Origin of the sequence: Thioalkalivibrio sp. ALJ24 (genome assembly GCF_000377785.1) — a bacterium.
In the GTDB taxonomy this organism is placed as follows: domain Bacteria; phylum Pseudomonadota; class Gammaproteobacteria; order Ectothiorhodospirales; family Ectothiorhodospiraceae; genus Thioalkalivibrio.
On the sequence record NZ_KB898729.1, the window covers coordinates 168,762 to 223,819 of the forward strand.

General features: G+C 68.9%; 58 protein-coding genes and 1 riboswitch (2 of these 59 cut by a window edge). Of the genes, 29 read left to right on the forward strand and 29 right to left on the reverse strand.

Annotated features, from left to right (window positions below; all coding sequences use genetic code 11):
* The 8 genes from tatA to soxY all read right to left on the reverse strand — a co-directional run.
* A protein-coding gene (gene tatA, locus D571_RS0109495) for a twin-arginine translocase TatA/TatE family subunit (RefSeq protein ID WP_018936451.1) crosses the window boundary here: on the reverse strand, window positions 1–37 show its beginning. The gene continues 260 nt to the left of window position 1, outside the view; the window shows 37 of its 297 coding nt (coding positions 1–37); it begins with the start codon at window positions 35–37; its stop codon lies beyond the left edge, outside the window.
* A gap of 69 nt (window positions 38–106) precedes the next feature.
* The gene (locus D571_RS0109500; protein WP_018936452.1) at window positions 107–469 is read right to left on the reverse strand and encodes a phosphoribosyl-ATP diphosphatase; all 363 of its coding nucleotides are present in this window, start codon (window positions 467–469) and stop codon (window positions 107–109) included.
* Window positions 466–1,254, reverse strand: coding sequence for an imidazole glycerol phosphate synthase subunit HisF (gene hisF / locus D571_RS0109505; protein ID WP_018936453.1), 789 nt, complete (start codon window positions 1,252–1,254; stop codon window positions 466–468). Before hisF ends, D571_RS0109500 begins: the two co-directional genes overlap by 4 nt.
* A 1-nt stretch (window position 1,255) precedes the next feature.
* Window positions 1,256–1,993: a 1-(5-phosphoribosyl)-5-[(5-phosphoribosylamino)methylideneamino]imidazole-4-carboxamide isomerase gene (gene hisA, locus D571_RS0109510; RefSeq protein ID WP_018936454.1), complete on the reverse strand. Its 738-nt coding sequence runs from the start codon at window positions 1,991–1,993 to the stop codon at window positions 1,256–1,258.
* Window positions 1,994–2,007: 14 nt separating this feature from the next.
* Window positions 2,008–2,673: an imidazole glycerol phosphate synthase subunit HisH gene (gene hisH / locus D571_RS0109515; protein ID WP_018936455.1), complete on the reverse strand. Its 666-nt coding sequence runs from the start codon at window positions 2,671–2,673 to the stop codon at window positions 2,008–2,010.
* Between the two features lie 24 nt (window positions 2,674–2,697).
* A complete protein-coding gene (gene hisB / locus D571_RS0109520) occupies window positions 2,698–3,291 on the reverse strand; it encodes an imidazoleglycerol-phosphate dehydratase HisB (protein ID WP_018936456.1) in 594 nt (197 codons plus the stop codon).
* Between the two features lie 186 nt (window positions 3,292–3,477).
* Window positions 3,478–3,780 carry a thiosulfate oxidation carrier complex protein SoxZ gene (gene soxZ, locus D571_RS0109525; protein ID WP_018936457.1) on the reverse strand — a complete coding sequence of 101 codons (303 nt, stop codon included), beginning with the start codon at window positions 3,778–3,780 and terminating at the stop codon, window positions 3,478–3,480.
* A 46-nt stretch (window positions 3,781–3,826) separates the two neighbouring features.
* Window positions 3,827–4,300 (reverse strand): thiosulfate oxidation carrier protein SoxY, encoded by a 474-nt coding sequence (soxY, locus tag D571_RS0109530; RefSeq protein WP_018936458.1) that lies wholly within the window; start codon window positions 4,298–4,300, stop codon window positions 3,827–3,829.
* A 315-nt stretch (window positions 4,301–4,615) separates the two neighbouring features.
* On the opposite strand from soxY, the gene D571_RS14105 reads away from it, so the two are divergent.
* The 12 genes from D571_RS14105 (at window position 4,616) to ubiB (ending at window position 14,754) form a co-directional block, all read left to right on the forward strand.
* Window positions 4,616–4,747 carry a lipoprotein gene (locus tag D571_RS14105; RefSeq protein ID WP_018936459.1) on the forward strand — a complete coding sequence of 44 codons (132 nt, stop codon included), beginning with the start codon at window positions 4,616–4,618 and terminating at the stop codon, window positions 4,745–4,747.
* Complete coding sequence (gene lysA, locus D571_RS0109540; RefSeq protein WP_018936460.1) at window positions 4,748–6,037, forward strand: diaminopimelate decarboxylase; 1,290 nt, start codon at window positions 4,748–4,750, stop codon at window positions 6,035–6,037. It abuts the gene before it with no gap.
* Window positions 6,034–6,711, forward strand: a complete 678-nt coding sequence (locus tag D571_RS0109545) for a trans-aconitate 2-methyltransferase (RefSeq protein ID WP_018936461.1) — start codon at window positions 6,034–6,036, stop codon at window positions 6,709–6,711. Before lysA ends, D571_RS0109545 begins: the two co-directional genes overlap by 4 nt.
* Window positions 6,708–7,547 carry a diaminopimelate epimerase gene (dapF, locus tag D571_RS0109550; RefSeq protein WP_018936462.1) on the forward strand — a complete coding sequence of 280 codons (840 nt, stop codon included), beginning with the start codon at window positions 6,708–6,710 and terminating at the stop codon, window positions 7,545–7,547. The genes D571_RS0109545 and dapF overlap by 4 nt, the downstream gene beginning before the upstream one ends.
* Window positions 7,544–8,251 (forward strand): DUF484 family protein, encoded by a 708-nt coding sequence (locus tag D571_RS0109555; protein WP_018936463.1) that lies wholly within the window; start codon window positions 7,544–7,546, stop codon window positions 8,249–8,251. The genes dapF and D571_RS0109555 overlap by 4 nt, the downstream gene beginning before the upstream one ends.
* Window positions 8,226–9,185: a tyrosine recombinase XerC gene (locus D571_RS0109560; RefSeq protein ID WP_018936464.1), complete on the forward strand. Its 960-nt coding sequence runs from the start codon at window positions 8,226–8,228 to the stop codon at window positions 9,183–9,185. Before D571_RS0109555 ends, D571_RS0109560 begins: the two co-directional genes overlap by 26 nt.
* 59 nt (window positions 9,186–9,244) lie before the next feature.
* Window positions 9,245–9,787, forward strand: a complete 543-nt coding sequence (gene hslV, locus D571_RS0109565; RefSeq protein WP_019641486.1) for an ATP-dependent protease subunit HslV — start codon at window positions 9,245–9,247, stop codon at window positions 9,785–9,787.
* 55 nt (window positions 9,788–9,842) lie between these two features.
* A complete protein-coding gene (gene hslU, locus D571_RS0109570) occupies window positions 9,843–11,177 on the forward strand; it encodes an ATP-dependent protease ATPase subunit HslU (RefSeq protein WP_018936465.1) in 1,335 nt (444 codons plus the stop codon).
* 149 nt (window positions 11,178–11,326) lie between these two features.
* The gene (locus tag D571_RS0109575) at window positions 11,327–11,692 is read left to right on the forward strand and encodes a gamma-butyrobetaine hydroxylase-like domain-containing protein (RefSeq protein ID WP_018936466.1); all 366 of its coding nucleotides are present in this window, start codon (window positions 11,327–11,329) and stop codon (window positions 11,690–11,692) included.
* A 13-nt stretch (window positions 11,693–11,705) separates the two neighbouring features.
* On the forward strand, window positions 11,706–12,455 hold the full coding sequence (gene ubiE, locus D571_RS0109580) for a bifunctional demethylmenaquinone methyltransferase/2-methoxy-6-polyprenyl-1,4-benzoquinol methylase UbiE (protein WP_018936467.1): 750 nt from the start codon (window positions 11,706–11,708) through the stop codon (window positions 12,453–12,455).
* Window positions 12,456–12,472: 17 nt separating this feature from the next.
* Window positions 12,473–13,072 carry an SCP2 domain-containing protein gene (locus tag D571_RS0109585; protein ID WP_018936468.1) on the forward strand — a complete coding sequence of 200 codons (600 nt, stop codon included), beginning with the start codon at window positions 12,473–12,475 and terminating at the stop codon, window positions 13,070–13,072.
* Between the two features lie 5 nt (window positions 13,073–13,077).
* Entirely contained in the window at window positions 13,078–14,754 is a 1,677-nt protein-coding gene (gene ubiB / locus D571_RS0109590) for a ubiquinone biosynthesis regulatory protein kinase UbiB (protein WP_018936469.1), read from the forward strand.
* A gap of 15 nt (window positions 14,755–14,769) precedes the next feature.
* Here the strand turns inward: ubiB and D571_RS0109595 are convergent, their stop codons facing one another.
* Both D571_RS0109595 and D571_RS0109600 read right to left on the reverse strand, forming a co-directional pair.
* Window positions 14,770–16,026, reverse strand: coding sequence for an inorganic phosphate transporter (locus tag D571_RS0109595; RefSeq protein ID WP_018936470.1), 1,257 nt, complete (start codon window positions 16,024–16,026; stop codon window positions 14,770–14,772).
* Between the two features lie 33 nt (window positions 16,027–16,059).
* Window positions 16,060–16,740: a TIGR00153 family protein gene (locus D571_RS0109600; RefSeq protein ID WP_018936471.1), complete on the reverse strand. Its 681-nt coding sequence runs from the start codon at window positions 16,738–16,740 to the stop codon at window positions 16,060–16,062.
* Window positions 16,741–16,822: 82 nt separating this feature from the next.
* Window positions 16,823–16,931: riboswitch (TPP riboswitch) on the forward strand.
* 80 nt (window positions 16,932–17,011) lie between these two features.
* Here D571_RS0109600 and thiC point away from each other — a divergent pair.
* Window positions 17,012–18,901: a phosphomethylpyrimidine synthase ThiC gene (thiC, locus tag D571_RS0109605; protein WP_018936472.1), complete on the forward strand. Its 1,890-nt coding sequence runs from the start codon at window positions 17,012–17,014 to the stop codon at window positions 18,899–18,901.
* Between the two features lie 9 nt (window positions 18,902–18,910).
* Here thiC and D571_RS0109610 read toward each other — a convergent pair whose 3' ends face one another.
* On the reverse strand, window positions 18,911–19,978 hold the full coding sequence (locus tag D571_RS0109610) for a diguanylate cyclase (RefSeq protein ID WP_026287754.1): 1,068 nt from the start codon (window positions 19,976–19,978) through the stop codon (window positions 18,911–18,913).
* Window positions 19,979–20,286: 308 nt separating this feature from the next.
* Here D571_RS0109610 and D571_RS0109615 point away from each other — a divergent pair, with 308 nt between their 5' ends.
* The 3 genes from D571_RS0109615 (at window position 20,287) to D571_RS0109625 (ending at window position 22,873) form a co-directional block, all read left to right on the forward strand.
* A complete protein-coding gene (locus D571_RS0109615; protein WP_018936474.1) occupies window positions 20,287–20,658 on the forward strand; it encodes a DUF5362 family protein in 372 nt (123 codons plus the stop codon).
* 131 nt (window positions 20,659–20,789) lie between these two features.
* The gene (locus D571_RS0109620) at window positions 20,790–21,359 is read left to right on the forward strand and encodes a hypothetical protein (RefSeq protein WP_018936475.1); all 570 of its coding nucleotides are present in this window, start codon (window positions 20,790–20,792) and stop codon (window positions 21,357–21,359) included.
* Window positions 21,360–21,436: 77 nt separating this feature from the next.
* Entirely contained in the window at window positions 21,437–22,873 is a 1,437-nt protein-coding gene (locus D571_RS0109625) for a DUF945 family protein (RefSeq protein ID WP_018936476.1), read from the forward strand.
* A gap of 43 nt (window positions 22,874–22,916) precedes the next feature.
* Here D571_RS0109625 and D571_RS0109630 read toward each other — a convergent pair whose 3' ends face one another.
* Window positions 22,917–23,885: a sigma-54-dependent Fis family transcriptional regulator gene (locus D571_RS0109630; RefSeq protein ID WP_018936477.1), complete on the reverse strand. Its 969-nt coding sequence runs from the start codon at window positions 23,883–23,885 to the stop codon at window positions 22,917–22,919.
* Window positions 23,886–24,196: 311 nt separating this feature from the next.
* Between D571_RS0109630 and D571_RS0109635 the strand changes: the two genes are divergently transcribed.
* The 4 genes from D571_RS0109635 to D571_RS0109650 all read left to right on the forward strand — a co-directional run bounded on the left by D571_RS0109635 (window position 24,197) and on the right by D571_RS0109650 (window position 29,086).
* Window positions 24,197–26,182: a TonB-dependent copper receptor gene (locus tag D571_RS0109635; RefSeq protein WP_018936478.1), complete on the forward strand. Its 1,986-nt coding sequence runs from the start codon at window positions 24,197–24,199 to the stop codon at window positions 26,180–26,182.
* 17 nt (window positions 26,183–26,199) lie between these two features.
* Complete coding sequence (locus tag D571_RS0109640) at window positions 26,200–26,754, forward strand: copper chaperone PCu(A)C (protein ID WP_018936479.1); 555 nt, start codon at window positions 26,200–26,202, stop codon at window positions 26,752–26,754.
* Between the two features lie 97 nt (window positions 26,755–26,851).
* Window positions 26,852–27,397 carry an FHA domain-containing protein gene (locus D571_RS0109645; RefSeq protein WP_026287755.1) on the forward strand — a complete coding sequence of 182 codons (546 nt, stop codon included), beginning with the start codon at window positions 26,852–26,854 and terminating at the stop codon, window positions 27,395–27,397.
* A 3-nt stretch (window positions 27,398–27,400) separates the two neighbouring features.
* Entirely contained in the window at window positions 27,401–29,086 is a 1,686-nt protein-coding gene (locus D571_RS0109650) for a serine/threonine-protein kinase (protein ID WP_018936481.1), read from the forward strand.
* A 1-nt stretch (window position 29,087) separates the two neighbouring features.
* Here D571_RS0109650 and D571_RS0109655 read toward each other — a convergent pair whose 3' ends face one another.
* The 9 genes from D571_RS0109655 to D571_RS0109695 form a co-directional block, all read right to left on the reverse strand.
* Complete coding sequence (locus D571_RS0109655; protein ID WP_018936482.1) at window positions 29,088–29,933, reverse strand: LysM peptidoglycan-binding domain-containing protein; 846 nt, start codon at window positions 29,931–29,933, stop codon at window positions 29,088–29,090.
* A gap of 65 nt (window positions 29,934–29,998) precedes the next feature.
* Window positions 29,999–30,835 carry a PP2C family serine/threonine-protein phosphatase gene (locus tag D571_RS0109660; protein WP_026287756.1) on the reverse strand — a complete coding sequence of 279 codons (837 nt, stop codon included), beginning with the start codon at window positions 30,833–30,835 and terminating at the stop codon, window positions 29,999–30,001.
* Window positions 30,836–30,919: 84 nt separating this feature from the next.
* Entirely contained in the window at window positions 30,920–31,870 is a 951-nt protein-coding gene (locus D571_RS0109665) for a PDC sensor domain-containing protein (protein WP_018936484.1), read from the reverse strand.
* A 155-nt stretch (window positions 31,871–32,025) separates the two neighbouring features.
* Complete coding sequence (locus tag D571_RS0109670; protein WP_018936485.1) at window positions 32,026–32,241, reverse strand: hypothetical protein; 216 nt, start codon at window positions 32,239–32,241, stop codon at window positions 32,026–32,028.
* A gap of 95 nt (window positions 32,242–32,336) precedes the next feature.
* A complete protein-coding gene (hypE, locus tag D571_RS0109675; RefSeq protein WP_018936486.1) occupies window positions 32,337–33,341 on the reverse strand; it encodes a hydrogenase expression/formation protein HypE in 1,005 nt (334 codons plus the stop codon).
* Complete coding sequence (gene hypD / locus D571_RS0109680; protein WP_018936487.1) at window positions 33,338–34,426, reverse strand: hydrogenase formation protein HypD; 1,089 nt, start codon at window positions 34,424–34,426, stop codon at window positions 33,338–33,340. The genes hypE and hypD overlap by 4 nt, the downstream gene beginning before the upstream one ends.
* Window positions 34,423–34,677: a HypC/HybG/HupF family hydrogenase formation chaperone gene (locus D571_RS0109685; protein ID WP_018936488.1), complete on the reverse strand. Its 255-nt coding sequence runs from the start codon at window positions 34,675–34,677 to the stop codon at window positions 34,423–34,425. The genes hypD and D571_RS0109685 overlap by 4 nt, the downstream gene beginning before the upstream one ends.
* A gap of 3 nt (window positions 34,678–34,680) precedes the next feature.
* On the reverse strand, window positions 34,681–36,996 hold the full coding sequence (gene hypF / locus D571_RS0109690; RefSeq protein ID WP_018936489.1) for a carbamoyltransferase HypF: 2,316 nt from the start codon (window positions 36,994–36,996) through the stop codon (window positions 34,681–34,683).
* Window positions 36,993–37,253, reverse strand: coding sequence for a hydrogenase maturation nickel metallochaperone HypA (locus D571_RS0109695; RefSeq protein ID WP_018936490.1), 261 nt, complete (start codon window positions 37,251–37,253; stop codon window positions 36,993–36,995). Before D571_RS0109695 ends, hypF begins: the two co-directional genes overlap by 4 nt.
* A gap of 451 nt (window positions 37,254–37,704) precedes the next feature.
* Between D571_RS0109695 and D571_RS0109700 the strand changes: the two genes are divergently transcribed.
* The 6 genes from D571_RS0109700 to D571_RS0109725 all read left to right on the forward strand — a co-directional run bounded on the left by D571_RS0109700 (window position 37,705) and on the right by D571_RS0109725 (window position 43,304).
* Window positions 37,705–39,045 (forward strand): ethylbenzene dehydrogenase-related protein, encoded by a 1,341-nt coding sequence (locus D571_RS0109700; protein ID WP_018936491.1) that lies wholly within the window; start codon window positions 37,705–37,707, stop codon window positions 39,043–39,045.
* Between the two features lie 71 nt (window positions 39,046–39,116).
* On the forward strand, window positions 39,117–39,434 hold the full coding sequence (locus tag D571_RS0109705; RefSeq protein WP_018936492.1) for a hypothetical protein: 318 nt from the start codon (window positions 39,117–39,119) through the stop codon (window positions 39,432–39,434).
* A gap of 87 nt (window positions 39,435–39,521) precedes the next feature.
* Window positions 39,522–40,898 carry a nicotinate phosphoribosyltransferase gene (locus D571_RS0109710; RefSeq protein ID WP_018936493.1) on the forward strand — a complete coding sequence of 459 codons (1,377 nt, stop codon included), beginning with the start codon at window positions 39,522–39,524 and terminating at the stop codon, window positions 40,896–40,898.
* Between the two features lie 24 nt (window positions 40,899–40,922).
* The gene (locus tag D571_RS0109715) at window positions 40,923–41,501 is read left to right on the forward strand and encodes a nicotinamidase (RefSeq protein WP_018936494.1); all 579 of its coding nucleotides are present in this window, start codon (window positions 40,923–40,925) and stop codon (window positions 41,499–41,501) included.
* Complete coding sequence (locus tag D571_RS0109720) at window positions 41,494–42,123, forward strand: phosphoribosyltransferase (protein ID WP_018936495.1); 630 nt, start codon at window positions 41,494–41,496, stop codon at window positions 42,121–42,123. Before D571_RS0109715 ends, D571_RS0109720 begins: the two co-directional genes overlap by 8 nt.
* 275 nt (window positions 42,124–42,398) lie before the next feature.
* Window positions 42,399–43,304 carry a DMT family transporter gene (locus D571_RS0109725; RefSeq protein WP_018936496.1) on the forward strand — a complete coding sequence of 302 codons (906 nt, stop codon included), beginning with the start codon at window positions 42,399–42,401 and terminating at the stop codon, window positions 43,302–43,304.
* Window positions 43,305–43,417: 113 nt separating this feature from the next.
* On the opposite strand, the gene D571_RS0109730 is transcribed toward D571_RS0109725, so the two are convergent.
* The 6 genes from D571_RS0109730 to D571_RS0109755 are packed head-to-tail and all read right to left on the reverse strand — an operon-like array spanning window position 43,418 to window position 48,430.
* Entirely contained in the window at window positions 43,418–43,888 is a 471-nt protein-coding gene (locus tag D571_RS0109730) for a hydrogenase maturation protease (RefSeq protein ID WP_018936497.1), read from the reverse strand.
* A gap of 8 nt (window positions 43,889–43,896) precedes the next feature.
* Window positions 43,897–45,195: a Ni/Fe hydrogenase subunit alpha gene (locus D571_RS0109735; protein ID WP_018936498.1), complete on the reverse strand. Its 1,299-nt coding sequence runs from the start codon at window positions 45,193–45,195 to the stop codon at window positions 43,897–43,899.
* Window positions 45,192–45,986, reverse strand: a complete 795-nt coding sequence (locus D571_RS0109740; protein ID WP_018936499.1) for an oxidoreductase — start codon at window positions 45,984–45,986, stop codon at window positions 45,192–45,194. The genes D571_RS0109735 and D571_RS0109740 overlap by 4 nt, the downstream gene beginning before the upstream one ends.
* Window positions 45,983–46,858 carry an FAD/NAD(P)-binding protein gene (locus D571_RS0109745; protein WP_018936500.1) on the reverse strand — a complete coding sequence of 292 codons (876 nt, stop codon included), beginning with the start codon at window positions 46,856–46,858 and terminating at the stop codon, window positions 45,983–45,985. The genes D571_RS0109740 and D571_RS0109745 overlap by 4 nt, the downstream gene beginning before the upstream one ends.
* Window positions 46,848–47,321, reverse strand: coding sequence for a cyclic nucleotide-binding domain-containing protein (locus D571_RS0109750; protein ID WP_018936501.1), 474 nt, complete (start codon window positions 47,319–47,321; stop codon window positions 46,848–46,850). Before D571_RS0109750 ends, D571_RS0109745 begins: the two co-directional genes overlap by 11 nt.
* Complete coding sequence (locus tag D571_RS0109755) at window positions 47,318–48,430, reverse strand: sulfite reductase subunit A (RefSeq protein WP_018936502.1); 1,113 nt, start codon at window positions 48,428–48,430, stop codon at window positions 47,318–47,320. Before D571_RS0109755 ends, D571_RS0109750 begins: the two co-directional genes overlap by 4 nt.
* 158 nt (window positions 48,431–48,588) lie before the next feature.
* Between D571_RS0109755 and D571_RS0109760 the strand changes: the two genes are divergently transcribed.
* Window positions 48,589–49,596 (forward strand): 2-hydroxyacid dehydrogenase, encoded by a 1,008-nt coding sequence (locus tag D571_RS0109760; protein WP_018936503.1) that lies wholly within the window; start codon window positions 48,589–48,591, stop codon window positions 49,594–49,596.
* A gap of 23 nt (window positions 49,597–49,619) precedes the next feature.
* Here D571_RS0109760 and D571_RS0109765 read toward each other — a convergent pair whose 3' ends face one another.
* The gene (locus tag D571_RS0109765; RefSeq protein ID WP_083916892.1) at window positions 49,620–51,098 is read right to left on the reverse strand and encodes a sigma-54 dependent transcriptional regulator; all 1,479 of its coding nucleotides are present in this window, start codon (window positions 51,096–51,098) and stop codon (window positions 49,620–49,622) included.
* 77 nt (window positions 51,099–51,175) lie between these two features.
* Here D571_RS0109765 and D571_RS0109770 point away from each other — a divergent pair, with 77 nt between their 5' ends.
* Both D571_RS0109770 and D571_RS0109775 read left to right on the forward strand, forming a co-directional pair.
* Window positions 51,176–52,132, forward strand: coding sequence for a substrate-binding domain-containing protein (locus D571_RS0109770; protein ID WP_018936505.1), 957 nt, complete (start codon window positions 51,176–51,178; stop codon window positions 52,130–52,132).
* A gap of 95 nt (window positions 52,133–52,227) precedes the next feature.
* Window positions 52,228–53,880, forward strand: coding sequence for a sensor histidine kinase (locus D571_RS0109775; RefSeq protein ID WP_018936506.1), 1,653 nt, complete (start codon window positions 52,228–52,230; stop codon window positions 53,878–53,880).
* A gap of 102 nt (window positions 53,881–53,982) precedes the next feature.
* Here the strand turns inward: D571_RS0109775 and D571_RS0109780 are convergent, their stop codons facing one another.
* Window positions 53,983–55,058: the 3' portion of a YncE family protein gene (locus D571_RS0109780; protein WP_018936507.1), read on the reverse strand. It continues 160 nt past the right edge of the window; 1,076 of the gene's 1,236 nt are visible here — the last part of the coding sequence; its start codon lies beyond the right edge, outside the window — the gene reads right to left on this strand; its stop codon occupies window positions 53,983–53,985.

Here is a 55,058-nt window from a genome sequence, read left to right on the forward strand (position 1 = left end):
TCAGGAGCTGCCAGATGCTGATACCACCAATACCCATGGAGTGTCTCCGAATTAAGTTCCTTGCAGACAGCCTGACCGGGGAGAGCCCCCGAATCAACAAGGCCGTCTATTTGTCCGAACGCTGCCCCGCAACTTCGCGGCCGGCCTTTTCCTCCACGCCGGACAGGCCGAAGCGTCGCGCCAGTTCGTCGAGGACATCGTCGGGGTGCCGGTCGCGGGCGCGCAGGACGATCAGTGTATGAAACCACAGGTCGGCCATTTCCGACACCAGTGCGTCGGCGTCGTCGTCCTTGGCCGCCAGCACCGCCTCGGTGGCTTCCTCGCCCACCTTCTTGAGCATGGCATCCAGGCCGCGCGCCTGCAGCTTCGCAACGTAGGAGCGTTCGGGGTCCGCGTAGCGACGCTCGTCGATGACCTCCGCCAGCGCCGCCAGCAGCTGTTCGCGCGGGGTTGCGGACGGGTCGTTCACGCGGTCACCTCCTGCAGGGGACGCACGGGCACCCCGGAGGCTTCCATCGCGGCCTTGGCCTCGCCCACCGTGTGCTCGCCGAAATGGAAGATACTGGCCGCCAGCACGGCATCCGCGTGCCCGGTGGTCACGCCCTCGACCAAATGTTCGAGGGTGCCCACGCCGCCCGAGGCGATCACCGGGATGTTCACCGCGTCGCTCACCGCCCGGGTCAGTTCCAGGTCGAAGCCGCTGCGGGTGCCGTCGCGGTCCATGCTGGTCAGCAGGATCTCGCCGGCGCCCAGCTCCGCCATGTGGCGCGCCCATTCGATGGCATCCAGGCCGGTCTCGCGGCGCCCGCCATGGGTGAAGATCTCCCAGCGCGGGGGCGCGCCCTCGGCGCTGATGCGGCGGGCGTCGATGGCGACCACGATGCACTGCGAGCCAACCCAGTCGGCCGCTTCGCGCACCAGTTCCGGCCGGTGGACCGCGGCGGTGTTGATGGACACCTTGTCCGCCCCGGCGTTCAGCAGACGGCGAATGTCGTCCACCGCGCGCACGCCGCCGCCCACGGTCAGCGGGATGAAGACCTGCGAGGCCACTTCTTCGACCACGTGCAGGATGGTGCTGCGGTCGTCGGAGGACGCGGTGATGTCGAGGAAGGTCAGCTCGTCGGCCCCCTGGGCGTCGTAGCGCCGCGCGATCTCCACCGGGTCACCGGCATCGCGGATGCCGACGAAGTTTACGCCCTTCACCACGCGGCCGGCGTCGACGTCCAGGCAGGGGATGATGCGGCGTGCCAGCATCTCAGGTGTCCTCGCCCCGGGCGGCCGCGCGCGCCTGCTCCAGAGTGAAGGCGTCCTCGTACAGGGCGCGGCCGACGATCACGCCGTCGATCCCGGCGTCGGCCCCGCGGGCGAGGCTGCGGATGTCGTCCAGCGAGCTGACGCCGCCGGAGGCGATCACCGGTACCCGCACGTTCTCCGCGAGCTTCGCGGTGGCCTCCACGTTGGGGCCTTCCATCATCCCGTCGCGCGCGATGTCGGTGTAGATGATCGCGGCGACGCCGTCGGATTCGAAGTGCTGGGCGAGGTCGATCACGTCGTGACGCGACAGCTTGGACCAGCCGTCCACCGCGATCTTGCCGTCGCGGGCGTCCAGGCCGACGATGATGTGTCCCGGGAATTCCAGGCACAGGTCGTTGACGAAATGCGGCGCGCTGACCGCCCGCGTGCCGATGATCACGTATTGCACACCGGCATCCAGATAGGCCTGCACGGTGTCATCGTCGCGGATGCCGCCGCCGATCTGGATGGTCAGATCGGGGAAGGTCTCGACGATCGCATGGATCGCCTCGGCATTGCGCGGCCGGCCCGCGAATGCCCCGTCGAGGTCCACGATGTGCAGGCGTTCGGCCCCGGCCTCGACCCAGCGTCGGGCCATTTCCACCGGCTCTTCGCCGAATACCGTCGAGTCCTCCATGCGCCCCTGGCGCAGGCGCACGCACTTGCCTTCCTTCAGGTCGATCGCGGGAATGACCAGCATCTCTCCGCCTCCAGTTACGGCGTTTGCGGGGCGTCCGGGGCGTCGCCGTCCCAGCGCAGAAAGTTGTTCAGCAGGCGCAGGCCGCAGGCCGCGCTCTTTTCCGGGTGACACTGCATGGTGAACAGCGAGCCGCGGGCGAGGGCCGACGCGAAGCGTTCGCCATAATCGGTGTGTGCAGCCACGCTGGCCGCGTCGCGCGGCTGCACCCGGAAGCTGTGCACGAAATAGAACCACGGCGTCTCCGGCAGGCCGTGCCACAGCGGGTGCTCGCCGGTGGGCTGCACGCGGTTCCAGCCCATGTGCGGCACCTTCAGCCGGCGCCCCTGCTCGTCGACGCGTTCCGGAAAGCGGGCGACCCCGCCGGGGATCACACCCAGCAGGTCCACGCCGCCGCTCTCGTCGGAGTGCTCCATCAGGATCTGCTGGCCGAGGCACAGGCCGAGGAAAGGGCGCGAGGCCGCCAGTTCCGGCAGCAGGCGGTTCAGGCCGCGCCGCGACAGGGCCTGCATGGCGTCGCCCGCGGCCCCCTGGCCGGGAAACACCAGCCGGTCGGCCTCGCGCAGGACCGCGGGGTCATCGCTGCGCAGGATGCGCTGGCCGGGTGCGGCCTCGTGCGTCAGGGCGCGTTCCACCGAGTGGAGGTTGCCCATGCCGTAGTCGATGACGGCGACGGTTTCCATGTGGCTTCCCTGTTGCGGCGGGCGTTACAGGCTGCCCTTGGTGGAGGGCGTGATGCCCGCGCCGCGGGGGTCTTCCTCCGCAGCCTCGCGCAGCGCGCGACCGAAGGCCTTGAAGATGGTCTCGGCCACGTGATGGGCGTTGTTCCCGCGCAGGCAGTCCACGTGCAGGGTGATCCACGCATGGTTGACCAGACCCTGGAAGAATTCGTGGAACAGGTCGACATCGAACTGCCCGATGTGCGAGCGGCGGAAATCGGCGTGCATCTCCAGACCCGGGCGGCCGGAGAAGTCGATCACCACCCGTGACAGGGCCTCGTCCAGCGGCACATAGGCATGGCCGTAGCGGCGGATGCCCTTCTTGTCGCCGATCGCCTGTGCCAGCGCCTGGCCCAGGGTGATGCCGATGTCTTCCACCGTGTGGTGGGCGTCGATATGCAGGTCGCCTTCGGCGCGCACGTCGAGGTCCACCATCCCGTGGCGGGCGATCTGGTCCAGCATGTGATCCAGGAAGGGTATGCCGGTCTCGGTGTGGCACCGACCGGTGCCATCAAGGTTGATCTCGACCGCAATACGGGTCTCGAGGGTGTCGCGACGGACGGAGGCGGTACGCTGGGTCATCTCGGCTGGCTTCGGAGGCAAAGCCCCAGTGTAGCAAGGCATGCGGATGCCGGGTATGGCGTGATCATCAATGCGGGCTTGTCACGGGTCAAGCCCGTCCGGTCCGCGGGGGTCGGGCTCCGGAACCGGGCACAAAAAAGGCCGGGGCGAGCCCCGGCCTCGTGATTCCGGTCGCAGGACTCGGTCTTACCGAACCTCGACTTCCTCGGAATCGGTGTCACCCTGGTTGTCTTCCCAGCTGACCCGGACGGTGTCACCGGACGAACCGTCGAATTCCAGTTCCAGGAAGGGGTTGCGCGAGATGGTCACACCCCAGTAGGCGTCAACCATGGTTTCGCCGTTGCGTTCGACCTTGACGGTCTGAATGAAGTGCTCCGGGATGGTCTCGCCGGCGTCATCGGTTTCTTCACCGGTGTCCATCGGGTGGGAAATCAGGGCACGGATGCCAATCTTCCCGTCCTGCTCCTGGGCGCGTACACGAATCGACATAACTATTTACCTCCAGACAATGAATCGGATCGGTCGGGCTGCCGGCTTAGCCGCCGCAGCCACCCACCGTCACTTCGACGTTGCGCGACGTCATGTACCAGTTACCGTCGGCCTTGACGGCGGCGATCACGTCCGAGGTATCCACCAGGCGCATGCGCTGGCCGGCCTTCGGCGTGGCGGCCGAGGAGAAGACATAACGGCTGGCCAGGGAGCGGTTGTTGGCTTCGGCCATGATCGCGATCTCCTCAACGTTGTCCATGTGCGCATGGACGGAGACCGGGACCACGGCGCCGTTCTCGGCGATTTCCGGAGCGCTCAGCTCGATGTCGTCGGATTCCTGAATGTCGGTGGTGCCGGCCACCGCATTCAGCGAGTTTTCCACACCCTCGGAATCGAACATGTCGGCGGACCAGCCGGCAAGCAGCTTGCTCGGGGCCAGCAGACCGGCGCCCACGGCGGCGCCCACGGTGCCGGCGGCGAGAGTGCCTTTCAGGAAGACACGACGCTTGGTGCTAATCATGGAGATCTCCTCTCATCTTTTTGGATCAAATCCGGACTATCCCGGGGCGCGAGCCATCCGCATGTGGATGCCGGCGCCTGTACGTTGTGACGAGGGACCTTACGGTTCTATTCCTCGTCCCCGGATCAGCCCCCCCTTTGGCGGGTTCTTTTGCTGATCCTGCCCCTCCAGAATCCCAGAGGTGGCTGAACACTTCATGAACGGAATTCTGTCGGATGATGGCTTTGCCGAACGCCCGACGTTCCATATGAAGCCAGCCCCTTATCAATGGCACACTATCCCCTCCTGATGCAATCATTCCCGGAAATCACGCCCATGCCGTTCTGCAAGGCTCACCTTCTGCTCGTGCTCGTGGTTGTTGCGCTCGGAGGCGCCCAGATGCTGGCCAGCTGCGGACAGAAGGGCGATCTCTACCTCCCCGAGGACGACCAGGAGGAATCCCGCTAGATGGACTATTTCGACTACCGCGGCGGCACGCTGCACTGCGAGAGCGTCGACCTCGACTCCCTGGCCCGCTGGGTCGGGACCCCGGCCTACGTGTATTCACGGGCCACTCTGGAACGCCATTACCGGGCGTTCGCCTCCGCCCTGATCGGTACGCCGCACCAGGTCTGCTTCGCGGTCAAGGCGAACTCCAGCCTGGCGGTGCTGAACGTGCTGGCGCGCATGGGTTCGGGTTTCGACATCGTCTCCGGCGGTGAGCTGGAACGTGTGCTGCGTGCCGGCGGCAATCCCGCGCGGGTGGTCTTCTCCGGGGTCGGCAAGACCGCCGCGGAGATGCAGCGTGCGCTGGACGTAGGCATCCACTGCTTCAACGTGGAGTCGGAGGCGGAACTGGAACGTCTGGAGGCGGTTGCGGCGGACCGCGGCGAGGTCGCCCCGGTGTCCCTGCGGGTCAACCCCGACGTCGACGCCGAGACTCACCCCTATATCGCCACCGGGCTGCGCGACAACAAGTTCGGGGTGGCGATCGAAGAAGCCCCGGCACTGTACCGCCGCATCCACCAGTCGACGCATCTGGACGCCCTCGGCGTGGATTTCCATATCGGCTCGCAGCTGACCAGCACCGAACCCTTCGTCGATGCCCTGCAGCGGGTCCTGGGACTGGTGGACCGGCTGGCGGAAGACGGCATCGAACTGTCGCACATCGATGTCGGCGGTGGCCTGGGCGTTCGCTACCGCGACGAGACGCCGCCGGAGCCGGATGTCTGGGCAGCGGCCCTGCGCGAGACCCTGGGTGATCGGCCGCTGAAGGTCCTGCTGGAACCGGGCCGGGCGATCGCCGCCAACGCCGGGGTGTTCCTGACCCGGGTGGAATACCTCAAGCACTCGGAGCACCGCGACTTCGCGATCGTCGACGGGGCGATGAACGACCTGCTGCGCCCGGCGCTGTACGGCGCCTGGCAGGCGATCGAGCCGGTGGTCCCGCGCGACGATGTCGAGCCCCGCAGTTACGACGTGGTGGGTCCGGTGTGCGAGACCGGAGATTTCCTCGGACGCGAACGCGACCTCGCGCTGGCCGCGGGCGACGTCCTCGCGGTGCGCTCTGCCGGGGCCTATGGCTACGTGATGGCGGGCAACTACAACAGTCGCCCGCGCCCGCCCGAGGTCATGGTGGACGGCGACCACTATCAGATCGTGAACCGGCGCGAGCAGGTGGATCACCTGATGATGCGCGAGGGCATGCTGCCGCAGGACCCCGAGGACGAGGATCCGCCCGGGAGGGTCGATCCGTGATCCCGCGCCGCCCCGAACCCGAGCTGATGCTCGAGCCCGAGCAGGCCCGGGCCTATGCCGGAGCGGACTTCGCCCAGCCCCACGAGGGCTTTGTCGATGCCTTCGCCGAGGTGTTCCCGGAGCCGGTGCACGGGCCGGTCCTGGATCCGGGCTGTGGCCCGGGAGATGTCAGCCTGCGCTTCGCCGCCCGCCATCCCGAGTGCGAGGTCGACGGACTGGACGGTGCGCCGGCCATGCTGGCGGCCGGGGACGCACTGCGTGCTGACCACCCGGCTGCGGATCGCGTGCATCTGGCCGAGGGCTGCTTGCCCGATGCGCGGGGCCCGCGCGCGCCCTACGCCACCATCATCTGCAACTCGCTGCTGCACCATCTGCATGACCCGGCGGTACTGTGGCAGGTGATCCGCCGCGACGGGGCCGCAGGCGCGCGGGTGTTCGTGATGGACCTGCGTCGTCCCGATTCGGAGGCCGAGGTGAAGCGCCTGGTGGCGGAGTACGCGGCCGATGCCCCGGAGGTCCTGCGGCGCGACTTCGAACACTCGCTGCATGCGGCGTTTACCCCCGAGGAGGTCGAGGACCAGCTGACCGCCGCCGGTCTCGACGGCTTCCGCGTGCGGGTCACCAGCGACCGCCACATGGTCGTCCACGGGCGGCTGCCTGAGCGCGCCGAATGAGCGAGCTGGCATTCACCAAGATGCATGGCCTGGGCAACGACTTCGTGGTGTTCGACGGCGTGCGCCAGCCGGTCACGCTGACCACGGAGCAGCTGCGCCTGCTGGCGGATCGCCATTTCGGGGTGGGCTGCGACCAGATCCTGCTGGTGGAGCCGCCCGCCGATCCCGCGAGGGCGCTGTTTCGCTACCGCATCTTCAATGCCGACGGCGGCGAGGTGGAGCAGTGCGGCAACGGCGCGCGCTGCTTCGCCCGGTTCGTGCGCGAGCAGGGTCTGACCGATGCCCGCGAGATCCCGGTGGAGACCCTGGGCGGCCCGCTGGTGCTGCGGGTGGAGGCGGACGAACAGGTCACCGTCGACATGGGCTGCCCGGTGCTGGAACCGGCCCGCATCCCGTTCGAGGCCGACCTTGAGGCGCCGGAATACCGCCTCGAGGTGGGCGACACGGCCCTGACGATCGGCGCGGTCTCCATGGGTAATCCGCATGCGGTGACCTTCGTCGAGGATGTCGCCTCCGCCCCGGTGGCGACCCTGGGTCCGGCGATCGAGGCGCATCCGCGTTTCCCGCGCCGGGTGAACGCCGGGTTTGCCGCGGTGCGTGATCGCGGGCAGCTGGATCTGCGGGTGTACGAGCGTGGTGCGGGCGAGACCCTGGCCTGCGGTTCGGGTGCCGCCGCCGCCATGGTGGTGGCCCGCCTGCAGGGCCGGGTCGACGAACATGTGCGGGTCTCGCTGCCGGGCGGGGCCCTTGTGCTAAGCTGGAATGGCAACCCCGGGTCGCCGGTGCGGCTGACCGGCCCCGCCACCACGGTATTCAATGGCAGGATCGATCTATGAGCACAGACCCCTCCAGTGCCTCCCCGGCGGGGGAGCGCCCCGAACTCTCGGCGGCCGAGGTCGAGGCCTGGCTGCGCGACCACCCGGACTTCTTCCTCGACCATCAGCCCCTGCTGGACGTGCTGCGCATCCCGCACCCGGCCAGAGGCGCCGAATCCCTGGTCGAGCGTCAGCTCAAGCGCCTGCGCGAGCAGAACCGGCAGCTGGAGCAGCGCATGCACGAGCTGGTGGAGCGCGCCCGTGACAACGAGCGGGTGGGCCGCCAGCTGCACGATCTGGCCCGTACCCTGATGCGCGCGGAAAACCTCGATGCCGTGCTGGCGCTGACCCAGGATGCCCTGCGCAACGAACTGGGCGCCGAACGCGTGAGCATCCGCCTGGCGGAACGCGACGTGCAGGACCTGCACGCCCTGGATACCGCCCAGCTGGCGGTGCTGGAGCCGCTGTTCGCCCGCGGTCGGGCGCAGTGCGGGCGGGTGCCGCCGGACATGCTGAAGGTGCTGTTCGACGATGCGGAGGAGACCGTGGGCTCGGCGATCCTGATGCCGCTGCTGGCGGACGACGAGCGCGTGGGCGTGCTGGGCCTGGCCAGTGCCTCGCCGGATCGTTTCCAGCCCGACATGGGGACCTATTTCGTCACCCACATCGGCGAGCTGCTGGCCGAGTCCATCCGCTGCCATGCCGACCGCAAGCAGGCCGCCTGAGGGCGAGGTTTCGACCGACCCCGCGATCGCGGACTATCTCGCGCACCTGCGTGACGTGCGCGGCCTGTCGCCGCATACCGTAGCGGCCTACCGACGCGACCTGCGCGAGCTGCGCCGGGCGTGGGCCGGCACCTGGCCGGAGCTGGACGCCGCCGCGCTGCGGCGCATCGTCGCCGGGCTCGCCCGGGGCGGCCGCCATCCGCGCTCGGTCCGCCGGTTCCTCGCCGCGGTGCGCGGTTTTCTGGATTTTCAGGTGGAACGCGGCGAGCGGGGCGCCAATCCGGCGACGGGCCTGCGCGGCCCGAAGACCGACCGGCCGCTGCCCCGCGGCCTGGACGTGGATCAGGCCCAGCAGGCACTGGACGCGCCTCCGGCCGCGGCCCCGGCCGATCCCGATTCGCCGCTGGCGCGCCGCGACCGCGCGATGCTGGAGCTGCTGTACGGCTCCGGGCTGCGGCTCGCGGAACTCACCGGGCTGGATCTGCCGGACGTGGACCGGGAGGCCGGCATGGTGCGTGTACTGGGCAAGGGCCGCCGCGAGCGGCGGGTGCCGGCCGGACGCATGGCCCTGGCCGCCCTGCGCGACTGGCTGGCGGTGCGCGGCCAGTGGGCCAACGACGACGAGCCCGCGCTGTTCGTGACCCGCCGGGGGCGGCGCATCAGCAACCGCTCGGTGCAGCGCCGGGTGGAGGAGGCCGGGCGCCGCGGCGGGCTCGACGTCCGCCTGCACCCGCATCGCCTGCGCCACGCCTTCGCCAGTCATCTGCTGGAGTCCAGTGGTGACCTGCGCGCGGTGCAGGAACTGCTGGGGCATGCCGATCTGTCCACCACCCAGATCTACACCCATCTGGACTACCAGCACCTGGCCGAGGTCTACGATGCCGCGCATCCCCGCGCGCGGCGGCATGATCCGGCCGACGGGGCGGGTTCGTAGGCGCGCACAAGCGCGTACAATCCCCGCCCGGATTCGACCACCGATTGCAGGAGACCACCGTGGAGCAGTTTCGTGGCACCACCATCGTCTGTGTGCGCCGCAACGGCGCCGTGACCCTGGGCGGCGACGGCCAGGTATCGCTGGGCAATACCGTAATGAAGGGCAACGCGCGCAAGGTGCGCCGCGTCTACCATGACCGCATCCTCGCCGGATTCGCCGGCGGCACCGCCGATGCCTTCACCCTGTTCGAGCGCTTCGAGGGCATGCTGGAGAAGCATTCCGGCAACATCACCCGGGCCGCGGTGGAACTGGCCAAGGACTGGCGCACCGACCGCGCCCTGCGCAAGCTGGAGGCCCTGCTGGCGGTGTCCGATCGCGAGAACTCGTTCGTGATCTCGGGCAACGGCGACGTGATCGAGCCCGAGAACGCGCTGATCGCGATCGGCTCCGGCGGTCCCTACGCCCAGGCCTCGGCCCAGGCCCTGCTGCAGAACACCGACCTGCCGGCGCGCGACGTGGTGGAGAAGAGCCTCCATACCGCCGCCGACATCTGCGTCTACACCAATCACAACATCACGCTGGAGAGCCTCGACGCCGAGTGACGCTTCCGCGTCACCCGCGAGGCTCCCGGCCGCGACCCTTTCAGGACCGCAAGCCATGAGCGACATGACCCCCCGCGAAATCGTCCAGGAACTGGACCGCTACATCATCGGCCAGGACGAGGCCAAGCGTTCCGTGGCCGTTGCGCTGCGTAACCGCTGGCGGCGGCGGCAGCTGCCCGAGGCGCTGCAGCCCGAGGTCACGCCCAAGAACATCCTGATGATCGGCCCTACCGGTGTCGGCAAGACCGAGATCGCTCGCCGGCTGGCAAAGCTGGCTAAGGCCCCGTTCATCAAGGTCGAAGCGACCAAGTTCACCGAAGTGGGCTATGTCGGGCGTGATGTCGAATCGATCATCCGCGATCTGGCCGAAAACGCGATCAAGCAGCTGCGCGAGGAAGAGATGCAGCAGCACCGCGGCCAGGCCGAGGACGCCGCCGAGGAACGCATCCTCGATGCCCTGCTGCCGCGGCCGCGCAACGCCGGTTTCAGCGAGTCCGGCGACGACGCGGCCAACAGCGAGACCCGGCAGAAACTGCGCAAGCGCCTGCGCGAGGGCAGCCTGGACGAGCGCGAGATCGACATCGAGCTCCAGCAACAGGGGCAGAACGTCGAGCTGATGACGCCGCCCGGCATGGAGGAGATGGCCAGTCAGCTGCAGTCGATGTTCCAGAACATGGGCGGGCAGAAGAGCCAGCAGCGCCGGCTGAAGATCGCCGACGCCCGGCGCCTGCTGGTGGACGAGGAGGCCGCGCGGCTGGTCAACGAGGAAGAACTCAAGGGCAAGGCCATCGAGCGCGTCGAGCAGAGCGGTATCGTGTTCCTCGACGAGATCGACAAGGTCGCCCGCGGCAGCGAGAAATCCAGTAGTGGCGAGGTCTCGCGCGAGGGCGTGCAGCGTGACCTGCTGCCGCTGATCGAGGGCACCAGCGTGTCCACCAAGCTGGGCATGGTGCGCACCGACCACATCCTGTTCATCGCCTCGGGTGCGTTTCACCTGAGCCGGCCGTCGGACATGGTCCCCGAACTGCAGGGGCGGCTGCCGATCCGGGTGGAACTGGAACCCCTGTCGGTGGATGCCTTCGTGCGTATCCTGACCGAGCCTACCGCGTCGCTGACCGAGCAATACGTGGAGCTGATGGGTACCGAGGGCGTCAGCGTGGAATTCCGCGAGGACGGCGTGCGCCGCCTGGCCGAGATCTCCCACGAGGTCAACGCCCGCACCGAGAACATCGGGGCCCGTCGCCTGCACACCGTGCTCGAGCGCCTGTTGCAGGACGTGGCCTTCCGCGCCCCCGATATCCCGGAGCCGGTGATCATCGACCGCGAATTCGTCGACCAGCGGCTGAGCGATCTGGCCGAGGACGAGGACCTGTCCCGCTACATTCTCTAGCGTGCCAACCCCGGAGGCCGTGCCGGGGTATGCCCTCCGGGGCGCGCGGGCTGGTATTCTCGCCGGTGCCAGTGATTCCGGGACCGCTCCGGCGGTTCCGCGCGTTCCCATCGACCCGGGCAAGCCGGGCGCCGCAAGTCGGAGGCCGCATGAGCAGTACGCAACGACCCACGGATATCCAGCTGCATCAGAAATCGCGCATCCTCGAGCTGCGCTACAGCGACGGCTCGCATTTCGAGCTGCCCTGTGAGTACCTGCGGGTGTATTCCCCCTCGGCCGAGGTCCGCGGGCACGGCCCCGGGCAGGAGGTGCTGCAGGTGGGCAAGGAGGACGTGAACATCACCGCGATCGAGCCGGTCGGCAACTATGCGGTCAAGCTGGTGTTCTCCGACGGCCACGACACCGGCATCTACGACTGGGACTACCTCTACAAGCTGGGTACGGAACAGGAGCGTCTGTGGCAGGATTATCTGGAACGGCTGCAGCAGGCCGGATACGAACGCCGCACCCACTGACGCAAGAAGACTCATGAACGACGAACCCGGCAAGACCCACTTCGGCTACCAGACCGTCTCCGAATCCGAGAAGACCGAGCGGGTCGGACAGGTGTTTCACTCCGTGGCCGCGCGCTACGACGTGATGAATGACCTGATGTCGATGGGCATCCATCGCGTGTGGAAGCGCTACACCGTGGAACGCGCCGGGGTGCGGCCGGGCATGCGCATCCTCGACCTGGCCGGCGGGACCGGCGATCTGGCCAGTGCGTTTGCGCCGCGGGTCGGGCCGAAGGGGCAGGTCGTGGTCTGCGATATCAATGCCTCCATGCTGGAGGCCGGTCGGGACCGGCTGATCGACGAGGGCCGCGTGGGCAACATCGACTACGTGCAGGCGGATGCCGAGGTGCTGCCGTATCCCGACGAGGCCTTCGACCGCATCACCATGGCCTTCGGCCTGCGTAACGTGACCCGCAAGGAAAATGCCCTGGCCGAGATGCACCGGGTGCTCAAGCCCGGCGGCCGGGTGCTGATCCTCGAATTCTCGCAGCCGGTGGCGCCGCTGCGGCCGGCCTACGATGTCTATTCCTTCAAGCTCCTGCCGCTGATGGGCCGTCTGGTGGCCAACGATGCGGATTCCTATCGCTATCTGGCCGAATCCATCCGCATGCATCCCGATCAGGAGACCCTGGCCGGGATGATGCGGGACGCAGGGCTGGAGCGGGTCGAGTACGACAACCTCACCGGTGGCATCGTCGCGCTGCACCGTGCCACCCGCCTGTAACCCGGGAGCCGCCATCGATGTCCGAGCCCGCCGCCCTGCCGAGCCCCGTCACCGCTCTCGTCGAGGTCCTGCTGAACGAGCTCCTGGAGGCCGCCCCGCCCCACGCGCGCGAACGCCTGGCCGGGCGGGCGGTGGCCATCGTGGTGGAGCCGCCCGGGGTCGCATTCAGTCTGGTGGGCGCGGCCGATCGGTTGCAGGTGATCGGCGGGGTGGAAGAACCGGTAGACGCGCGGGTTTCCGGCTCCCCGCTGTCGCTGGGTGCGGCCATGGCTCGCGACGACCGCAGCGGTCTGGAAATCACCGGGGATGCCACCGCGCTGTCCGATCTGCAGCGCGCGCTGGGCGAGGCCGAGCACGACTGGGCGGCGCTGTTCGAGCGGGTTGCAGGTGCCGGTTCGGCGGGCCCGCTGCAGGACCTGTTCCGGCGTGCGACCGGCGGCATGCGCCATGCGGCCACTCGGTCCGCCGAGGACCTGGCCGATTATGCCCGTGACGAGGCGGGGTGGCTGCCACCGTTCGGGGCGTTCGAGGCCTTCAGCGAGGACGTGGCCCGCCTGCGTGACGATGCTGCCCGGCTGGAGGCGCGCCTGCGCCGACTCGAATCCGGCAAAGCCTGACCCCCATGCGACGCAGCTTCTACCAGGGTCTGCGGCTGTGGACCATCGCCCGCGTCCTGGTGCGCTACCGGCTGGACGTCATCCTGTTCACCCTCAAGCCGCTGCGCCCGCTAAGCTTCCTGCTCTATCTCGCGCCATGGAACTGGTTCCGGCGTACCCGGGGCACGCGGGGCGAACGCATCCGCCGCGCGCTGGAGGACCTGGGTCCGATCTTCATCAAGTTCGGCCAGATGCTGTCGACCCGCCGCGATCTCCTGCCGGACGACATCGCGGTGGAACTGGCGCGCCTGCAGGATCGCGTCCCGCCGTTCCCCGCCGATCAGGCGCGTGCGGTGATCGAGGCCGAGCTGGAGCGCCCGGTGGACATCGCCTTCGCCGAGTTTGCCGATACCCCGCTGGCCTCGGCCTCCATCGCCCAGGTCCACGAGGCGCGGCTGCAGGACGGCCGCGAGGTGGTGGTGAAGGTCGTGCGGCCGGGTATCCTGAAGACCATCCGCGCGGACCTCGAGGTGATGCACACCATCGCCGCGCTGGCGGATCGCTACTGGAGCGAGGCTCGGCGGCTGCGCCCGCGCGAGGTGGTGGACGAGTACGAGAAGACCGTCACCGACGAGCTGGACCTGATCCGCGAGGGCGCCAACGCGGCGGCCATCCATCGAAATTTCGCGGACAGCCACCTGCTCTACATCCCGGAGATCATCTGGGACTACACGCGCCAGAGCGTGCTGGTGATGGAACGCATCGAGGGCATTCCGGTGGCCGATGTGGCCGCCCTGCGTGAACGCGGGGTGGATCTGCGGCTGCTGGCGGAGCGCGGCGTGGAGATCTTCTTCACCCAGGTGTTCAAGCACAACTTCTTCCACGCCGACATGCATCCCGGCAACATCTTCGTCGATGCCACCCACCCGGACGACCCGACGTACCTCGCGGTCGATTTCGGCATCGTCGGCTCGCTGCTGGACTCCGATCAGCGCTACCTCGCGGAGAACTTCTACGCCTTCTTCAACCGTGACTACCGGCGCGTGGCCGAGCTGCACGTGGAATCCGGCTGGGTCCCGAAGGACACCCGGGTCGACGAGTTCGAGGCGGCGATCCGGTCGGTGTGCGAGCCGATCTTCCAGAAGCCGCTGGACGAGATCTCCTTTGGCCAGGTGCTGATGCGGCTGTTCCAGACCGCCCGGCGCTTCGACATGGAGGTCCAGCCGCAGCTGGTGTTGCTGCAGAAGACCCTGCTGAACATCGAGGGCCTGGGGCGCCAGCTGTATCCGCAGCTGGACCTGTGGACCACCGCGAAGCCGTTCATCGAGCAGTGGATGCACGAGCGCATGGGGACGCGCGCCTTCCTGCGCAGCGCGCGCGAACACCTGCCGCGGCTGCTGGCCCATCTGCCGGAGCTGCCGCTGCACGTGGAGAAGGCGCTGACGGTGGAGGAGCAGCGGGCCGAACGCGATGCCGCGCTGCGCCAGCAGATCCGCCAGCTGGAGGATGGCCTGGGGCAGCAGGACCGGCGTCGGCGCGAGGGACTGGCCGCGCTGGGGCTGCTGGTGGTGGCGGGCCTGAGCCTGCAACTGGATGTGCCCGAGTGGATGGGACTGGCCTGGCCGGCCTGGCCCGCCGGGATCCTGGGGCTGGGGCTCTTGCTGTTCAGCCTGCGGCCGCTCCCGTCGCGCTCGCGCGACTGACGGTTATTGTGACCATCAGCCGAGCAGGCCGCGCAGTACGAAGAAGAACAGGATCGCCAGGATTGCCCCGGCCGGCAGGGTCACGATCCACGACATGAAGATCATGCGCACCAGCCGCAGGTCGATGGCCGCGATCCCGCGGGCCAGCCCCACCCCGAGGATCGCGCCTACCAGGGTGTGAGTGGTGGAGATCGGCAGGCCGGTCCCCGAGGCCAGCACCACGGTGGCGGCCGCGGCCGCAGTGGCGGCATAGCCGCGGCTCGGGGTCAGCTGGGTGATGCCGCTGCCGACCGTGGCGATCACCTTGTGGCCGTAGGTGAACAGGCCGAACACGATCCCGAAGCCGCCCAGCAGCAGCACCCACATCGGCACCAGCGTCTCCGGATCCACCTCGCCGGTCTGGATCACGTCCACCACCGCAGCCAGCGGGCCCACTGCGTTGGCCACGTCGTTGGAGCCCAGGGCAAACGCCATCGCACTGCCAGTGATGATCATCAGTACGCCGAAGACCTTCTCCACGTTGCCGAAGTGCGAGGTCTGTTCGTCGTATTCGCTGCCGTTGAACTGCAGACGGTGGACCGCCAGCGTGCCCGCGACGGTAATCCCGAGGCTGACCACCAGGGCGAGGGAATAGCTCTGGAAGGCGGTCAGTTCGAGGCCGACATGCCGCAGGCCGCGCAGAATGGTCACCAGACTGGTTACCATCGCGGTCAGAAAGATATACAGCGGGGCCCAGCGCTTCGCGTTCTTCAGCGGGTCGACGGTGTCCAGGATCAGGATCTGCACGCTGCGGAACAGCGCGAAGGCGATCATGCCGCCGATCATCGGCGAGAGCACCCAGGAGATGGCAATGGTGCCGACGCGTTCCCAGCGCACCACTTCGAAGCCCAGCCCGACCACCGCAAAGCCGATGATCGCACCGATGATGGAATGCGTGGTCGACACCGGCCAGCCGAAGTGCGAGGCCACCATCAGCCAGGTCCCGGCCGCCGCCAGTGCCGCCAGCATCCCGAAGACCAGCAGGTCCGGACTGTCCGCCAGCAGATCGGAGTCGACCATGCCGCTGCGGATGGTCTGGGTGACCTCGCCCCCGGCCAGCCAGGCACCGGCGAAGACGAAGATCCCGGCCACCACCACCGCCTGGCGGATGGTCAGGGCGCGCGAGCCAACCGAGGTGCCCATGGCATTGGCCACGTCGTTGGCGCCGATGCCCCAGGCCATGAACAGACCGAAGATGACCGCGAGGGCGAGCAGCACAATGCCGTATTCCATGCCGTCTCCCGAGCCTCTCGTTGTGTCGGGTGGTTACTTCGCCAGCATCAGCTGCAGGCGGCTGCCCACGCGCTGTGCCAGGTCGGCGAGATCGCCAATGGAGTCGATCACGCGATACATGAACATCACGCTCACCGGCGGCAGTTCCGTCTCCCGGGCGAACAGCATCTCGCGGACCTCGCGCTGGGCGTCGTCGGCCTCGTGTTCGAGGCTGTCGAGTTTCTGCAGGATGCGATTGACGACCTCGACCTCGTGGCCGCGGAAGCCCGCTTCCACCAGTTCGTCCAGTTCGTTGACCGCGCGACCGGCCTGATCGACGGTGTCCACGCTGCGCTGCAGGAAACGCTGTACCGGTTCCTGCATGTCGTCGGGGAAGCGCATCTGCCGGCCCAGCATCAGGCCGGCGATGTCCTTGGCCTTGTTGGCGATCTGGTCCTGGATGAGGAGGGTGTCGAGGACGTCGCGGCGCGACATGGCGAGCATCAGCCCCTTGGGCAGGTGCAGACGCAGATCCTTCTTCAGGCGGTCGGCGTCGTGTTCGAGCTCGACGATGCGTTCCTGATGGGTACGGGCCGTATCCCAGTCTTCTCGATCCACCGCCTGGATGAAGCGCGGCAGCTCGGCAATGCAGGAGCGGACCTTGTCCATGTGCGCCTGCAGGGGACGCACCGGGGACCGGCCGAACAGCTCGAAGACGAAGTTCTTGGGGCTCATGGCGGCGCGAAGAGTGTCACAGACCTTTAATCTAGCGCAAACCGGCCCGCCGTGCGCGCCGCGCAGTCCTGCGTTACACTGCCGAAAGAGCTGGGGGTGCCCGCGCGTCGCGAAGGCGATGACCGGGCTGAGAGAGTCCCCTTGAACCTGAACCGGTTGATACCGGCGGAGGGAAGCTCGGTCAACGATCTGCTGTACCCGGGGTGTCTGCACCCCGCGATCGCCCTGCCCGCGCTCCCTTCGCCCCACGCGTCGCAGCAGAGGTCCGATCATGAGCGCCATCCCCGAGTCGTTTGCCCGCAAGACCGCCGAGGTCTCCGCCGAGGTTACCCGTCCGTTCCCGAACTCCGAGAAGCGTTACGTCAAGGGTTCGCGCGCGGATATCCGCGTGCCGTATCGCGAGGTCGCGCAGACGCCGACGATGACCTCCGGCACGCCCGAGGAGAACCCGCCGATCCCGGTCTACGACACCTCCGGCCCCTACACCGACCCCGAGGCGAGTATCGATCTGCACCGCGGCCTGGCGGATCTGCGCGGTGCGTGGATCGACGAACGCGGCGACACCGAGTGGCTGGACGGCCCGAGCTCGGAGTACGGCCGCGCCCGCGCCGCCGATCCGGAACTGGCCAGCCTGCGCTTCGAGCACATTCGCCCGCCGCGCCGCGCGCAGGCCGGCGCGAACGTCTCGCAGATGCACTATGCCCGCCAGGGCATCATCACCCCGGAGATGGAGTTCGTCGCGATCCGCGAGAACAACCGCCTGCAGGAACTGCGCGCCGACCCGCGCTACCGGAAGCTGCTGCGGAGCCACGCCGGCGAGTCGTTCGGTGCTTCCATCCCGGACGAGATCACCCCCGAGTTCGTGCGCGACGAGATCGCCCGCGGCCGCGCGATCATCCCCGCGAACATCAACCACCCCGAGCTCGAGCCGATGATCATCGGCCGCAACTTCCGGGTGAAGGTGAACACCAACATCGGCAACTCCGCGGTTACCTCCTCGATCGAGGAGGAGGTGGAAAAGCTCGTCTGGTCCGCGCGCTGGGGCGGCGACACCCTGATGGACCTGTCCACCGGCAAGAACATCCACGAGACCCGCGAGTGGATCCTGCGCAATTCCCCGGTGCCGATCGGCACCGTGCCGATCTACCAGGCGCTGGAGAAGGTCGACGGCAAGCCCGAGGACCTGACCTGGGAGCTGTTCCGCGACACCCTGATCGAGCAGGCCGAACAGGGCGTGGACTACTTCACCATCCACGCCGGCGTGCGCCTGCAGTACGTGCCGCTGACCGCCGAGCGGGTGACCGGCATCGTCTCCCGCGGCGGCTCGATCATGGCCAAGTGGTGCCTGGCGCATCATCAGGAGAACTTCCTCTACACCCACTTCGACGAGATCTGCGAGATCATGCAGGCGTTCGACGTCTCCTTCTCGCTGGGCGACGGCCTGCGCCCCGGCTGCCTGGCCGACGCCAACGACGCCGCCCAGTTCGGCGAGCTGGAGACCCTGGGCGAGCTGACGCAGAAGGCCTGGGAACACGACGTGCAGGTGATGATCGAGGGCCCCGGCCACGTCCCGCTGCAGAAGGTGAAGGAGAACGTCGACAAGGAGCTGGAGGACTGCTTCGAGGCGCCGTTCTACACCCTCGGCCCGCTGGTGACCGACATCGCCCCGGCCTACGACCACATCACCTCCGGCATCGGCGCGGCCAACATCGGCTGGTACGGCACCGCGATGCTCTGCTACGTGACGCCCAAGGAGCACCTGGGCCTGCCCAACAAGCAGGACGTGCGCGACGGCATCATCACCTACAAGATCGCCGCCCACGCCGCCGACCTGGCCAAGGGCTTCCCCGGCGCGCAGCTGCAGGACAACGCCCTGTCCAAGGCACGCTTCGAGTTCCGCTGGGAGGACCAGTTCAACCTGGCGCTGGACCCGGAGCGCGCGCGCGAATTCCACGACGAGACCCTGCCGAAGGAGGCGCACAAGGTCGCCCACTTCTGCTCCATGTGCGGCCCGAACTTCTGCTCGATGAAGATCACCCAGGACGTGCGCGACTACGCCGCGGCCCAGGGGCTTTCCGAACAGGAGGCGCTGGAAAAGGGCATGCAGGAGAAGGCGGTCGAGTTCGTCGAGAAGGGCGCGCAGATCTACCGCGAGGTGTGAGCCGCCGCGTTAGCGGACCTCGATGCGGTTGCGGCCGTTCTTCTTGGCCGCGTACAGGGCCCGGTCGGCACGATCGAAGGTGTCGATCCGGTCCTCGCCGGGGCGGTATTCGGTCACCCCGAAGCTCGCGGTGCGCGGCCCCACGGTGTCGAAGTCGAAGGCATTGATGCGGGCCTGCAGGTCGCGGGCGGCGGCCACGGCCTCGTCGGCCCGGGTCTGCGGCAGCAGTACGAAGAACTCTTCGCCGCCGATCCGCCCCGCGGCGTCCGCCTTTCGCAGGTGGTGGCGCAGCAGGTTGGCGAACTGCTGCAGCACTGCGTCGCCGACGCTGTGGCCCCAGGTGTCGTTGACCGCCTTGAAGTGGTCGACGTCCATCAGGATCACCGAGAACGGCTGGCCGTAGCGCTCGGCGCGGGCGCGCTCCTCCTCGAACCGCTGTTCGATGTGCGCACGGTTCCACAGCGAGGTCAGCGAATCGATCTGCGCGGAATGCGCCAGCTCGCACTGCTGCAGGAACGTGGCCTTGAGCGCGCGTTCCAGGATGAAGGCCGCCAGCCCCCCGAACGAGAAGGCGGCGAGTACCCAGAGCAGATGCAGTTGCACCAGTCCGGTCGGCATCGGAAGCTGGATCGTCGCGGCAATCACCAGGGCGACGATCGCTCCGGCCGAAATCGAGGCCTGGCGCAGGGTCAGTCCCGATATCGCGAAGGTCCATATGATGCTCAGGTAGATCTCGGGGGCGAACACCTGGAACTGCGGCGAGCCGGCATTCAGGTGGAGATTGGCGCCGTTCGCGACCACCGGCGCCAGCATCAGCAGCGCCCACATCCAGCGCTGCATGGAGGCCCGCAGGCTCATCGCCGCCACCACCAGCAGCATGCCCGGGACCAGCAGGGCATGGGCGAACATGCGCAGGCCGGGCGCATCGGCGTCCACCGTCTGTTCGATGACGGCGTACAGCAGATACATCGCGGCGGTCAGAAGCGCGATGTAGCGAACCTGCAGGATGCGAGACGCCCGCAGCCAGGCCGAGAACGCGTGGCGGGTCGCCTCGTCTTCGCCGTAAAGCGGATCCAGTCGGACCCGCAATGGTTGTTCCGTATCCAATGCCACTCCCCGTCGCCTGTCCGGCCTCCGCCACCGGAGTGCCGTTGGGGCGCATGGGCCCACTGCCGGCATGATGCTGATGTTTGCCGACCAGTGTCAGCCCTGCGCGTATTCCTGGCGCCCCAATGACCGCCGGGGGCCAGCGGCGGCGCTCTCGTTCAACGTTTCGACCCCTGCATTCATGCGGGGGAGCGCCGATTCTTTCCTTGCTAGACTCAAGGCCGGCGTCGGTGTTCTGCCGGTGTCCGAACCATGCAAGGGAGACAGAAAGGGGACCCATGAACGAAACCAACAATACGCCCGCGGTGCGGGAGCTGATCGAGCCGCTCTACCGCGGCAAATTCTGGATGCAGCTGATCGGCGTGATGCTGATCCTGTCCGGGGTCGTCACGGCCCTTTCCATCGTCGGGATCATTGTCGCCTGGATCCCGATCTGGGCCGGGGTCGTGCTGATGCAGGCGGCCGGAGGGGTTGGCCGGGCCTACGAGCGGGACGATGTCCTGGAGCTGAAGCACGCGATGGGGCGCCTGCGCACCCACTTCACCATCATGGGTGTACTGCTGCTGATCTACATCCTGCTGATGGTGCTGGGCCTGCTGTTCGGCATTGGAGCGGGGATGATGGGCATGAGCGAGCTGCAGTCGATGTAACCGCCCGGGCCGGGGCCGGCATCGCGCTCCGGCCCCGGTTTTCCCGCGACCAATCTGGGGCGGGGTTTGCCTTTTATGCCTCGCGGGCATAGTTTCTCCGGAGAGTTTCACCGACCAATCCGGAGGTACCGATGACTCGCCCGGCTGTCCTGTTTTTCCTCTGCTCGTTCGTGGCCCCCGCGACCGTCCTGGCCGACTCCGGGACCGACCGTGGCGAGGCCGAGGCCGATGCCTTTACCCGGGCGTACGCGGATGCCTGCGTGGCTCACGCAACGGACCTCCAGGGGCTGCGGGCTGACCACGACGGCGACGAGGCGCTGCGACCGGAGCTTGCGGCTGCGTTCCTTGGTGATCGCGAAGGTGACGCCTGGAGCCTGGACTCCGATGCCGGCCAGCTGGTCCTCGTTCTGCCCGAGGGCGACACCTTCTGTGCGGTCCATGTCCGCGAGGCCGATATCGAACACGCCCGTCAGGCCTTTGTTGATCTGGTGTCCGAGGCCCCGGATCCGATCGAGGCCCGTGAACGGGAGGAGATGGCCGATGCCCTGGCCGGAGACGGGGACACGCGTGTCGTGGTCTGGGAATGGGAGGTGCCGGATGCGCCCCTCAAACAGCGCTACACCCTGAACATGGGCCCCCCGGCAGCGGATGGTCGGGGCCAGATGATGGGCACGTCGGCCCTGCTGCCGGTCGACGACTGATCGTCGCCCCGCTCGCCGGCCACTCGCGCTGGCGGCGGTAATGGATGCGAAAGACAACAACACGGAAGGAAACAGACATGGCAAGTGGACTGGCGAAGGCCGGCGTGGGGGTCGGTGTCGTGGTGCTGGCGGGCGCCGCCTGGGCCGGCGGCGACCGGCTGGTACAGGCACAGGCGCAGGACAGCCTGCAGGAGGCCCTGGAGCGTTTCGAGGCGGATGCGGACGCGGTGGATGAACTCGACATCATCCGGCTCGATTATGATCGCGACACCGGCACCGTCGACTACCGGTTCCGCTATCGACCGGCGCCGGACAGCCCTCTGCACGAGCCGCTCGCCGAGCTGCAGGCCACGCCACAGCCATCGCTGAGCGCCAGCGGCCGGATGGAGGTCGAACGCTACGGGCTGGGGGACTGGGTCACCGGGCGACCGTTCCGTGCCGTAGGCACGCTCCCGTGGGCGAGAGATGTCGCCGATGACCTCCCGGACCTGCGGGAAGACCACTGGGCGACCTTCGAGATCGCCCACCGTCCCGGTGGTGACACCCGCATGCAGTTGCAGGGCACCGGTTATGACGGCGACCTGCTGATGGCTGGCCAGCATCGTATCGGCGAGATCTCCTGGGCGGACTGGGAGGCCTCCGCGCGGTTGGCCGGCGAGGACGGTCTTCAGGCCCTTCATGCGGACTTTCCGCACGCCTGGATCGGCGTGCCCGGCGAGGTGGATCTGCGCATCGACGGCCTGCGCATGCGCGGCGACGATCTGGTGATCGTGGACTCGTTGATGGTCGGGGGAGACACCGAATTTGCACTCGAGCGACTCGAGGGCCAGTTCGACGATGCCGCCTTCCGGATGCACGACCTGGTCCTCGCCGGGATGACCGAGGAGCGTGATGGCCGCTCCCTCAGCGACCTGTCTCTGGCACTGGGCGAGACCCGAATGGAAGGCCTGACCGGTCTGCAGGAATTTCGCGCCGAGCTGCATGTGGATCTTGATGCCGACTCGGTGCGCGCGGCCGGCCGCATCGGTCGCGAGGTCGAGGCGGGCGAGTACGCCCTGGAGGAGATCGACGCGCTTTATCACCAGTGGCTGATGGATACCGCGTCGCACGGCGCCGCTCTGGAGCTGCGGGAGCTGCAGCTGGTCGACGGGGCGGGTGATGCCATGGACGGCCAGCTGAGTCTGCGGGCTGGCGAAATCCCGGAGGCGGCCTGGCAAGGTCCTCAGCTGCTGGAGTATCTCTCCGGCTCGCTGCACGCCGGCGTGGACCGCGGACTGATCCGCACCTCGGTACGCGAGGAGATGGCCGTGCGCAATCCGCACACCGCCGATGGCGAACTTGATCGCGAGGCCGACGAGCTGGTGGCCGCGATCATGCAGGGGGCGCGGGAGTTTCCGCTGTTCACCGTGGAGGATGAACGGGTCCGCCTCGATCTCGAGGTCGAGGAGGGCATGATCGTGGTGGATGGCGAGCCGATGATGGCGATGACAGACCTGATGATGCTGCTGCAGTGACTCGGGTCGGCGCCGCTCGGGGAAACACCGATCGGCGTTTCCCTCAGGCGATCGCGTATTTCTTCATGCGGTAGAGCAGGGTGTCGCGCGTCAGCCCCAGCAGGCGGGCGGCCCGCGACCGGTTGCCTGCGGTCTGCTCCAGGGCCTGGCGGATCAGGTCCATCTCCAGGCGCTCCAGGCTGAGCCCTCCCGGCGGGATCACGAACGGCCCGCCGGCCTGGTCCTGCGGGGTCTGCAGCCAGGAATCGGGCAGATCGCCCGGGTTGACCTCGGTACCGCTCATGAAGATCACGCAGCGCTCGACCAGGTTCTTCAGCTCGCGCACGTTGCCGGGCCAGGGCCACTGGCCGAGCCAGCGCAGCAGTGCCGGCGTGAATCGCGGTGGTTCCACGCCGTGGTGTTCCGCCAGAGCGACGCGGAAGTGTTCCGCGAGGCGGCGCACGTCGCCCTGGCGGCTGCGCAGCGGCGGCATCTCCAGTGGCACCACCTGCAGGCGATAGTACAGGTCGGCGCGGAAACGCCCGTCGGCCACGCGCTGCTGCAGGTCCTGGTGGGTCGCGGCGATCACGCGCACGTCGACGTGCTCCGCCTCGGCCGCGCCCAGCGGCTGGCACTCCCCGTTTTCCAGAAAGCGCAGCAGCTTGGCCTGGGCCCCGGCCGGGAGTTCGGCGATCTCGTCGAGCAGCAGCGTGCCGCCATGTGCCTGGCGCACCAGCCCGGGTTGATGGTCGTTCGCGCCGGTGAAGGCCCCGCGGCGGTGGCCGAACAGCTCGGACTCGACCAGCTCTTCGGGCAGGGCGGCGCAGTTGACCGTGATCAGCGGTCCGTCCGGGCGCCGGCTGCGGGCATGGATGTGACGCGCCAGATGTTCCTTGCCGGTCCCGCTCTCGCCCAGCACCAGCACCGTGGCATCGGTGGCCGCCACCATGCTGGCCTGACGCAGCACGGCCTGCAGCTCGGGCGAGCTGCCCACGAAATGCTCGGCGGTATTTTCGGCTGATCCGACCAACATCTCCTCCCGGCTGTCAGACGTTTGCGGCATGACTGCATAGCCTGCCCCAGAGTCCGTGCCCGGGCAAGGGAATCGGGTTCGCAGCTGCGGCGTTTAACCCATCCGTGGCGGCAAATCCCGCATCCATCCCGAGGGATGCCGCGTGTCCGTGCCGGTTCCGGCCACCTCCGGTGGTGTTTCCAATGGCGCTTCGAGCGCCGCAGTCCGCCATTCCGGTCTCCCGTTCCTTGTTTGTGCCCGTACCTGGCCCGGTGCTTGCTGACGAGTCGCTCGCACGACGCCAATGACAAGAACAAGGACGGAGAGAAATCATGAAGCATTCGCACAGATTCCGGTGCCGCTGGGTTCCCCTGGTGATCGCCGGTGTCGCGGCCGCGCCCGTGGCGGCCGAAGGGCCTTCTGCGCCGCAGGCCGGGGATCCGGCGCGGCTGGCCCCGGTGGTGGTAACGGTTCCCGCCATGGAGGGGCCCGGGCGGGTCAGTACCGATCCGCGCCAGCCCCGGCTTCCGTTGCCGGCGCATGATGGCGGGGCGTATCTGGCCTCCATCCCCGGATTCGTGACCAGCCGCAAGGGCGGTACCAGTGGCGATCCGGCCCTGCGAGGCCTGGGGGGCTCGCGACTGTCGCTGCTGCTGGACGACGATCCGGTGCTGGGCGGCTGCGGCGGGCGCATGGACCCGCCCACCGCGTATGCCTATCCGCAGGCCTTTGACCGCATCGAGGTGAGCAAGGGTCCGCAGAGCGTGCGCCATGGTGCCGTGTCGGGCGGTACGGTGCGTTTCGAGCGGGACGCCCCGGTGTTCACGGAGGCCGGGGAGGTGATCGGATTTGCGGGCCTGACCGTCGGGCGTTTCGATCGCACCGACCTGGTCGCGGATGTGGCGACCGGGTCCTCCGCAGGCTATCTGCGTGCCATCGGCACCTTCTCGGATCAGGACGATTACCGCGACGGCGATGGCAACGAGGTCCACTCTCGGTATTCCCGCTGGAGTGGCACCGGGATCGCCGGCTGGCGCCCCGACGAGCAGACCCTCATTGAGTTCACGTATGACCGTTCCGACGCGGAGGCCGCCTACGACGACCGTGGCATGGACGGCGTGCGCTTCGACCGCACCGGCTACAGCCTTGCGCTGACCCGCGACGACCTCGCGCCCTGGTTCGAGACCCTGGAGGCGCGGGTGTTCCGCAACGAGATCGACCATGTCATGGACAACTACACCCTGCGGGAGCCGCCGGACATGGCCATGGTCAGCTACCCCGAACGCATCACCGAAGGGGCGCGGGTGGCCGGGGATTTCCTTTTGCCGCAGGACATGGCCCTGCATGCCGGGTTCGATTACAGCCGTAACCGCCACAGCGGCAACCGCCTGATGGGGTCGGACGCCTTCGGGTGGCGTGATGTCGCCCGCGAGGATACCGCGCAATTCCGCGATGCGGGGGTGTTCGGCGAGCTCGAGATCCCGTTGGATGCGCGGCGCCGCGTGGTGAGCGGCCTGCGGGTTGACCGGACCCGGGCCGAGGCGCAGCGGGACGGTTTTGGTGGCGCCAGCGACGGCGACCGCGAGCGTGCGACCGCCACCAGCGGTTTCCTGCGCTACGAACAGGAGCAGGCGCAGCGGCCGCTGGCCTGGCACGTCGGTGTCGGGCGTTCGGAGCGTGCGGCGGATTTCTGGGAGCGCCGACGGGTGTTCGATCTGGATACCGAGGTCCTGACCCAGCTGGATGCGGGCATTGCCTGGAGCGGGCCGCGTGTGCGTGCCTCGCTGTCCGGCTTCTACGGCGAATTCGACGACTACATCCTGGTCGCGGACCCCGACGAGCGTACGCGCAACGTGGACGCCCGGACCTGGGGCTTTGAAGCGGACGCCGCCTGGGAGCTGACATCGGCGTGGACCGCGAACGCGAGTGCCGCCTGGGTGCGCTCGCAGAACACCACGGACGACGTGCCCCTGGCGCAGACCCCGCCGGCGGAGGCGACGCTGGGTGCGGAGTATGCGTCGGGGATGCATTTCGGCGGGCTGCAGGTGCGCGGCGTGATGCGTCAGGACCGCATCCACGAGGATCACGGTACGATCTACAGCCTGGACACCGAAGAAACCCCGGGCTTTGCCACCGTCGCGCTGTACGGCGGCGTGGAGCTGTTCGGGAACTCGAAGCTGACCGTGGGCGTGGACAACCTGTTCGATCGCACCTACAGCGAGCACATCCAGCGCGGCAGTGCCGAACTGGGAGCGGCCACCCGGCCGGTCAACGAACCCGGGCGCACCGTCTGGGCCCAGTGGAACGTGGAATTCTGAGAAACGGAGACAAGTACATGAAACCGACGCTGCAATCTTTTCTGCCCGGTCGTACCGCCCTGGTCGGGCTAGTCTGGCTCGCGCTCGCAACCGCCGGCGCGCAGGCGGGCGACCGTGAGCATGATGCCGACGGATCCTACGCCTGCGACTGCCCCGAGGGCCTGGAGATCGTGTCCGAGCCCTGGGTGCGCATGATGCCGCCGGGCATGGGTTCCACCGCGGCTTACCTGACGCTGGCCAATCGGACCGACGAGGACATCGACCTGGTCCGGGGCGAATCGCCGGTGGCCGGGGTCACCGAACTGCATGACCATGTGCAGGACGATGCGGGCGTGATGCGCATGCGCGAGGTTGAAGCCATCACCATCCCGGCCGGCGGCGAGACCGCACTGGAACCGGGCGGCCTGCACGTGATGCTGATCGATCTGCACGCACCCCTCGAGCGGGCTCAGCGCGTGTCGGTGACCCTGGAGACCGACGCCGGAGACACCATGGAATTCGAGGCCCGGGTCCGGGATGCCGAAACCGACGGCATGGGGCATGGCCACGGGGGCGGGCACCACGGGCACTGATTCGGCACACCGATCCGGGTTTGTTTGATCCAGATCGTTGTGCCCCCTTGCCGGGTGTGAGCATACTCCGGCCCGGACGTCCTTTGCCGGGGGGAGTATGAGCGACGATTCGGAAGGTGCTTGCCAGGCTCGCGGCCGCAACGGGCCGCAGGGGACAATGCTGTTCCAGCGCGGGGAGATGCCCGAGGCCCCGCCGGCGCCGGCCGGCACCCACGAGGTCGGGGACAGCGATCTCCCGGTGCTCGTCGGCGTGAACGAGCCGTTCCAGCAGCAGCGACTGCCCATGCGCCCCGGACGGCATTCCCTCGGGCGGCAGTCCGATAACGACATCGTGCTGCAGGAGCCGAGCGTCTCGTCGCAGCACGCCTGGGTCATCAACGACGGGGGCGCCTGCCGAGTGATGAACCTGCTGTCCACCAACGGGACCTGGGTCAACGACGAACGCATCCACGAGGCGACCCTGAAGGAGGGTGACCGGGTGCGTTTCGGGTCGGCGGAGTTCGTGTTCCATCATCGCGATCACGCCGGCGTCGGGCTGCCGAGTGCCGAGAGAACCGTGCGCTGGCGGCCCTGGGTCATCGGCGGACTGGCCGTGCTGGCGGTCGCGGCCCTCATCCGGGTCGGGCTGGAGGTCCTCGCCTGATCCATGCGGCGTCTGGGCCGTTATGAAGTGGGCGAAGAGCTGGGCCGTGGTGCGATGGCGACGGTCCATCAGGGATACGACCCACAGATCCGTCGCACCCTCGCCATCAAGATCCTGCATGACGATTACGCCTGCGATCCGGAGTACCGCCAGCGCTTTCTGACCGAGGCCCGCGCGGCGGGGACGCTGACCCATCCCGGGATCGTCACCATCTTCGACGTCGGCGAGGCCGAGGGGCGGCCTTTCATCGCCATGGAACTGGTGGACGGGCTGACGCTGGAGGCCTATGCCGAGCAGTTCCGGCCGCTGCTGCTGCGCAATGTCCTCAAGGTCGCGCAGCAGCTGGCGGAGGCCCTGGACTATGCCCATCGCCACGGGGTGATCCATCGCGACATCAAGCCCGAAAACATCCTGGTCACCAGTGCCACGGTCAATATCAAGGTGATGGACTTCGGCATCGCCGAGACCCTGTTCGATCCGGAATGGCACGCCAGCGACCATTTCGCTTCCGCCGGCACCCCGCACTACATGGCCCCCGAGCTGGTGAGCGGCGGCGGTGCCGACAACCGGAGCGATCTCTGGTCCATGGGCGTGGTGCTCTACGAGCTGCTCACCGGTCATCGCCCGTTTCTGGATGGTGAAACCGGCCGGGTCCTGCAACGCGTGCTGGGGGAACCGGTCCCGGAACCGCGGCCCATCGTCCCCGACTGCCCCGCCGACCTGGTGGCCGTGGTCCGGCGACTGCTGGAACGGGATCCGGCGAAGCGTTATCAGTCCGCGGCCGAGCTGCTGGTGGACCTGCAGCGTATCGACGAAGAGCGGGCCGAGCGCGAACGGGCCGGGGTCGGGCGCCGTATCGTCCCGTTGCGCCTGCGCTGGACCGCCGTGATGGGGGGCATCGTGGCCATAACCCTGGCCATGGGCGCCTACCTGGTGCAGCAGAAGCAGAACGAGGTGATGACCGATCTCGCGTTCGACTACGGCTCCACGCTGGCCGGGACCATTGCCTGGGAGAGCGCCGAGGACCTGCTGCTGGAGGACTCCATCGCGATGCAGGCACGGCTGCACGACATGCAGGCCAACCGCGAGATCGAACTGCTTTCGGTCAGCGATCGCCACGGCCGCATCGTGGCCAGTTCCGACGCGGATGATCTCGGCGAACCTCGTCGCGAGCCACCCGGCGACGCACTGCTGCTCAGCCGCGAGGGGCAATCCGTATGGTCGGCTGCGGGGCCGGATGGCAGCGAGGTGATCCTGTTCGAGGCCCCCGTGCGTTTCCAGGACTTCGAGCTGGGGCATCTGCAGGTGGCGCTCAGTACCGTCTCGCTGCGGGACGCCGGGCGCACGACCATGGTAGCGCTGTCTCTGCTGACGGTGGTGACCGTGCTGGCGGTGCTGCTGGGGATGTACGTGTTTGCCCGGCGCCTGCAGGTGCCGCTGGAGACCCTGCGCGGCGCGCTGGACCAGATTGCCCAGGGGCGGCTGGATACGCGCATCCGGGTGCGGCGGCGGGACGATTTCGAGCGGGTGTTCTCCGCCTACAACGTGATGGCCGATTCGCTGGAGGCCCGGGTGAAGCGAGCCCCCGCCGAGCGGGGGCCGCGCGATCAAGGAGAGGATTCCGCCGCGACCCGAACCCTCCCCGTGCCGCCGCCGTCGCGGAAATCCGGGAAGACCGGTCGCCGGTAAATCAGTCCAGCGCCTCCAGCCGGCGTTTCAGTTCCAGTGCCCGCAGCCGGTAGCCCTGCGCGGATTCGAAATCCGGGTCCAGTTCCAGCGTCGCGTCCCACAACTCGATCGCACGTTCGAGGTTCTGGTTGCGGTAATGGACGATCGCTGCCGAATGCAGGCGCTCCGCGCGGTCACGCCGGAGTTCGGACAGCTCGGAGCGCGCCGGTTCGCCTTCGGGGTCGGCCTCCCGCGCCCGTTCCAGTGGTTCGATCGCCGGGTCGTCGTCACCGTGCTTCGCGGAGCCGCCGTCGGCCCCGGCGTCCAGGGCCTGCAACTGTTCGTCCAGGTCCGGCGCATGCTCGGGTTCGTCGGTGTCTTCGCGATCCGGTACCTGCGGGACCCGCAGCTCCTGCCCTACGGTCAGGTGCCCGGGCCGGTTGATGTCGTTCAGTCGTGCCAGGGCAACGAACCGTGTCGCATCGCCGGCATAGCGCCGCGCGATCAGCCCCAGGGTGTCCCCGGACTCCACCGTGTGTACGGTCTCGCCCTCGGCCACCAGGGTCTCGGGGTCGCGTTCCAGCTGTTCGCGCAGCGAACGCGCCACGGGGTCGTCCGGCTGGTCTTCCAGGTGGTGATCCAGTCCGGTCTCCGCGCGCTCCCAGTCCCCGGCCTGCAGCCAGCGCAGGATCTCTGCCAGGGAGGAGCCCTCGCCGGCGTCTTCTTCGTCGGCCTCTGGTGCCGCCGTCGGGTCCGTCTGCCCGGTTTCTTCCTTTGGTTCCGCGGCCTCCTCCAGGAGGGCGCAGCCGCCCGTCCACGCAAGCGCGGCGAGCAGAACGGCGGTCAGGGGCCAACGACGGACATCCATGCGAAGGTTCAGTGATGTGGTGGATTGCATGACGCGCGTGGGTGTTGGCATTCGGGTGTCGGCTCTCACGCGCCGCCAACCGGCCACAGCAGGATTGCGAGCACGGCCAGCAGGAGCAGGCCGCCCACCAGGATCAAGGGCAGAAACGACCCGCCGCGCAGGCGATAGAGCCCCTGTGGCGGCGCGGCGCGCCATGCGGCCACGGCGATGTTGTCACCCCGCGGGCCACCGCGCCGCGCCGCGACCTGCACCGCATCCTCGAGGGTGGCGGGCAGGTCGTCGGCCAGCAGCAGGCCGGCCATCTCGTCGGGCTTCACCTGTTCCCAGAACCCGTCGGTGCACAGCAGAAACGCGGAGTCCGGGGCCAGCCGGCCATGACCGTTTTCCAGACGCAGGCCACCGGGCATGCCCAGCGCCGCGAGCAGGTGGTTCTGTTCCGGATGGGTGGCCATCTCTTCTTCGCGGATCAGCCCGGCGTCGAACAGTTCCTGGACCCGCGAGTGGTCGCGGGTACGTTCGATCAGGCGGGGGCCGCGGAAATGCAGCAGACGGCTGTCGCCACAGTGCACCCACCAGGCTTCCCCCTCGCTGACCAGCAGCAGTACCAGCGTGGTCCCGGGCGGTGCGATGTCATCGGTGATTTCGGCGCGCAGGGCCTCGTGTGCCGCGCGGGCCGTGGACTCCAGCCACCGGGCCGGACGCGCCGGGGTGCCGTTGCAGGCGTCCCAGTGGGCCTCCACTGCCGCAATGGCCGTGCGCGAGGCCCAGGCGCCGGCCGCGTGCCCGCCCATGCCATCGGCGACCGCCAGCAGGGCCCGGCGACCGTCGGGCGAGGCGCGCACCGTAACGGCGTCCTGCTGTTCGTGGCGTGCCCCGATATCGCTTGCAAAGGCAGTTTCCATGCGGTGTCCGGCGGGAGAGTCGGTGGCCCCGCTCATGATGCCGGTTCCGCGCCCCGGGCAACAGCCTGCGCCGGCGGCACCCGGTCAGCCGGTGGCGCCCAGCCAGAATTCGATGGAGCGCCCGAGGAACTCCTCGGAGGTCATGTAGTGCGAGCCGTCACAGGAGAAGGTCAGGCTGACCATGCCGTTGAACAGGTTGAGCGAGGCCGAACGCAGGTAAACCGTCTCGTCGGCAAAGCGCAGGGTCCGCAGGCCTTCCAGTACGCGGGCGATGTCCGTCCTCGGGATCAGGGCCTCCTCGGGATAGGGCTCGTGGGGGAAGGCGAGACAGACATCCGGGTCGGCCAGCGATTCGTGGGTGAGGATGCGGTAGCGGTAGGGATCCTCGGTGGTCCACAGGGTCGCGCGCGAACTGGAGAAGTGGAACACCCCCTGAAACACGCCGCGTTCGGTGAACAGTTCCTCCAGGATTGCCATGGCCGAATCCATGTTGCGGTCCATCAGGCTCTCGGTGCGGCTCTGCTGGAACAGCGTCCCGCGGATCGAGGGGTCTCCCTTGATCTGGCGCCACTCGCTGGATTCCTCGTACAGGTCCCCCGACAGGTCGGGCAGGTTGCGCAGGTCGAAATCCGCGCCCAGAAAGCCCAGTGCCCGGCCCTCTCCGTCACGTACCAGCTGCAGCGCGGTCAGCGACGGGCGGCGCCCCAGCAGGCTGACGTAGGCCTCCGAAAGCAGGAATCCGTCGGCCGGCACGGCCTCCTTCATGTACGGGCGCTGCGAGCGGTCGCGCCCGAAGTGTTCCGGCAGGACACCACTGCGCGAGACGTTGTCGGAGAGCTGGATCCCCTCGGTATTCAGCGCATACATGAAGGTGGCTTCGGGGATCTGCCGAATGCCCTCCTCGAGGATGGAGTCCAGCGCTCCCCGCGCGGGCCAGGCCGGGGCCAGCCGTGTGGCGAGGATGCGCAGCGGTTCGTGCAGGCGTTCCTCCAGCGATTCCCGCTGGTGCTCGATGGCCTGTTTCAGTTCCCTCATGGTGCGGTTCGGTCCCTTTTGGTGCGCGACGGATTATCCCTGAACCGCCATGGCGGTGTCGTGACGGCCACTGCCGTGGCCCGTCCTTTCCTTCATTGCTCCACTCAGCAGGATCCGTGCCCGCGCCCGCCGATCCGGCGCGGCCCGGGCGCGTTTCAGGAGCGCGGATCCTTGCGTCGGCGCGAACGGCGCCAGAGCCAGCCGCCCACCCCGACCAGCGCGACCACCAGTAACGCCAGGGGCCATACGTGCTCGGGCGAACTGAGATAGTGGAGCAGGGAATGCCCGTCGCCATGGCCGTGGCCGGGGTGGGCGAGGGCCGGGGCGCTGGTCAGGGCGAGGATGGTGAAGGCAAGGCTGCGCAGCATCATGTGCATCTCTCCGGTTGGTGCGGTTCCGTATCCCACGATAGCCTGCTGCGGCCGTCGCGTCAGCGCGCCCGGTCCTGCCCGGTGGCCTGTCGAAGTCAGCAGATGCGGGGCAACTGCTCACCGGCCGGCAGGATCAAGCGGCGTTCCACGCCCGTGGCGAGGCGTCGGATGACCGCGGGCTCGCCCGCCTCGGCCTGGCCGATGGCGACGGCACCGGCCGTCTCCGGTCGTGACCGCAGCACACCCAGTGCCTGTTCGGCCGCGGGTTCCGGCACGGCGGCCAGGAAGCGGCCCTCCGAAGCGCTGTGCAGCGGGTCCAGCCCGAGGATCTCGCAGGCCCCGCGCACGTCCTCGCGCACCGGGATGGCCGCATCGTCCAGCACCAGACGGCAGCCGGAGGCTTCGGCCAGTTCCTGCAGCGCGGCGACGGTGCCGCCGCGGGTGGGGTCGCGCAGCGCATGCACGGGCACGTCGGCTGCCAGCAGCGCGGCCACCGCGCCGGCGACCGGCTCGCTGTCGCTGGGGATCGGCGGGTCCAGTCCCAGGTCCTCGCGTGCGGCGAGGATGGCGACGCCATGACGGCCCAGATCGCCACTGGCCAGCAGCACGTCGCCCGGCCGGATCGCATCCGGTGCGATCCGCACTCCCTCCGGTGCGACGCCGACCCCGCTGGTGTTGAGGTAGGCCCCGTCGCCGTGACCGGCCTCGACCACCTTGGTATCGCCGGCCACCACCTGCACACCACATTCTTCGGCGGCCACGCGTACGGAGCCGAGGATCTGCCACAGATCCTCCAGCGGAAGCCCTTCCTCCAGGATCAGGCCCAGTGTCAGCCACAGCGGCCGCGCCCCGGCCATCGCCAGGTCGTTGACCGTGCCGTGTACCGCGGTGCGGCCGATGTCGCCACCGGGAAAGAACAGGGGCCGCACCACGAAGCTGTCGGTGGTCATGGCCAGACGTCCGCCCGGGATGTCGAGCACCGCCGCATCGGGGGCGCCGCAGGCCCGTGCGCCCAGCGCCGGCAGGATGACCTCGTCCAGCAGCTTTGCCTGCAGCCGGCCCCCGCCACCATGCGCCAGCCGCACGACCTCGGTGGTCATGTCTCGCCCCGGTAGTGCAGGTAGGCGGCGCAGGCCCCCTCGGAGGACACCATCGGCGCGCCCAGCGGGGTGTCCGGGGTGCACTCGCGGCCGAAGGCCGGGCAGTCAGTCGGGCGGCGCAGTCCGCGCAGGACCTCGCCGGCAATGCAGGGCCCGTCCGCCCCGGTCGCGGGGGCCGCGACCCCGAAACGGACGACGGCATCGAAGCGGGCGTAGGCCGGGCGCAGGCCCAGTCCGCTGGCGGGCAGGCGGCCCATGCCGCGCCACTCGCGTTCCACCGGCTCGAATACGCGGGCGACCGCATCGCGCGCGGCGGCGTTGCCGTCGTCGCGGGCGGCCCGGTCGTAGCGGTTCTCGACCCGGGCCTCGCCGCGCTCCAGCTGCTCCACGCAGGCCCGGATTCCGGCCAGCAGGTCCACCGGCTCGAAGCCCGTCACCACGATGGGCACCCGGAAACGCTCGGTGATCGTCCGGTAGACGGTTGCACCTTCCACCGTGCAGACGTGTCCGGCGGCGAGAAAGCCCTGGATGCGGCTGTCCGGGTCGGTCAGCAGGGCCTCCATCGCCGGCGGCACCAGCGAGTGCGAGACCAGCAGCGACAGGTTGGACAGCCCCAGGGCCTCGGCCTGCAGCACCGCGATCGCGGCGGCCGGCGCAGTGGTCTCGAAGCCCACCGCCAGCAGCACCACCTCGCGCTGCGGGTGTTCGCGTGCCAGGGCGACCGCATCCAGCGGCGAGTAGATCACGCGCACATCGCCGCCGGCCGCGCGCGCCGCGTTCAGGTCGCCCAGCGCGCCGGGCACCCGCAGCATGTCGCCGAAGGTGCACAGCATCACCTCCGGCCGGCGGGTCAGCTGCACGGCCTGGTCCAGGGTCTCGGTGGGCGTCACGCAGACCGGACAGCCGGGCCCGTGGAGCAGCTCGACCGTGTCCGCCAGCAGGTCGTCCAGCCCGTGGCGCAGGATCGCGTGGGTCTGGCCGCCGCAGACCTCCATCAGCGTCCAGCGTCGGCTGCAGGCCGCACGGATCGCCTCGACCTGCTGCAGGATCAGCGCCGGATCGCGGTATTCGTCCAGGTGCCTCACGGGTCCTCCGGGGCGGGCGGCGCATGCTCGGGGATCTCGCGCAGCGCGGCCAGCGTACGTTCCGCCGCGGCCTCGTCGATGGTGGCGATCGCGATGCCGGCATGCACCAGCACGTAGTCGCCGGGCCCGGCCTCCGGGGTGCAGGCAAGCGACACCGTGCGCGCGACCCCGCCGAACCGCACCTGCGCCTGGCGGAACAGCGGATCGTCGCCCTCCACCGAGTCGATAAGGCCGGGGATCGCAAGGCACATGGGTCAGTCTCCTCCTTCCGGTCGGGCCGGGTGTGCGGCGCGGCGCGCGACCACCGCCTGGCCCAGCGCCAGTCCACCATCGTTGGGCGGAACGGCCTTTGGCCACAGCGGGCGAAAGCCGGCGTCGCGCAGGGCCGCCACGCAGCATTGCAGCAGATGCCGATTCTGGAAGCATCCGCCGGTCAATGCCACGGTCTCGCGCCCGCCCGCCCGGGCAGCGGCCACCGCGAACCGCGCCAGGGCACCATGCAGCCGTGCGGCGATCGCCCCGGGGGTGGCACCGGCCGCATGCGCCGCCAGCAGGGCGGTGATCAGCGGGGCCCAGTCCGCCTGCCAGGGCATGGCGTTATCCAGCACCAGATCCGGGGCATCCACCGGCTCCGGTCCGGCCTCCGCCGCCTGCTGGACGAGCATCGCGGCCTGCCCCTCGAAGCCGGCACCGGTGCGCAGCCCGGTCAGGGCCGCCACCGCATCGAACAGCCGCCCGACGCTGCTGGTCCACGGCGCGTTGACGCCGCGATCCAGGGCGCGGAGCAGCGGAGGCCACTCGGCGTCGTCAAACAGCGCCCGAACGGGGCTGGCCGCCAGGGCCGCCGCATCGCCCGCGAAGTGCGCATGCAGCAGCCCCAGGAATGCACGGCGCGGCTCGCGGATCGCGGTCTCGCCGCCCGGCAGGCGGAACGGGCGCAGGTGGCCCGCACGCTGCCAGCCACCGTCGGCGTCCACGGTCAGGCACTCGCCCCCCCAGAGCGTCCCGTCCGTGCCCAGCCCCGCGCCGTCCCAGACCAGCGCCAGGGCCGGGGCCTGCACCCCGTGCTCGGCCAGGCAGGCCGCGGCATGGGCGTGGTGGTGCTGCACGGGGAAGACCGGCGCCCCGCGGTCCTCGGCGAGCGCGGTGGAGGCATAGTCCGGGTGCCGGTCGCACGCTACGCTTTCGATATGCGCGCCGCAGAGCCCGGCCAGCGCACGGGCCTCGGCGTCGAGGCGGCGCAGGGCCGGATCGCTGTCGAGGTCGCCGACATGGGCGCCGACCACGACCTCGCGGTTCAGGGCCAGTGCCGGCGCCGCCTTCAGATGGCCGCCCAGCGCCAGCGTGACCGGGCCGGGCTGCGGCAGCGGGATGCGCAGCGGCATGATTCCCCGCCCCGTGCGCAGGCACTGCGGCTGCCCGGCCGCGATCTGGAACACGCTGTCATCCAGCGGACGGGCAATCGGCCGGTCGTGGTCGAGGATGGCATCCGCGATCCCGCCCAGCCGGGCCACTGCCTCCTCGCTGTCGATGCAGAGCGGTTCGCCGCTGCGGTTGCCGGAGGTGCAGACCAGCGGAGTGCCGAGCGCGTCCAGCAGTAGCTGGTGCAGCGGCGTGGCGGCCCGCATCAGCCCGAGGCGGTCCAGGCCCGGAGCGATGCTCCCGGCCAGCCGGGCATCAACCTGGCGATCCACCAGCACGATCGGGGCCTCCGGGCTGTCTAGCAGCGCCCGCTCCGCATCGGATACCCGGGCCAGACGTTCCAGCCAGGCGCCGTCCGGCAGCAGCACCGCCAGCGGCTTTTCCGGGCGCTGCTTGCGCGCGCGCAGGTGGCCGACCGCCTCCTCGCAGGTGGCGTCCGTCAGCAGCTGGAACCCGCCCGGGCCCTTCAGGGCCAGGATCTGCCCCGCGCGCAGGGTGGCCACGGCGGCGTCCAGCGCCGCATCCCCGGTGGCCCGTTCGGTACCGTCCGGGCCGCGCAGCACGAGCCGCGGCCCGCAGTCCGGGCAGGCCATCGCCTCGGCATGGAAGCGCCGGTCGCCGGGGTTCTCGAACTCCGCCCGACAGGCCGGGCACAGCGGGAAGTCGTGAAGGGTGGTGTGGTCACGCGCCCAGGGCAGTGCCGTGACAATGCTCCAGCGCGGCCCGCAGGCCGTGCAGGCGGTAAACGGATAGCGGTAACGCCGCGCCGCCGGATCGCGGATCTCGGCCAGGCAGTCGGGGCAGGGTGCACGGTCCGGCGTCAGGGCCGGGGCGCCGCCCCGGTCCGGCCCCGAGGTGACCCGGAAGCCGTCCGCGCCGGTGGGGGTTTCGGGGGTGACGGAAATGCGATCGATGCGCGCGGCCCTCGGTGCTTCGTGCGCCAGCGCCGTACGAAACGCATCCAGGCGGGCCGCGTCCCCCTCGACCTCGATCACCACGCCCTCGGGCTCGTTGCCAACCGCCCCGGCCAGCGCCATCCGCCGCGCCAGCGCCGCGACGAATGGCCGGAAGCCCACGCCCTGCACCCGGCCGGTGACAACCAGGCGCCAGCACTCGTGCGCCGGGGTGGATGTCGCGGCCGTGTTCACGCCACGTCCAGGCTCCGCAGCAGGATCTGTTGTGCCTCGGGGTGGGTCTCGTCGTCGGAGGTCTCCACCTCCAGCTCGGCGCCCTCGGCCACCGTGCCACGGGTCCCGTCCTCGAAGTGCTCGCGGAAGTGCTCCGGCGTGATGTGCGACAGCGCGCCCAGCCAGACCCGCACCCGGGTCACCCGCTCGGCGTGGTTGTCCGCGGCCACCTGTTCGATCTTGCGCATCAGGTCGGCCATCAACGAAAACTCGTGCATTGCCCGTTCCTCGCCTCGTCTTGCATGCGTCCGGTGAATCCGGAGAACCGTCGATCAATGTACACCTGCGCCCGTGTCCCCGTATCTCCGACCCGCTATGGATGGGCGTCGCCCCGAGGCAGGATAGCTCCCTCAATCCTTGCAACGAGCAGGCAACAAGGGCAACCCGGACGCCCGGAATGGATCGGGAGCCTGCTGGTCGCTGCCGGCGTGCTGTTTTGGGTGCCGCTGTCTGCCCGCATCATTCGCCATCTCCGGCGGGATTGTTCCGGCGGCCGCTGACCGGCCAGCGGATGGAGCCTCTCCACATGTATTGTGGAAACCTTTTCCCATGTTCATGATCAGGCTGAACCAGGGTCCGTGGTCCGGTTCCGGCGTCGGCAGATCGACGTGGCATCGGGTCCCGGCGAATGGAACCCATTCAGGAAGATATCCGAAAGGAGCGCGCTCCATGAAACGAACCCTGATTGCCGCAGCCGTCTCCCTGACCCCGTTGGTGGCGATTGGCGAGCCGGTCAAGGTCGACCCCGACCGCAACGTCTACATCCCGGGGGAAGATCTGGACCACGCCACCCTGAATGTGGCGGCCACCTTCGATGACGAGAAGGTCCGCATCCACTACGAATACGCCACCGACGACCCGAGCTGGTACCACCAGTACTGGGTCTACCAGGGTGACGGCGAGTGGGAGCGCTATGGCAGCGGCTTCGGCCCCGACGAACACGGCCTCTACGAGGACCGCATCTCCATGCTGCTGGATGACGGCGGCGTCGACGGCTTCGACCGCTACGGCGGCTGGATGACTGCCCACGACGGCATGCGCGCACTGACCTCTTCGGTCGACAGCGACGAGGTCGAGGCCCACCCGAAGCTGGGCGAAGAGATGGGCCGCAACGACGTGCGCAAGTACCTGCCGCAGACCCGCACCACCGAAGACCCCACCGAGAAATCCTGGGGCGCCATCCGCGACGACGACGAGCTGGCCGCGCTGCAGGACGACGGGGTCTTCCTCGACCTGTGGCAGTGGCGCGCCCACCGCAGCCACCCCATGGGTGTCGCCGACAACGGCTACGTGCTCCACTACCGCCTCGGCTCCGAGGGGCGCGGCATGTTCACCACCAACTGGGACGACGACGCCGACCAGCCGGCCTACATGCTCGACCCCGAGACCACCGGCAAGCGCGCCCTCGACTGGGACCGGCTGGTGAACCGCGAGTATGACCAGGACGACCCCTACTTCATTTCCGAGGACAACTCGGTCGCCTTCGACCCCGACCACGACTGGCAGGAGGGGGACGTGATCCCGCAGCGCTTCCTGCGCGAACCGTCGGGCAGCCGGGGTGCCATCGCCGCCGAGGGCGGCTACGCGGACGGCGCCTGGCGGGTGCGCCTGACCCGCACGCTGGAGGCGCCGAACGCGCGGGACAGCAAGTCGCTGGAAGAGGGCGGGGTCTACAACGTCGCCTTCGCCGTGCACACCGGCCAGGTCGGCGCCCGCTGGCACCAGGTGTCGCTGCCGCAGACCCTCGGTCTCGGCGTGGATGACGCCGACATCGTGGCCACCCGGGTCGACGACGTTACCGTCGCCAACGACGACCTCGCCTGGACCGAGCTGCCGGTGATGTACCCCGGTCAGGCCACCTGGCAGTGGCTGCACAGCGACCACCCGGGCGCCGAGGAGGTCCGCTCCGGCGAGGTCAGCATCCACGACGAGCACGTCGCCGACGAGCTGCGCGGGTTCATCATCGCGGAAGAGCTGCGCATGCTCGAAGACGACGGGGCGCGCGACTGACCCGCCCGTGCCGCCGCACGCGGCTCCGGCGCGTGCGGCGGGCCCCCCGCAACCGACCTGGCAGCGTACCCATGCAGATCCACATCGACACCCCCGACCTGATGACCCGCGTGCGGCTCGAATCGCGCTGGCGCGCGGCCGGTGCCGAAGTGACCGGCAGCGGCGAGCCCGCGGCCCCCGACCTGATCGTGATCGATCTCGGTGCACGGGACGTCGCGAGTGTGTCGACCTGGCGTGAACGCTGTCCGGGTGCCGCCATCCTCGCCTTTGGCCCGCATGTGGAAGGCGGCATGCTCAAGGCCGCGCGTGAGGCCGGAGCCGACGAGGTGGTGGTGCGCGGCAAGGTCGCCGATCGCGTGGCGAAAAAGATCGCCGACGACACGGCATAGCGCGACGGGGCGGCGGGCGCGAGGTTTACGTTCCCGGCGGGCGGGCCTACGCTCGAAAGACCCGCATCCGCGTAGCGAGGTGACGTGATGGCTCCGGACGAGCAGGCAGCCCCCGACGTCGAGGATCGACTGGCACTGTTCACCGATCTCTACGAGCTCAGCATGCTGCAGGCCTATTTCGAGGAAGGTCTGCACGACTCCGCCGTGTTCACCCTGTTCGTGCGCCGGGTGCCGGAACCGCGCAATTACCTGCTGGCCTGCGGTCTGGATACCGTTCTGGAACAGCTGGAGGGGCTGCGCTTCACCCGGGCGGACCTCGACTACCTCGCCGGTCTCGACCGGTTTTCCGATCGCTTTCTGCAGTGGCTGGAGACCTTCCGCTTTACCGGCGAGGTCCGCGCCGTGCAGGAAGGGACGCCGGTCTTTGCCAACGAGCCGATCCTCGAGGTCCGCGCGCCATTGCCCGAGGCCCAGCTGGTGGAAACCCTGATCATGAATCAGATCCACCTGCAGACGGTACAGGCGACCAAGGCCGCGCGCCTGGTGACCGCGGCGCAGGGCCGCGACGTGGTGGATTTCGGCGCGCGCCGCATGCACGGGCTGGATGCCGCGGTGAAGGGGGCCCGTGCCTTCCACGTCGCCGGGGTGGCCAGCACCTCCAACGTCCTCGCCGGCAAACGCTACGGGATCCCGGTCAGCGGCACCATGGCCCACAGCTACATCCAGGCGCATGACGACGAGGCCGCCGCCTTCGCCGCCTTCGCAGGACTGTATCCGGAGACCGTGCTGCTGGTGGACACCTACGACACCCTCGCGGGGGTGCGCCAGGTGATCGATCTGGCTCGCCGGCTCGGCGACCGCTTTCGGGTCCGGGCCATCCGTCTGGACTCGGGTGATCTGGGCCAGCTGGCACGCGATGCGCGTGCGATGCTGGACGCGGCGGGCCTGGAACGGGTCGGGATCTTCGCCAGCGGCGGGCTGGATGAACACGTGATCGCCGGGTTGCTGGCCGCGGGTGCCCCCATCGATGCGTTCGGCGTCGGCACCAGCATGGGGATCTCCACCGACGTGCCGGATCTCGACATCGCCTACAAGCTGGCGGAATACGCCGGCGAGGGGCGGCTCAAGCTCTCCAGCGGCAAGCCCATTCTGCCGGGCGGCAAGCAGATCTTCCGTCGTCGGGACGGGGCGCATTTCAGCGGCGACACCATCGCGCGCGAGGACGAGTCGCTCCCCGGCGAACCGCTGCTGCAGCCGGTGATGCGCGACGGCCGGCGCCTGTCCGGGCATGTACGGGATCTCGATGCCCTGCGGGAACACGCGCGCCAGCAGTTGCAGTCCCTGCCCCCGGAAATCCGGGGGATCGAACCGGCGGCCGGGCCTTACCCGGTCTCCGTGAGTGACGCACTGCAGGCGCATCAGGCCGCGGTGACTCGTGCCATCCGGGCGCGCCACGCGGAGTGAAGCCATGAACGTTCGGAGTTCGCCATGAACCTTGATCCCGGAACCCTGCTGCAGCCCGGCGATGCCCTGCTGCTCGTGGACGTGCAGAACGACTTCTGTCCCGGCGGGGCGCTCGCCATCGACGACGGTGACGCCGTGATTCCGGTGCTCAACCGCTGGCTGAAAGCGGCCGGCGAACTCGGCCTCCCGGTGTACGCGTCGCGCGACTGGCATCCGCGGGAACATCCGAGTTTCGCGGCGCAGGGCGGCCCGTGGCCGCCGCACTGCCTGCAGGATTCCCCCGGAGCCCGGTTCCACCCCGCTCTGGCCCTGCCTCCGGATGCCATACGGGTGACCAAGGGCGTGCGTTTCGACCGGGACCAGTACTCCGCCTTCGACCAGACCGGCCTCGCGGTCGCGCTGCGCAACCGGGGCGTGGGTCGCATCTGGGTCGGCGGTCTGGCCCAGGACGTGTGTGTGGCCGCCACTGCGCTGGATGCCCGCAAGGAGGGCTTCGCCGTGCAACTGATCCCCGATGCGACCCGCCCGGTGACGGCCGAAGGCGGCCGCGAGGCCCTGCAACGCATGGCCGAAGCCGGCGTGGAGATCCCGGACCATGAGTGAGACCGAACCGCGGCAGATGCCGGTCGAGCTGATCCCGCTGGAGGCCTCGGTGCGTCTTGCGGACGAACTCGCCCGGGAGATCCGCACGAGCGGGTTCCGGCCGGACACCGTCGTGGCCATTGCCCGCGGCGGCTTCCTGCCGGCGCGTTTCCTGTGCGATTTCCTGCACGTGCACAGGCTGTTCAGCGTGAAGGTGGAGCACTACACCGCTGGCGCCCGCGAGCAGCAGCAGGCGGCCGTGACCGCGCCGCTGTCGGGCGACATCGCCGGCCGCCGGGTCCTGCTGGTGGACGACGTGAACGACAGTGGCGACACCCTGCAGGCCGCGCGTGCCCACGTCGCCGAGGGTGCGCCCGAGGCGGTGCGCATCGCCGTGCTGCACGAAAAGGACACCACCGGCTGCGCGGCCGATTTTGTCGGCCAGCGGGTGGAGCGGTGGCGCTGGATCCTCTACTCGTGGGCGGTGATCGAGGACGCCGGCCATTTCGCGCGCCAGATGGAGCCGGCCCCGGCAACGGCCGCGGAGCTGGATGCGCGCCTGCGTCGGGACTACGGGCTGGCCCTGGATGGCACCGAGCTGGAGCGGGTCATCCGTTTCAACGACCTCCCCATGGATCCCTGAACCCCGGGAAGGCACGCCGCCTGGCGCGAGAACAGCGGCGCATGCTCGCAGACGACGGGTAACATCCACCCCGGCGGCAGGCCCGTGACGCCGCAACCCCGGCGAAAAACGGGGCATCTGGAATCCGGTCATGCATTTACGTGCAGAATATGCGTCCTTCTGCGATGACCGGATCCCGTCCGGTACGTGGACCGCTCGCGAGCCCGGCCGGACATCGGGAATGTCTCGCCCCCTCGGTGGCTCGTTCCGCGACACAGTGACGTAAGGAGTCATCGATGGGTCTGGGTGTGGGACTGGTGGTGCTGGCGGCCTTCTTCTGGGGGCTGTCCGGCGGGATCGGCGGTATTCTGATGGCCGATGGCTGGGATGCGTTCGTGGTCTCGTTCTACCGTGGCGCCATCGGTCTGCTGTTCGTTGCAGCCTGGCTGGCCTGGCGTCCGGGCGGCAGCGGGCTGGGCAGCGGCAAGATGTGGTTCTGGTCCGCGGTGGCCGGGCTTGGCGTAGCCGGCAATTTCGCGTTCTACTTCGTCAGTATCTCGCACGGCAGCGTGGCGGTGGCCGCCACGCTGATGTACTGCGCCCCGGTGTTTGTCTACATCATCTCCTTCGCGCTGAGACTGGAATCCCCGACCACGCTCAAGCTGGTGGCCATTGTGATGGTGCTGGTCGGCATCGTGCTGCTGACCCAGATCTACGACGCGGGTGCCGGTGGCGTGACCCTGATCGGGGCCGGCGCCGGCCTGCTGGCGGGCCTGTCCTACGCGATCTTCATCTTCGGCTTCAAGTACGCCGGGCAGCACGGCAGCCCGCAGGCGATCCTGACGATTGCCTTCGGCGTGCTGGTCATTCTGCTGATGCTGCCGGGCGACAACACCCAGATGGTGGAGGTCCTGAGCACCTCCGACTGGCCGCTGTTCCTGGCCCTCGGCATCTTCGGTGCCGGGCTGTCGTTCGCCTTCTACATCAACGGACTGCGGACCACGGCCCCGGCCGTCGCCTCCATCGTGGCGATGATCGAACCGGTCACCGCCACGCTGTTCGGCGTCGCGATCCTGGACGAAAGCCTGGCGATCGTGCAGATCATCGGCATGGCGCTGATCCTGGTGACCGTGACCGCCCTCAGCGTCTGGTCCCGCGCCACTCCGCCGCCGGTGCCGGACCGGGGCCGCGAGGCGGAGTAGCTTCCGCGACGCTCGCACGCGGAACACTTGCGCCAGGCCCTGTTCCTGCAGCCCGCGCGTGAAGCGCGCGGCGGCCATTTGATGAGGAATCCCGGCGGTTGGGCAGCAAGCCTTCAGCCGGCCTTTGTGGTGCTCGCGGCGAGGTCGCGGCCGATTCGCCGGATGGTTTGATCCAGCACGTCGAGGACTGCGGGAGAGAGATCGGCGCCATCCTCGAGCCGGGCGGGTTCGATGCCGTGGACGATGAGGTGGTCCGGGAGCTCGCCGAGGGAGCGGGCGAGTTCGACGGCCTCGGCCAGACCGATGCCGTGGGAGGAGTAGCGGGCGCCGCGCGGCAGCGGCTCGCGCGCGTCCAGCCGGTGCAGCGTGCCGGGCGCGGCGCCTGTGACGATGGCATCGACGAGGATCACTGGCTCGTGGCCCTGCCACAGCTCCATGAGTTCGGCGGGCTCGCCGTGGCTTTTAGCGGTGGCGAGGCCCGGGGTGCCTTCGAGTGCATCGACTACCGCGTGGCCGATGCCATCGTCGCCGCGCCAGGGGTTGCCGATGCCGATGACCAGCGGCCCCTTGTCCGCGCGATCCATGCCTGCGCTCACTGGCGGTCGACGGTGAGGTCGAGGAAGTGGGTGGCGCAGGAGATGCAGGGGTCGTAGTTGCGGATGGCGACCTCGCAGTGGTGGCGCAGTTCGTCGTCCGGCAGGTCGAGGTGGGTCTGCACCAGTTCGCGCAGGTCGGCCTCGATGGTGGGCTGGTTGACCGAGGTGGGCGGGACGATCTTCGCGTCGGTGATCAGGCCTGCGTCGTCGATGCTGTAGCGGTGGTAGCAGATGCCGCGCGGGGCCTCGGTGGCGCCGAAGCCGGTGCCGGCGCGCGGGGTGACCGGCAGCGCGGGTTCGGTCGGTGCCGCCCGGTAGCCGTCGACCAGGCGCAGGGCCTCCTCGAAGGCGAGCACGATCTCGATCATGCGCACCTGGATGCTGCGGAACGGGTTGCGGCAGGCCGCGCCCAGACCGGCGCGCTCGGCCAGCTCGGCGGCGCGCGGGGTGAGGCGTTCGCGGTTCAGCGCGAAGCGCGCCAGCGGACCCATGAACACCGGTTCGCCGCTGTCGGAGCGGTGGCTGTGCAGGGCGTTGGAGTGGGCCACGTGCTCCTCGGTGAAGACGTCGTCGTAGTCGCGGATGGCGGCGTCCAGACCGCTGCCGGAGCCGAGGCGGCCGTGGGTGATCGGGTATTCGTCCGGGTGCACCAGCGACACGAACTCGTAGTCGCGTTCCAGGTTCGGGTAGTCGAGGGTGGCGAGGAACTCGGCGACCTCGCAGGACGCCTCCAGGCCCCAGGCCAGCTCCTCGCGCAGCCCGGCGACCTCGGCAGGCGTCGGCGTGCGGTAGAAGCCGCCGACCCGCAGGTTGACCGGGTGGATCTCGCGCCCGCCCAGAAGCCGCAGGATGGCGTTGCCGATCTTCTTGATGCGCAGGCCGTTGCGCACCATGTCCGGGTGGTCCTTCGCGGCGGTGACCGCGTCGGGATAGCCGAGGAAGTCCGGCAGGTGGAGCATGAACACGTGCAGGGCGTGGCTCTCGATCCATTCGCCGCAGTAGGCCAGCCGGCGCAGGTCCTGCAGCACGCCGTCCACGGTCACGCGGCAGACGTCCTCCATCGCCAGCGAAGCGCCCATCTGGTAGGCGATCGGGCAGATGCCGCAGATGCGCGCGGTGATGTCCGGGGCCTCGCGGAAGTCGCGCCCGCGCAGGAAGCCCTCGAAGAAGCGCGGCGCCTCGAAGATCGACAGCTTCACCTCCTCCACGCGGTCACCCTCGGTGCGCACGTACATCGCGCCCTCGCCCTCCACGCGCGCGAGGTAGTCGACTTCGATGGTGCGGGTCTCGCTCATGACTGCGATCCTGTTTCCCGTTCCTGGCGTTCGCTCTCCTCGCGGAAGGCGTCGGCGCCGGCATTGAAGGTGCGGTAGAAGCGCACGCGGGTGGCGCGCTCCATGCCGAGGGCCTCCAGCTGCCCGGACAGACCGGGCGCGTTGGGGGTCTCCTTGGGGCCGAAGCAGCCGTAGCAGCCGCGGTGGCAGCCGGGGCACAGCGCGCCGCAGCCGGCGTGGGTGACCGGGCCCAGGCAGGGCGTGCCGTGGGCGACCATCACGCAGACCTGTCCCGCCCGTTTGCACTCCTCGCAGACGCTGGCGCTGGAGACCTGCGGACGCCGACCGTAGAGGAAGGCACTGATGACCTCGATCAGCTGGTATTTGTCGATCGGGCAGCCGCGCAGTTCGAAGTCCACCGGCACGTGCTGGCTGATCGCATCCGAGGTGGCCAGGGTCTCGATGTATTCCGGGTGGGCGTAGACCTGGCGGGTGAATTCCTCGACGTCCGCGAAATTACGCAGGGCCTGGATGCCGCCGGTGGTGGCGCAGGCGCCGATGGTCACCAGGAACTTCGACGCGCGGCGGATCTCGCGGATCTCTTCGGCCGCCTCCGGCGTGGTGATCGAGCCCTCCACCAGCGTCAGGTCCCAGGGTCCCTCGATGCGGTTGCGGGTGGCCTCGGGGAAGTGCGCGATCTGCACCCGGTCGGTTACCGCCAGCAGCTCGTCCTCGCAGTCGAGCAGCGAGAGCTGGCAGCCGTCGCAGGAGGCGAACTTGAATACGGCGAGGGTCGGACGTTCGGTACTCATAGTTCGCGTATCCGGAAGGCCGGCTCCATCACCGGGTAGGGGAAGACCGGGCCGTCGCGGCAGACGAAATGCGCCCCGATCTGGCAGTGCCCGCAAAAGCCCACCGCGCAGCGCATGTTGCGCTCCATGGAAACAAAGATGTCTTCCGGCTTCAGCCCGCGCCGCTCCAGCGAGGAGGCGGCGAAGCGCATCATCACCTCCGGGCCGCAGACCATCGCCAGCGTGTTGCGCCGGTCGAAGCCGCCGCGGTCGATCAGCTGGGTGACCACGCCGACATCGCCGCGCCATGCGGCCGTGCCGCGGTCTACGGTGATGCGCAGATCGAGATCGTCGCGCGCGCCCCAGGCCTCCAGCTCGTCACGAAAGATCATGTCACCGGGCGAGCGCGCGCCGTAACAGACCACCACATGGCCGAAGTCGTCGCGCCGTTCCAGCGCCGCATGGATCACCGGCCGCAGCGGGGCCAGACCGATGCCGCCGGCGACCAGCACCAGATCGCGGCCCCGGGCCTGCTCCACCGGCCAGGCGGTACCGAACGGGCCGCGCAGGCCGACCACCGCGCCGGGTCCCAGGTCCTGCATCGTGCGGGTGACGCTGCCCACCGCGCGGGTGGTGTGCACGATGCCGCCATCCGCGGTGATCGCGGACACCGAGATCGGTACCTCGCCCACGCCGAACAGGTAGAGCATGTTGAACTGCCCGGGCGCCGGCGGTGGCCCCGGCTCCACGCCCGGCTCGGGATACAGCGTCCAGCTGAACACCTCGTTGCTGGCGACGTCCGGGCGCACCGAATGGATACGCCAGGGCTGCGGCGCCATCGCCTGTTCCGGCAGGGCGCTGTCGGCGCGGGGCTGCAGGGTCTCAGGTGCCATGCCCGGGCCCTCCGTGGCTGTAGATGTCCAGCGCCTGCAATCGCGCGGCCTGCAGCCGCTGCACGATCAGCGCGGAGAAGTGTTTCATCAGCATGTAGCCGAACGCCGGGTCGGCCTCCATGTGTTCGCGCAGCACGCCGGCGTCGAAGCGCAGGGTGTGCAGATCGGTCAGGGCGCGGGCGTCGTAACTGGCACGATACGGCGGCAGCAGCCACGACCAGCCGAGGATGTCGCCGGGCCCCAGGGTCTGGAAGGTCACGCAGCCTTCACGCAGCGGGCTCTCCAGCGCGACCTGGCCCTCGCGGATCAGCCAGAAGGTTTCCGCCGGCTCGTGGTCGCGCATCAGCCGCGTGCCGGCCGGGTAACCGTTCTTCGCGGCGCAGGCCGCCAGCAGGCGCCGGTGCTCCGGCTCCATGTCGGCGAAGAACGGCTGGTCTTCGAGGATCGCCAGGAGTTCGTTCATGCCCGGCCCTCCGGATCGCGGCGCACCGCGGTGACCTCCTCGGTGATGTCGATCCCCACCGGACACCAGGTGATGCAGCGTCCGCAGCCGACACAGCCGGAGGTGCCGAACTGGTCGTGCCAGGTGGCCAGCTTGTGGGTGATCCACTGGCGGTAGCGTGCGGCCACCGAGTCGCGGTGGGCACCGCCGACCAGATGCGAGTGTTCCTGGTTGAAGCAGGAGTCCCAGCGCCGCACGCGCTCGGTGCGCTGGCCTTCCAGATCCGGGACCTCTTCGACCTGCGAGCAGAAGCAGGTGGGGCAGACCAGCGTGCAGTTGGAGCAGGACAGGCAGCGCTCGGCGGTCTCCTCCCAGTGCGGGTGCTCGAAGGCCCGGTTCAGCACCTCGCGGGCGTCGGCGGGCATCTGTCGCCCCATCTTTTCCGGGGCCTCGGCCCATACGCGTTCGGCGGCGGCCTGCTCGGCGTCCGTGGCCGGGCGCGGCTTCAGCCGGTCCAGCATCGCGCGCCCGGCGTCGCTCCCGGCCTCGGCGACCAGGAAGTGCTGCGTGGCATCGATCACCTCGGTCAGGGCCAGGTCGAAGCCCCCGCGGGCGCGCGGTCCGGTATCCATCGAGGCACAGAAGCAGGTGCCGCCGGGCTCGGCGCAGTGGGCCGCCACCATGAACACGTCCCGGCGCCGCGCCGCATAGCCGCGGTCCTGCACCGCCTGGCCCAGGAACACCCGGTCCTGCACGCCGATCGCCGCCAGCTCGCAGGAACGCATGCCAATGAACGCGCGCGGCGGGGCGTCGGATTCACCCGGTTCGGTGGTGAAGCTGCCGTCCGCCTGGCGGGTCAGCCGGAACAGGGTCTCCTGCGGGGGAAACAGGTATTTCTTCCAGGAGTGCGGCCCGACCACGTAGCCGAACAGGGCCGCGTCGTCACGCTCGCGCAGGCGGTAGTGGCCGGGGGCGTGTTCGTCGGTCCAGCCCGCCGGCAGGTCGTCGAGACCGTGCACCCGGTCGTAGACGATCGCGCCGTCGCGCCGTGTCGGACCCACCACCTCGTAGCCATCAGAGGCCAGCAGGCGGATCAGCGTATCCACGGCCTGGGGTGTGATCACTTCCACGGGGTGCTCCCGTTCCCGATGGGATGGTTTCCATATTGCGCCAGAATCCCCTGCGGGGCCAACCCCCGGCAGCCCCGACGCGCATCCGGGGCCCCGGTCGTGCGAAGCTGTAGGTCATCAGCCAGGGCCCGACCCGGGCCAGCCACCGGAGGAAATGGATGAAGGTCGCGGTATTCAGTGCCCAGCAACACGATCAGGAGCATCTGGTGCCGATGCTGCGCGAGGCCGGCATGGAGCCGGTACTGGACGAGCGCCGCCTGACCCCGGAGACGGTGGGCGACGCGGCCGGTGCGGATGCGGTCTGCGCCTTCACCAACGACGACCTGTGTGCGGCCACTCTGGACGGGCTGCAACGCCATGGCATCCACGTGGTGACCCTGCGCTGCTCGGGCCACAACAACCTGGATGACGAACACGCGCGCCGCATCGGCATGCGCGTGGCCCGGGTCCCGGCGTATTCGCCCCATGCCATCGCCGAGCACGCGGTCGCGCTGCTGATGACCCTGAACCGACACACCCACTTCGCCTGGAAGCGTACCCGGCGGGGCGATTTCCGGCTGAACAACCTGGTTGGCTTCGACGTGGCGCAACGCAACGTGGGGGTCGTCGGCACCGGCAAGATCGGCGTGGCCTTCGCCCGCATCATGCTCGGCTTCGGGGCACGGGTACGCGCGATGGATCCGTACCCGAATCCGGAACTGCAGGCCGCCGGGGTCACCTACACCGAGCTGGACGAACTGCTGGCGGCCTCCGACGTGGTCTGCCTGATGTGCCCTCTGACACGCGACAACCGCCACATGATCAACGCCGACACGCTGGCACGCATGCCGCGCGGGGCCATCCTGATCAACACCGCCCGCGGGGCGCTGGTGGACACCGACGCGGTGGAGGCCGCGCTGGATTCCGGCCAGCTCGGGGCGGCGGGCCTGGATGTCTACGAAGACGAAGGCCCGGTGTTCTTCCGCGACTGGACCGGCACCCCGGGCGGTGTGCCCGATGCCCGCCTGGTACGTCTGACCCGTCGCGACAACGTGCTGGTGACCGGTCACCAGGCATTTCTGACCCACGAGGGGCTGACCGGCATCGCCGAGACCACCGTGCACAACCTGCAGGTGCTGGCGCGCGACCCGGAGGGCAACGAGGAACTGCCCGGCCGCCTGGCGTGACGGTTCTGGTCGGCGACAGGGGGTTATCGGGTCGGGTCACCCTGGGGGGATGCGGGCGGGTCCTCCTTCCAGGCAGCGAGCTTGCGTAGCAGCGTCTTGTAGTCGATCCCGAGGATTCGCGCAGCCCGGGCCTTGTTGTTGCCGGTGTCCTGCAGGACGGCTTCGATGTAGCGTCGCTCAACCGCGGCCAGGGTGGCACCGCCGGCCCCGGGAGCGGACAGGTCCTCTTCGGCACTGGCGCGCCAGCCTCCGCCGCCGACGGCGTCGGGAAAGACATCCAGGGGCAGGCTGGACACGCCGTCCGGACAGAGGATCACGGCCTGCTCGATGAAGTTCTCCAGCTCCCGCACGTTGCCCGGCCACGCGTAGCCCAGCAGCGCGCTGATCGCCTCCGGCTCCAGCCGCCGGACCAGCGACCGCCCGTGCGTGCGGGCATAGTGCCGGACGAAGGATTCGGCGAGTTCCGGGATGTCTTCCTTGCGGTCACGCAGCGGAGGCAGCTCGACGCTCAGGACGTTGATCCGGTGGAACAGGTCTCGCCGGAACGTGCCTTCTTCGACTGCCTGTTCCAGCGGCTGGTTGGTGGCGGTCACCAGACGGAAATCCAGCGGCCGGTCTTCGGTGGATCCGAGCGCGCGCACGCTGCGGTTCTGCAGGGTGCGCAGCAGCTTGGCCTGCAGGCCGAGCGGCATGGCGTTGATCTCGTCCAGGAACAGGACGCCTCCGGAGGCCTCGACCAGCAGCCCCGGATGGTCGTGGTCGGCCCCGGTAAACGCTCCGCGGCGATACCCGAACAGCTCCGCCTCGGCGAGCTCCGCGGGGATCGCAGCGACATTGATCGCGACAAAGGGCCCCTGCCCGGCGTGCAGGGCCTGCGCCACCAGTTCCTTGCCGGTCCCGCTCTCGCCTTCGATCACGACGCTGGCCCGGGTGTCACGAACCTTGAGGATCCATTCGCGCAGACGCTGCATGATCGGGCTGGACCCACGCAGGGCGTTCAGACAGGGATCGCAGGACTGGGCGGACCGGGTGGCGCGATCGGCGCGCAGTCGCAGGTCGTGGGTCCGCTGGACCTTGGCCAGCATCAGCTCGATGTTCTCGGGGCGGAAAGGCTTGGGCAGAAAATCGAAGGCGCCCATGCGCACCGCCTCGACTGCATTCTCGAGGCTCGCGTAGGCGCTGATCACCACCACCGGGAGGTCCGGGTCGCGCTGCTTGACGGTCTGAATGACGTCGAAACCGTCGCGTCCCGGCATCATCAGGTCGGTCAGGACCAGGTCCGGCTGCACCTCGTCCAGCGAAGATTCGAGGGCGGACGCGTCGGTGGTCTGCGTCACCTCGTAGCTCCCGCAGGCCTTGATGGCCCAGCTCAGCATGCGTGCTACATCCGGCTCGTCCTCGAGTACCAGGACGCGAACCGGTCTTTCCGCGTCTTCGGGGCCGCCGACCGGCAGCTGGATCGGTCGTTCCGTAGCGGGTTGCAATGCGCGGTTTTCGGACATCGGGGGTCCCGGTTCGGGTTGGACGCACGGCCGGCGGGCGGTGTAAAACGATCATGCGTGTTCACGAGAGTGTATGCATGAACCGTCGCATGTTCATCCGCAATGCCGTGGCCACGGCGGCGCTGGGGTCGCTGCTGGGGCACGGGGCCGCGCGGGCGCTGAATGGCGGGTCCGCGGACTGGCAGGCAGACGTGGCGCAGGGCGGCTGCAACTGTGCCGGGTCGGAGGGCGCGGCCCGTCCGGTCGACCACCGGACCGACCAGAAACTGGTCTATCAAGGCACGCACCTGCTGACCTACGGCGCCTTCCGTGATCTGGCCGCGAGTTACGAGGAGGACACCGGCCGGCCTTTCGTGGTCTATGGCGGCGGATGCGATGACGGTATCGGTGCGGTGCAGCAGCGCACCGCGCATCTGGGCGGGCTCTGCTGCCCGCCCGAGGAGACCCGGGCGCGGGACTTCCACCAGATGCCGGTGGCCCGCGACATCAAAGTCGTGGTGACCCATCCCGAGGTAGGCGTCGACGGCCTGTCGATGGACGAGTTGCAGGCGGTGATGGCGGGCCGCATCCGTCGCTGGTCGGACGTGGGCGGGCCGGATCGGCCGATCGCGGTGCTCTACCGGGATCACTGTCCGGACTACCGCGAGCCGGTCCGCGATGTCCTGTTCGACAATGCGCAGGACTGGTCGCCCCGAGGCATGAGCATCGACACCGATGAGCGTCTGACCGATTCGCTGGCGCGGTTCGAGTCCTCGATCGGTGTGGTGAGCTGGGTGTTCGCCGCCGAACGGGTCAAACGGGGGGAACTGCGTACCCTGGAGATTGACGGCGTGCAGCCAACCGCGGAGGCGGTCCGGTCGGGCGAGTACCCCCTTCACGGTCCTCTCCTGCTGGTCACCGACCGGTGGCAGGAAGCGGTGATGCGGCCGTTTTTCGATTATCTCTACAGCCCCGCCGGGCAGGCGGTCATCGCGCGGCGGCTGGTCCCCGTTTCCGCAGAAGAGGCCGGATATCGGCATCCGCGCACGATCTGACGGGTCGAGGAATCGGGGCCACGTGCGGGGCCACGCGGCTCCGCGCGCCACCCCGGACGGGCGGATTCGACCGTACCCGGACAACGAGCGATACCATGGCTGAACCGATTGCCTCCGGCGGCCGATCCCTGCTGATCCGTGTAATCCTCGGTGTGGTCGCGGTCACCGTGATCATCCACAGCGCCCTGTTTCTGGGGATCGATCAGGTGGTCAGCCGGCAGTTCGACGACCTGCACCACGAACGCATGGACCGACTGGCCGAGCAGGTGGATGAACGCATCCGCGAGGAGCTCCGGCGCCAGTCCCGTCTGACCGAACTCCTGGTCCGCGATGCCGACCTGATCAACAGTACCTATTACCACCTCTACCTCGAGGGCGAGCAGCATCATCCCGAGGCGGCCGTGCGTCGCCAGGCCGAGGCGTTCGAGCTGGAGCAGGTGTCCCTGTGGGCCGCCAGCGACGAACGCAAGGTGGCTTCCAGCCGCTCGTCGGGGGATACCATGGCCTTCAACCCGGCGGGCGACGGACGGGAGGCCTTCGTGACCTTCGAGGACGGGGGCTTCTGGCTGGTGGCCCGTCAGGCGATCGAGCACAACAACGTGGACATCGCCTGGCTGGTCACGGCCACCCCGCTGGATGAACTGGTGGCGTCGTTGCGCGACACGCATTCTGCCCGTATCGAACGTGCCGACGGCGAGCAGGCCGGCGCCGGGGTCCGGCGCATTCCTCTCACCGACGACTCCGATCCCTCGCGGGCCGCGCTGGATGTGATGGCGCCGGATACGGTGGCGCGGGCGCTGGATGACGTGAAGGCCCTGCTGACGATCACCCTGGCGGTTGCGGCCCTGTTGCTGGCCATCGCGCTGGTTGTGGTGCTGCGCATCCAGCTGCGCCCGGTGGATACAGTGGTGGAGCACCTGGGGCATATCGCGCGTGGTGAATTCGGCTACCAGGCGCCGCAGCCTTCCGGGGCCGGCGAGCTCTCCCGCCTGGTTCAGGCCTTCAACGACATGTCCCGCGACCTGGCGCGGCTGCGTGACGTGGAGCGCCGGTTGCAGCACGAGGAGCAGCTCTCCGCGATCGGACGCGTGGCGGCGCGGGTGGCGCATGACATCAACAATCCGCTGACCGTGATCAGCAGCGTGGCCGCCAACCTGCAGCGGGACGCCACCCTGGCCGATCAGCAGCGCGAGATGGTGAACATGATCGACCATCACTGCCAACGCTGTTCCCGGACCGTGCAGGAACTCCTGGAGTACGGTCGGCCGGTGACCCCGCGGATCCAGCGGGTTGATCTGCATGCCCTGCTCGCCGGCGTGGTGAGCCGGCAGTCCCGGCGCTGGCAGATCCCGATCCGGCTCGAGCCCGCGACGGGCGAGGATCTCCCCGAACCGGAGCTCGACCCGATTCTGGTCGAGCAGATGCTGGACAATCTGATCGACAACGCCGCCCAGGCGGCCCCGGAGGGTTCGGTGGAGGTGCGGCTCGGTGTGGTGGGCGGGGATTGCCACATCGAGATCCTCGACGACGGACCGGGATTTGCCGCAAGTGAACTGGGGCAGGTCTTCGAGCCGTTCTTCACGACCAGGCGGGACGGGACCGGGCTGGGCCTGGCCAGCGTGCTTCGGGTGGTACGGGCGCACGACGGCGATATCGAGCTGGGGCAGGGCCCCGGTGGCCGGGTGCGGATCCGGCTGCCCCTGCGCCAGGCGAGGGGGATAGCGGAGGAGCCTGACGGTACCGGCTGACCGGCTTGCGGTGGGAGTGGCCTGCTCCGGACAATGAAAAAGGGCGCCGAAACCGGGGTTTCGACGCCCTGACCCTGGTAAGCGTGACCGGTGTCCGGCAGCTTACCGCGGCAGTTCCTCGAAGACGTTGGTCCAGACGTTCAGGACCTGTCCACCGCCCTCGCGGCCGCCGGTCTCGATCTCGTCGACCACTTCGTAGCTTTCCATGTCGACCTTGTGCAGATTGCCGTCGCCGGCGTTGGAGACGTAGCCGTAGCGGCCGTCCTCGGTGAAGGCCACATGGCCCATGCGCCCTTCACCGATGGTCAGGTCGGCCACCGGCTTCATCTTCTCCAGATCGATGATGGTGATCACGTTGTTGCCGTAGTTGGTCACCACCACGTGCTGGCCATCCGGACTGTTGTAGGAATGCCCGACCCCGTTGCTGGCGGTGGTGATCCGGTCCACGAGTTCCTTGCTCTCGGCGTCGAAGAACGCCACCTCGCGGCCGCGGGCATCCCCGCCCGGTCCACGGTTCAGGACCATGAACATGCTGCCATCCTGGGTGAAGTTGCCGTGATGGGCCTCTTCGACCTCCTCACCGGTCAGCGGCATGGTGAGCCGGTCGATTTCCGGGAAGCCATCCCGGGTCATGTCCAGGACCACCACGCCGGGGCCTTTGTGGTCATCCCCTTCGTGTACCAGCCAGAGTTCGTCACCATTCGGGCTCGGTACGGCGTAATGGGGTGAGGTGGGCGAATCGACCTTCTCGGTGCTCCAGTCCTGCGTATCGACCACGACCATCCGGTTGTCCACCCGGTCCATGGTGAAGAAGTAGCGGCTGTCGTCGGTCCAGGCGTTATGCATCGAGGTCACTCCATCCGGCTCGCCGCGGACGTCGATGTCGAGCTTTTGGGTGATCTCGTTGCTCGCGGTGTCGATGAAGGTGACCCGCAGCTTGCCGTCGCTGAGGGCCCAGTGGTCGACGCCCACCATTTCCCCGTCGGGGCTCACCAGGCCGTGTTTGGGCCGGTTCCCCGTGGCGATCCGGTCGGTCACCTCGTAGTTTTCGAGGTCGATCGCCACCACGTCCGTTTCGCCTTCACCGGCGCAGCTGACATACACCTGGCTGGCGTCCGGCGTGGTGCTGCCCAGGGTGCCCCCGGCGCAGGTGTTCAGGCTGGCCACGAGTTCGTCGC

Coding starts and splice junctions, on each gene's coding strand:
- hisF (WP_018936453.1), bottom strand. CDS start 1,254: ATGCTGGCACGCCGCATCATCCCCTGCCTGGACGTCGACGCCGGCCGC.
- D571_RS0109730 (WP_018936497.1), bottom strand. CDS start 43,888: ATGGATCGCGCGGACAAGGGGCCGCTGGTCATCGGCATCGGCAACCCC.
- D571_RS0109695 (WP_018936490.1), bottom strand. CDS start 37,253: ATGCACGAGTTTTCGTTGATGGCCGACCTGATGCGCAAGATCGAACAG.
- D571_RS0109600 (WP_018936471.1), bottom strand. CDS start 16,740: ATGAGCCCCAAGAACTTCGTCTTCGAGCTGTTCGGCCGGTCCCCGGTG.
- hisA (WP_018936454.1), bottom strand. CDS start 1,993: ATGCTGGTCATTCCCGCGATCGACCTGAAGGAAGGCAAGTGCGTGCGC.
- lysA (WP_018936460.1), top strand. CDS start 4,748: ATGGACTATTTCGACTACCGCGGCGGCACGCTGCACTGCGAGAGCGTC.
- hisB (WP_018936456.1), bottom strand. CDS start 3,291: ATGACCCAGCGTACCGCCTCCGTCCGTCGCGACACCCTCGAGACCCGT.
- D571_RS0109735 (WP_018936498.1), bottom strand. CDS start 45,195: ATGAGCGAGACCCGCACCATCGAAGTCGACTACCTCGCGCGCGTGGAG.
- D571_RS0109670 (WP_018936485.1), bottom strand. CDS start 32,241: ATGATGCTGCGCAGCCTTGCCTTCACCATCCTCGCCCTGACCAGCGCC.
- D571_RS0109720 (WP_018936495.1), top strand. CDS start 41,494: ATGAGTGAGACCGAACCGCGGCAGATGCCGGTCGAGCTGATCCCGCTG.
- D571_RS0109655 (WP_018936482.1), bottom strand. CDS start 29,933: ATGGATGTCCGTCGTTGGCCCCTGACCGCCGTTCTGCTCGCCGCGCTT.
- D571_RS0109740 (WP_018936499.1), bottom strand. CDS start 45,986: ATGAGTACCGAACGTCCGACCCTCGCCGTATTCAAGTTCGCCTCCTGC.
- D571_RS0109770 (WP_018936505.1), top strand. CDS start 51,176: ATGAACCGTCGCATGTTCATCCGCAATGCCGTGGCCACGGCGGCGCTG.
- D571_RS0109745 (WP_018936500.1), bottom strand. CDS start 46,858: ATGGCACCTGAGACCCTGCAGCCCCGCGCCGACAGCGCCCTGCCGGAA.
- hisH (WP_018936455.1), bottom strand. CDS start 2,673: ATGGAAACCGTCGCCGTCATCGACTACGGCATGGGCAACCTCCACTCG.
- D571_RS0109645 (WP_026287755.1), top strand. CDS start 26,852: ATGAGCGACGATTCGGAAGGTGCTTGCCAGGCTCGCGGCCGCAACGGG.
- D571_RS0109660 (WP_026287756.1), bottom strand. CDS start 30,835: ATGGAAACTGCCTTTGCAAGCGATATCGGGGCACGCCACGAACAGCAG.
- D571_RS14105 (WP_018936459.1), top strand. CDS start 4,616: ATGCCGTTCTGCAAGGCTCACCTTCTGCTCGTGCTCGTGGTTGTTGCG.
- hypE (WP_018936486.1), bottom strand. CDS start 33,341: ATGACCACCGAGGTCGTGCGGCTGGCGCATGGTGGCGGGGGCCGGCTG.
- D571_RS0109595 (WP_018936470.1), bottom strand. CDS start 16,026: ATGGAATACGGCATTGTGCTGCTCGCCCTCGCGGTCATCTTCGGTCTG.
- D571_RS0109705 (WP_018936492.1), top strand. CDS start 39,117: ATGCAGATCCACATCGACACCCCCGACCTGATGACCCGCGTGCGGCTC.
- D571_RS0109560 (WP_018936464.1), top strand. CDS start 8,226: ATGCCGACCGCAAGCAGGCCGCCTGAGGGCGAGGTTTCGACCGACCCC.
- hslU (WP_018936465.1), top strand. CDS start 9,843: ATGAGCGACATGACCCCCCGCGAAATCGTCCAGGAACTGGACCGCTAC.
- D571_RS0109760 (WP_018936503.1), top strand. CDS start 48,589: ATGAAGGTCGCGGTATTCAGTGCCCAGCAACACGATCAGGAGCATCTG.
- thiC (WP_018936472.1), top strand. CDS start 17,012: ATGAGCGCCATCCCCGAGTCGTTTGCCCGCAAGACCGCCGAGGTCTCC.
- D571_RS0109615 (WP_018936474.1), top strand. CDS start 20,287: ATGAACGAAACCAACAATACGCCCGCGGTGCGGGAGCTGATCGAGCCG.
- D571_RS0109575 (WP_018936466.1), top strand. CDS start 11,327: ATGAGCAGTACGCAACGACCCACGGATATCCAGCTGCATCAGAAATCG.
- D571_RS0109750 (WP_018936501.1), bottom strand. CDS start 47,321: ATGAACGAACTCCTGGCGATCCTCGAAGACCAGCCGTTCTTCGCCGAC.
- D571_RS0109685 (WP_018936488.1), bottom strand. CDS start 34,677: ATGTGCCTTGCGATCCCCGGCCTTATCGACTCGGTGGAGGGCGACGAT.
- D571_RS0109710 (WP_018936493.1), top strand. CDS start 39,522: ATGGCTCCGGACGAGCAGGCAGCCCCCGACGTCGAGGATCGACTGGCA.
- D571_RS0109620 (WP_018936475.1), top strand. CDS start 20,790: ATGACTCGCCCGGCTGTCCTGTTTTTCCTCTGCTCGTTCGTGGCCCCC.
- soxZ (WP_018936457.1), bottom strand. CDS start 3,780: ATGTCGATTCGTGTACGCGCCCAGGAGCAGGACGGGAAGATTGGCATC.
- D571_RS0109715 (WP_018936494.1), top strand. CDS start 40,923: ATGAACCTTGATCCCGGAACCCTGCTGCAGCCCGGCGATGCCCTGCTG.
- ubiE (WP_018936467.1), top strand. CDS start 11,706: ATGAACGACGAACCCGGCAAGACCCACTTCGGCTACCAGACCGTCTCC.
- D571_RS0109640 (WP_018936479.1), top strand. CDS start 26,200: ATGAAACCGACGCTGCAATCTTTTCTGCCCGGTCGTACCGCCCTGGTC.
- D571_RS0109650 (WP_018936481.1), top strand. CDS start 27,401: ATGCGGCGTCTGGGCCGTTATGAAGTGGGCGAAGAGCTGGGCCGTGGT.
- D571_RS0109765 (WP_083916892.1), bottom strand. CDS start 51,098: ATGTCCGAAAACCGCGCATTGCAACCCGCTACGGAACGACCGATCCAG.
- ubiB (WP_018936469.1), top strand. CDS start 13,078: ATGCGACGCAGCTTCTACCAGGGTCTGCGGCTGTGGACCATCGCCCGC.
- D571_RS0109665 (WP_018936484.1), bottom strand. CDS start 31,870: ATGAGGGAACTGAAACAGGCCATCGAGCACCAGCGGGAATCGCTGGAG.
- dapF (WP_018936462.1), top strand. CDS start 6,708: ATGAGCGAGCTGGCATTCACCAAGATGCATGGCCTGGGCAACGACTTC.
- D571_RS0109725 (WP_018936496.1), top strand. CDS start 42,399: ATGGGTCTGGGTGTGGGACTGGTGGTGCTGGCGGCCTTCTTCTGGGGG.
- D571_RS0109585 (WP_018936468.1), top strand. CDS start 12,473: ATGTCCGAGCCCGCCGCCCTGCCGAGCCCCGTCACCGCTCTCGTCGAG.
- D571_RS0109635 (WP_018936478.1), top strand. CDS start 24,197: ATGAAGCATTCGCACAGATTCCGGTGCCGCTGGGTTCCCCTGGTGATC.
- D571_RS0109630 (WP_018936477.1), bottom strand. CDS start 23,885: ATGTTGGTCGGATCAGCCGAAAATACCGCCGAGCATTTCGTGGGCAGC.
- D571_RS0109775 (WP_018936506.1), top strand. CDS start 52,228: ATGGCTGAACCGATTGCCTCCGGCGGCCGATCCCTGCTGATCCGTGTA.
- D571_RS0109555 (WP_018936463.1), top strand. CDS start 7,544: ATGAGCACAGACCCCTCCAGTGCCTCCCCGGCGGGGGAGCGCCCCGAA.
- soxY (WP_018936458.1), bottom strand. CDS start 4,300: ATGATTAGCACCAAGCGTCGTGTCTTCCTGAAAGGCACTCTCGCCGCC.
- D571_RS0109700 (WP_018936491.1), top strand. CDS start 37,705: ATGAAACGAACCCTGATTGCCGCAGCCGTCTCCCTGACCCCGTTGGTG.
- D571_RS0109625 (WP_018936476.1), top strand. CDS start 21,437: ATGGCAAGTGGACTGGCGAAGGCCGGCGTGGGGGTCGGTGTCGTGGTG.